The 52157-nt window shown below is 41.3% G+C and carries 39 protein-coding genes and 1 rRNA gene; 18 read left to right on the top strand and 22 right to left on the bottom strand.

Translation table 11 applies throughout. From position 1 onward, the window contains the following. The 3 genes from JWQ34_RS14670 to JWQ34_RS14660 form a co-directional block, all read left to right on the top strand. The coding region (locus tag JWQ34_RS14670; protein WP_299358328.1) for an ATP-dependent DNA helicase at positions 1 to 2404 on the top strand (2404 nt) is incomplete at its 5' end. Positions 2405 to 2518: 114 nt separating this feature from the next. Further along, positions 2519 to 3061 (top strand): transposase, encoded by a 543-nt coding sequence (locus tag JWQ34_RS14665; protein ID WP_299358326.1) that lies wholly within the window; start codon positions 2519 to 2521, stop codon positions 3059 to 3061. A gap of 82 nt (positions 3062 to 3143) precedes the next feature. Next, positions 3144 to 4520 carry a M20/M25/M40 family metallo-hydrolase gene (locus JWQ34_RS14660; protein WP_299358324.1) on the top strand — a complete coding sequence of 459 codons (1377 nt, stop codon included), beginning with the start codon at positions 3144 to 3146 and terminating at the stop codon, positions 4518 to 4520. Between the two features lie 107 nt (positions 4521 to 4627). On the opposite strand, the gene JWQ34_RS14655 is transcribed toward JWQ34_RS14660, so the two are convergent. The 3 genes from JWQ34_RS14655 to JWQ34_RS14645 form a co-directional block, all read right to left on the bottom strand. Further along, positions 4628 to 5437 carry a DUF1080 domain-containing protein gene (locus tag JWQ34_RS14655; protein WP_299358322.1) on the bottom strand — a complete coding sequence of 270 codons (810 nt, stop codon included), beginning with the start codon at positions 5435 to 5437 and terminating at the stop codon, positions 4628 to 4630. Positions 5438 to 5450: 13 nt separating this feature from the next. After that, positions 5451 to 6983 (bottom strand): glycoside hydrolase family 32 protein, encoded by a 1533-nt coding sequence (locus JWQ34_RS14650; RefSeq protein ID WP_299358320.1) that lies wholly within the window; start codon positions 6981 to 6983, stop codon positions 5451 to 5453. Between the two features lie 277 nt (positions 6984 to 7260). Then, positions 7261 to 10461, bottom strand: a complete 3201-nt coding sequence (locus tag JWQ34_RS14645; RefSeq protein ID WP_299358318.1) for a glycoside hydrolase family 2 TIM barrel-domain containing protein — start codon at positions 10459 to 10461, stop codon at positions 7261 to 7263. 623 nt (positions 10462 to 11084) lie between these two features. Here JWQ34_RS14645 and JWQ34_RS14640 point away from each other — a divergent pair. From JWQ34_RS14640 to JWQ34_RS14625, 4 genes are all read left to right on the top strand, one after another. Further along, complete coding sequence (locus JWQ34_RS14640) at positions 11085 to 11651, top strand: AraC family transcriptional regulator (protein WP_299358316.1); 567 nt, start codon at positions 11085 to 11087, stop codon at positions 11649 to 11651. Positions 11652 to 11766: 115 nt separating this feature from the next. After that, positions 11767 to 13797 carry an ice-binding family protein gene (locus tag JWQ34_RS14635; RefSeq protein ID WP_299358314.1) on the top strand — a complete coding sequence of 677 codons (2031 nt, stop codon included), beginning with the start codon at positions 11767 to 11769 and terminating at the stop codon, positions 13795 to 13797. 125 nt (positions 13798 to 13922) lie between these two features. After that, positions 13923 to 15815, top strand: coding sequence for an outer membrane beta-barrel protein (locus tag JWQ34_RS14630; protein ID WP_299358312.1), 1893 nt, complete (start codon positions 13923 to 13925; stop codon positions 15813 to 15815). 75 nt (positions 15816 to 15890) lie between these two features. Further along, a complete protein-coding gene (locus JWQ34_RS14625) occupies positions 15891 to 16712 on the top strand; it encodes a glycoside hydrolase family 16 protein (RefSeq protein WP_299358310.1) in 822 nt (273 codons plus the stop codon). Here JWQ34_RS14625 and JWQ34_RS14620 read toward each other — a convergent pair whose 3' ends face one another. Beyond that, positions 16713 to 17216 carry a GNAT family N-acetyltransferase gene (locus tag JWQ34_RS14620; RefSeq protein ID WP_299358308.1) on the bottom strand — a complete coding sequence of 168 codons (504 nt, stop codon included), beginning with the start codon at positions 17214 to 17216 and terminating at the stop codon, positions 16713 to 16715. Between the two features lie 17 nt (positions 17217 to 17233). Next, complete coding sequence (locus tag JWQ34_RS14615; protein ID WP_299358306.1) at positions 17234 to 18208, bottom strand: GlxA family transcriptional regulator; 975 nt, start codon at positions 18206 to 18208, stop codon at positions 17234 to 17236. 187 nt (positions 18209 to 18395) lie between these two features. Between JWQ34_RS14615 and JWQ34_RS14610 the strand changes: the two genes are divergently transcribed. The 5 genes from JWQ34_RS14610 (at position 18396) to JWQ34_RS14590 (ending at position 23246) form a co-directional block, all read left to right on the top strand. Beyond that, entirely contained in the window at positions 18396 to 18776 is a 381-nt protein-coding gene (locus tag JWQ34_RS14610; RefSeq protein WP_299358304.1) for a DoxX family protein, read from the top strand. A 19-nt stretch (positions 18777 to 18795) separates the two neighbouring features. Continuing rightward, positions 18796 to 19359 (top strand): dihydrofolate reductase family protein, encoded by a 564-nt coding sequence (locus JWQ34_RS14605; protein ID WP_299358302.1) that lies wholly within the window; start codon positions 18796 to 18798, stop codon positions 19357 to 19359. A 22-nt stretch (positions 19360 to 19381) separates the two neighbouring features. After that, complete coding sequence (locus tag JWQ34_RS14600; RefSeq protein WP_299358300.1) at positions 19382 to 19948, top strand: dihydrofolate reductase family protein; 567 nt, start codon at positions 19382 to 19384, stop codon at positions 19946 to 19948. 166 nt (positions 19949 to 20114) lie between these two features. Then, complete coding sequence (locus JWQ34_RS14595) at positions 20115 to 22448, top strand: TonB-dependent receptor (protein WP_299358298.1); 2334 nt, start codon at positions 20115 to 20117, stop codon at positions 22446 to 22448. A gap of 3 nt (positions 22449 to 22451) precedes the next feature. Continuing rightward, the gene (locus JWQ34_RS14590) at positions 22452 to 23246 is read left to right on the top strand and encodes a DUF4249 domain-containing protein (RefSeq protein WP_299358296.1); all 795 of its coding nucleotides are present in this window, start codon (positions 22452 to 22454) and stop codon (positions 23244 to 23246) included. A gap of 14 nt (positions 23247 to 23260) precedes the next feature. Here JWQ34_RS14590 and JWQ34_RS14585 read toward each other — a convergent pair whose 3' ends face one another. From JWQ34_RS14585 to JWQ34_RS14570, 4 genes are all read right to left on the bottom strand, one after another. Further along, positions 23261 to 24097 carry a phosphatidylinositol-specific phospholipase C/glycerophosphodiester phosphodiesterase family protein gene (locus JWQ34_RS14585; protein ID WP_299358294.1) on the bottom strand — a complete coding sequence of 279 codons (837 nt, stop codon included), beginning with the start codon at positions 24095 to 24097 and terminating at the stop codon, positions 23261 to 23263. Positions 24098 to 24313: 216 nt separating this feature from the next. After that, a complete protein-coding gene (gene recA, locus JWQ34_RS14580; RefSeq protein ID WP_299358292.1) occupies positions 24314 to 25327 on the bottom strand; it encodes a recombinase RecA in 1014 nt (337 codons plus the stop codon). A 124-nt stretch (positions 25328 to 25451) separates the two neighbouring features. Beyond that, a complete protein-coding gene (gene nth / locus JWQ34_RS14575; RefSeq protein ID WP_299358290.1) occupies positions 25452 to 26213 on the bottom strand; it encodes an endonuclease III in 762 nt (253 codons plus the stop codon). Between the two features lie 91 nt (positions 26214 to 26304). Further along, positions 26305 to 26496 (bottom strand): hypothetical protein, encoded by a 192-nt coding sequence (locus tag JWQ34_RS14570; protein ID WP_299358288.1) that lies wholly within the window; start codon positions 26494 to 26496, stop codon positions 26305 to 26307. Positions 26497 to 26865: 369 nt separating this feature from the next. On the opposite strand from JWQ34_RS14570, the gene JWQ34_RS14565 reads away from it, so the two are divergent. Continuing rightward, positions 26866 to 27186: a hypothetical protein gene (locus tag JWQ34_RS14565; protein WP_299358286.1), complete on the top strand. Its 321-nt coding sequence runs from the start codon at positions 26866 to 26868 to the stop codon at positions 27184 to 27186. Positions 27187 to 27264: 78 nt separating this feature from the next. On the opposite strand, the gene JWQ34_RS14560 is transcribed toward JWQ34_RS14565, so the two are convergent. Together JWQ34_RS14560 and JWQ34_RS14555 are read right to left on the bottom strand one after the other, a co-directional pair. Beyond that, the gene (locus JWQ34_RS14560) at positions 27265 to 28116 is read right to left on the bottom strand and encodes a hypothetical protein (RefSeq protein ID WP_299358284.1); all 852 of its coding nucleotides are present in this window, start codon (positions 28114 to 28116) and stop codon (positions 27265 to 27267) included. Positions 28117 to 28258: 142 nt separating this feature from the next. Further along, on the bottom strand, positions 28259 to 28843 hold the full coding sequence (locus tag JWQ34_RS14555) for a sigma-70 family RNA polymerase sigma factor (protein WP_299358282.1): 585 nt from the start codon (positions 28841 to 28843) through the stop codon (positions 28259 to 28261). A gap of 298 nt (positions 28844 to 29141) precedes the next feature. On the opposite strand from JWQ34_RS14555, the gene uvrA reads away from it, so the two are divergent. Both uvrA and JWQ34_RS14545 read left to right on the top strand, forming a co-directional pair. Continuing rightward, positions 29142 to 31997 (top strand): excinuclease ABC subunit UvrA, encoded by a 2856-nt coding sequence (uvrA, locus tag JWQ34_RS14550; RefSeq protein WP_299358280.1) that lies wholly within the window; start codon positions 29142 to 29144, stop codon positions 31995 to 31997. A gap of 655 nt (positions 31998 to 32652) precedes the next feature. Then, positions 32653 to 34290, top strand: a complete 1638-nt coding sequence (locus JWQ34_RS14545) for an ABC transporter substrate-binding protein (protein WP_299358278.1) — start codon at positions 32653 to 32655, stop codon at positions 34288 to 34290. A gap of 312 nt (positions 34291 to 34602) precedes the next feature. On the opposite strand, the gene JWQ34_RS14540 is transcribed toward JWQ34_RS14545, so the two are convergent. The 3 genes from JWQ34_RS14540 to JWQ34_RS14530 all read right to left on the bottom strand — a co-directional run bounded on the left by JWQ34_RS14540 (position 34603) and on the right by JWQ34_RS14530 (position 41788). Beyond that, positions 34603 to 36867, bottom strand: a complete 2265-nt coding sequence (locus tag JWQ34_RS14540) for an aconitate hydratase (protein ID WP_299358276.1) — start codon at positions 36865 to 36867, stop codon at positions 34603 to 34605. A 510-nt stretch (positions 36868 to 37377) separates the two neighbouring features. After that, on the bottom strand, positions 37378 to 39651 hold the full coding sequence (locus JWQ34_RS14535; protein WP_299358274.1) for a hypothetical protein: 2274 nt from the start codon (positions 39649 to 39651) through the stop codon (positions 37378 to 37380). A 1126-nt stretch (positions 39652 to 40777) separates the two neighbouring features. Then, the gene (locus JWQ34_RS14530) at positions 40778 to 41788 is read right to left on the bottom strand and encodes a YncE family protein (RefSeq protein ID WP_299358272.1); all 1011 of its coding nucleotides are present in this window, start codon (positions 41786 to 41788) and stop codon (positions 40778 to 40780) included. Positions 41789 to 41902: 114 nt separating this feature from the next. Here JWQ34_RS14530 and JWQ34_RS14525 point away from each other — a divergent pair, with 114 nt between their 5' ends. Beyond that, complete coding sequence (locus JWQ34_RS14525; RefSeq protein ID WP_299358270.1) at positions 41903 to 42259, top strand: glyoxalase superfamily protein; 357 nt, start codon at positions 41903 to 41905, stop codon at positions 42257 to 42259. Positions 42260 to 42955: 696 nt separating this feature from the next. On the opposite strand, the gene JWQ34_RS14520 is transcribed toward JWQ34_RS14525, so the two are convergent. From JWQ34_RS14520 to JWQ34_RS14505, 4 genes are all read right to left on the bottom strand, one after another. Continuing rightward, entirely contained in the window at positions 42956 to 44998 is a 2043-nt protein-coding gene (locus JWQ34_RS14520) for a beta-L-arabinofuranosidase domain-containing protein (RefSeq protein WP_299358268.1), read from the bottom strand. Positions 44999 to 45116: 118 nt separating this feature from the next. Next, the gene (locus JWQ34_RS14515) at positions 45117 to 45341 is read right to left on the bottom strand and encodes a methyltransferase type 11 (protein WP_299358266.1); all 225 of its coding nucleotides are present in this window, start codon (positions 45339 to 45341) and stop codon (positions 45117 to 45119) included. 73 nt (positions 45342 to 45414) lie between these two features. Beyond that, positions 45415 to 46086: an SDR family oxidoreductase gene (locus JWQ34_RS14510; protein WP_299358264.1), complete on the bottom strand. Its 672-nt coding sequence runs from the start codon at positions 46084 to 46086 to the stop codon at positions 45415 to 45417. A gap of 10 nt (positions 46087 to 46096) precedes the next feature. Beyond that, positions 46097 to 46573, bottom strand: coding sequence for a hypothetical protein (locus tag JWQ34_RS14505; RefSeq protein ID WP_299358262.1), 477 nt, complete (start codon positions 46571 to 46573; stop codon positions 46097 to 46099). Positions 46574 to 46701: 128 nt separating this feature from the next. Between JWQ34_RS14505 and JWQ34_RS14500 the strand changes: the two genes are divergently transcribed. Then, positions 46702 to 47343: a MarR family winged helix-turn-helix transcriptional regulator gene (locus JWQ34_RS14500; RefSeq protein ID WP_299358260.1), complete on the top strand. Its 642-nt coding sequence runs from the start codon at positions 46702 to 46704 to the stop codon at positions 47341 to 47343. Positions 47344 to 47720: 377 nt separating this feature from the next. Here JWQ34_RS14500 and JWQ34_RS14495 read toward each other — a convergent pair whose 3' ends face one another. The 3 genes from JWQ34_RS14495 to JWQ34_RS14485 form a co-directional block, all read right to left on the bottom strand. Beyond that, positions 47721 to 48590: a DNA adenine methylase gene (locus JWQ34_RS14495; RefSeq protein ID WP_299358258.1), complete on the bottom strand. Its 870-nt coding sequence runs from the start codon at positions 48588 to 48590 to the stop codon at positions 47721 to 47723. Then, on the bottom strand, positions 48587 to 49840 hold the full coding sequence (locus tag JWQ34_RS14490) for a hypothetical protein (RefSeq protein WP_299358256.1): 1254 nt from the start codon (positions 49838 to 49840) through the stop codon (positions 48587 to 48589). Before JWQ34_RS14490 ends, JWQ34_RS14495 begins: the two co-directional genes overlap by 4 nt. Before the next feature lie 164 nt (positions 49841 to 50004). Beyond that, positions 50005 to 50481 (bottom strand): hypothetical protein, encoded by a 477-nt coding sequence (locus tag JWQ34_RS14485; protein ID WP_299358254.1) that lies wholly within the window; start codon positions 50479 to 50481, stop codon positions 50005 to 50007. A 583-nt stretch (positions 50482 to 51064) separates the two neighbouring features. Here JWQ34_RS14485 and JWQ34_RS14480 point away from each other — a divergent pair. Next, positions 51065 to 51697 carry a CGNR zinc finger domain-containing protein gene (locus JWQ34_RS14480; protein ID WP_299358252.1) on the top strand — a complete coding sequence of 211 codons (633 nt, stop codon included), beginning with the start codon at positions 51065 to 51067 and terminating at the stop codon, positions 51695 to 51697. A 340-nt stretch (positions 51698 to 52037) separates the two neighbouring features. On the opposite strand, the gene rrf is transcribed toward JWQ34_RS14480, so the two are convergent. Next, positions 52038 to 52149 (bottom strand): 5S ribosomal RNA (gene rrf, locus JWQ34_RS14475). Positions 52150 to 52157 lie beyond the last annotated feature (8 nt).

Genomic DNA, 52157 nt, shown 5'->3' with positions numbered 1-52157 from the left:
AGCTTTTCGCGAAAATGAAGATCTGCTGCGCCGTTACCAGGAGCGTTACCAATATATTTTGGTGGATGAGTTTCAGGATACCAGCGGCTCGCAAAATGAGCTGTTGAAGTTTTTACTGAATTATTGGGAAACGCCCAATGTATTTGTAGTGGGCGATGATGACCAATCCATCTTCAAGTTTCAGGGCGCCAATATGAAAAATATATTGGATTTTGCCAATGATTATGTAAACGAGTTACATACCGTAGTACTTAAACATAATTACCGCTCAAATCAGCATATTTTAGATATTTCAAAGGCCCTCATCAATAATAATCATGAGCGTTTAACCAGTCAGCTTGCACTGGATAAAAATTTGCGGGCATCGCATCCTCGTTTTAGTGAGTTAACCGTTCAGCCTGTAATCCGCGAATATGAAAACCCCGGCAAAGAGGTGGTGGATGTGGCCATGCAGATAAAAAAACTGATAGAAAAAGGCACAGCACCAAATGAGATAGCGGTGATTTACCGTAACCACGGGCAGGTTGAAGAATTATTGCAATACCTGGATGTAGAGAAAATAGCCGTAAATACTAAACGTAAAATTGATGTGCTGGAACAACCTTTCGGCGAAAAGATAATTAACATTTTGCGTTATCTTGCTTTAGAAATGGATTCGCCTTACAGCGGGGATAAGTTTCTTTTCGATATTATGCATTATGACTTTTTCGATATTGCACCTCTCGAAGTTGCAAAAGCCAGCATAGCGGTAGCAAAAGAAAATTATACAACAGCATCTAATAATCAACCTAAAACTTCATTGCGCAGGTATGTGAGCGAAATGCGTACACCTACACAACCGGGCTTGTTTGATAATGTGCAGAATGTGGAAATGAAATACCTAACCCGTAATATTGATTTCTTACTTAAGGAGTCGGTTAGTGTAACGCTGCAACAGTTCTTTCAGCAAGTGATTGGTAAAATGGGTATTCTGCGTTATATTATGCATCAACAGGATAAGGGTACTTATATGCAAATGCTCACCAGTTTTTTTAATTTCCTGAAAGATGAAAGTCGTAAAAAACCGGAAATCACACTTGCCGATTTCTTGAATAAGATTGAGACTATGCGCGAGCATAAAATCAGGCTTCCGGTTAATCAAACAATATTTTCACAAAACGGCATCAACTTTTTAACCGCGCACGGTTCAAAAGGATTGGAGTTTGAACATGTGTTCTTCATCGGTTGTGATAAAAAAACATGGGATGGTAAGGGCCGTAATAATAGCTTTAGCTACCCAGATACTCTAACGCAGGCAAAAGATGATGATATTGCTCAAAAAGAAGAAGCGCGCAGATTGTTTTATGTGGCCATAACAAGGGCAAAACAATGCTTGATGATTTCCTTTGCAAATACCGATAAAAATGGCAAAGATCAGGAAGCCTCGCAGTTTGTTGGCGAGATTTTAGCAGATACACCTTTGCAGGTAGAATATCCACAGGTAAATGAGGATGATATGCTCGGCTTTTATGCCACCCAATTTAATGTGGACGATAAGCCTAAAGTTGAACTGCTGGATACCAATTATATTAACCAATTATTACAGAATTACACCTTATCGGTAACGCACTTAAATAATTATTTGGATTGCCCGCTGCGCTTTTATTTTCAGTGTTTAATACGGGTGCCATCGGGAAAAAGCCCGGCTTCTACCTTTGGGCAGGCGGTACATTGGGCATTGAACCGTACGTTTAAAAAATTGAAGGAGTGGGATGATGAGTTTCCGCCTACTGAGGAGTTTATGAAAGAATTTCGCTGGTATATGTACCGTAACCGCGATTCGTTCACTAAAGAGGAGTTTAAACTGCGATTGGCCTATGGCGAAAAAATACTGCCCGCCTACTACGAGCAAAACATTACCCAATGGAACAAGGTTGCCATTACCGAGCGCGCCATAAAAAATATTGAAATTGAAGGTGTTCCAGTTAAGGGTAATCTGGATAAAATTGAATTTGAAGGCAAAAACGTAACCGTTATCGATTACAAAACCGGCAAACCTAAAAATGCCAAAGACAAGCTATTGCGCCCAACCGACGACCAACCTAATGGCGGAGATTATTGGCGACAAGCAGTATTCTATAAAATATTAATAGACCACGACCGTACCAACGATTGGCAGGTAGTAGGTACAGTATTCGATTTTGTGGAGCCTATCAAAGATAACGAGTACCACAAAGAAAAACTATTTATTACAGATGAGGATACCGAAACTGTTACGGAGCAAATTACCTCAGTTTACAAAAAAATAATGGCGCATGATTTTAATACCGGCTGCGGTAAAAAGGAGTGCGATTGGTGCCACTTTGTGCGCAGCAATTTTAAACAGGTTGATGATATGCTGGCGATTGCCGGGGATGAGGAGTAGAGACGCAATACTTTGCGTCTCTGTGCAAGATCAAGACGCAAAAATTTGTATATCAGTGAAAAAACTAATTATTGACGTAAATCAGAGACGCGAAGTATCGCGTCTCTACGGGATATGGCAGAAGATCAATATAAAAACAGATACCGTATATCACCAGCGCGCAGGCCTAATTGGGATTATGGGTCGCATGGGTTATATTTTGTTACGATTTGTACAAAAGATCGTGTTAGATATTTTGGTGAAATACAACAGGAGACGCAAAATATTGCGTCTCTACAGACAACTGCTATCGGAGAAATTGCTTATACAAATTGGATTAAAATACCTGAATACCATCCCTATGTCGAATTGGATGAATTTGTGGTAATGCCAGACCATATTCATGGAATACTATTTATCAATAAACCCGATAGAATTGTTTGGGAAACAAACAAATTTGGCCCGCAAAGAAATAATTTAGCCTCGATAATCAGAGGCTATAAATCTTCGGTTAAGCAGTACGCCACATTAAACGAAATAGATTTTTCATGGCAGTCGCGTTATCATGATAGAGTAATCAGAAACGAGCAGGAATATTTAAACATAAAAGAATATATTTATAACAACGTTGAACTATGGTCACTCAACAAAGATAATTTTGAAACCCTGTACCCGTAGAGACGCAATACTTTGCGTCTCTCTGTGCAAAATCTTATTCAGAGACGCAAAGCATTGCGTCTCTACAACAAAAAATAATGATATGAAATTTTTAAAACTCTCATTCCTAGTACTTATTTCTCTACCCACCCTAGCGCAAACTACCATCCGCCGCGATGCGGCCATCAGCCAAATGGTTGATGACGTATCATCAAAGAACATTGAAGCAATTGTGCGTAAGCTGGTGAGCTTTAAGAGCCGCAACACGCTTAGCGATACCACCAGTAAGACAACCGGAATAGGCGCCGCGCGTAACTGGATAAAAGCCGAAATGGAAAGCTACGCCGCCGCATCAAACGGTAGGATGAAGGTTGAGTTTGATGCCTTTACCCAACCTGCCGGCGGCCGTATAGCCCAACCGACCGTATTAAAAAATGTGCTTGCCATATTAAAAGGGACAGACCCAACCGATACCCGCGTGTATGTGGTATCAGGCCACTATGATTCCAGGGTTACGGATGTGATGAATGCCAACGCCGTTGAGCCGGGCGCAGTTGATGATGCATCGGGTACGGCGGTATCAATGGAGATTTGCAGAGTTATGGCTAAAAGCTCGTTTCCGGCTACTATTATATTTATGGCTGTACCGGGCGAAGAGCAAGGGCTTAACGGATCGGCACATATTGCCAAACGTGCTAAGGACGAGCATTGGAACGTAGATGCCATGCTTAACAATGATATCGTTGGTAACACACACGGCATGGATAATGATCTGAAAGACAATACCCATGTACGTGTTTTCAGCGAAGGCATCCCGTCTATTGACGCTGTACTTCGCGGCGATACCAGCCGTCGCGTAGCTGCCGCTATAAGTGCTTTGATAGGCAATGGCGGCGAAACCGATAGTCCATCGCGCCAGTTGGCTCGCTATACCAAAGAAACTGCCGAGCGCTATGTTGACCAACTGGATGTGAAACTAATCTATCGCCGGGATCGCTTTTTAAGGGGCGGCGATCAAACCTCTTTCCAACTGCAAGGCTTTACCGCGGTGCGCCTTACCGAAATGAATGAGGATTTTACCCACCAGCATCAGGACCTGCGCACCGAAAAAGGAATAGTATACGGCGATCTGCCGGAGTTTGCCGACTATAACTATATCCAAAAAGTTGCCCGCATGAATTTATCTGTATTGGCTAACCTGGCATCGGCACCTGCTGCGCCGATGAGTGTGGGTGTAACCACATCTGGCCTTACCAACAATACTACGCTTAAATGGGAAATCCCAAAAATTGGTAAAAAGCCGGCCGGCTACTATATATTGATGAGGGAAACAACCAGTCCTTTCTGGGAGAAGAAGATCTTTGTGACCGGCAACGAAACAACGCTTGATTACTCGAAAGATAATTACTTTTTTGCCATACAATCGGTAGATGCCGAGGGGCATGAGAGTTTGCCGATATTCCCTAAGCCGGTGAGATAGCGGTGCGGTCTTGTTACACGCGAGGGTGAAACCATTGAAATCTTATACTTGCTGCTAATTATCGCATGTATAAGATTCTCCCGTTGCTCGAAATGGCATGGCGTGGATCATTTTAATTTTTTGATCCACATATTTCTCACCATTATTTTGGTGGTCGCTTCTATCTCTATGCCGATATAGCCGGCTACGTTGTTTGATGATTTGGGGTCATCATCTATCATAACTGCCATTACCTGGCCGTTTATAATATGGATAAATACGCCGCCGCGTGCTATTACAGTGTACTGGTTCCAGTCGTCTTTTTTTACCACTTCGGCCAGGTCCATTATATCGCCTACGTTACCCATAAGGCGTTTGCTTTTGGTACCATAACCTTCAACCACCTGTCCGCGCCAGGCCAGTATACGCATGGGCGTGTTTTCTGAGTAAAACTGCCCTGTCCAGTATTTTGCCGATGGCCAGAAATCTGCCTGCGGGCCGGTCATCATCCAATTTAAATTAACCGGGCCAACGTTGTCCGTTACATTCTTAGCAATAGGCATCCGCCAGGGTATGCCCGTCAGGCTGCGGTATTGTATCCCGCTCCCACCCTCGCCTACAACTTTTATTTCAAATTTCAGTGTGAAGTCTTTGGCTTTCATCCCCCGGTAAACCAGGTAGCTGTTGCCGCTTGGGTTCTCTTTGGTCGATTCGCCTACTATAGCACCATCCTCTACCCGCCAAAATTTGGGGTTGCCATCCCAATCTTTCAATGTACTGCCATCAAATAGTGATACATAACCTTCGTGATCATTAAAATCTAAAGGCGCAGGCTGCGTAAAAGGGTCTATCGGCGCGCGTTTAGCTGGCGTGGTTTGCGCACGGGCCGTTAAGCTGCCTGCCAACAAGAAAAAAAATAACCCGGCTTTTAATTTCATTTTATCTGGTTTGTTATTTCTGATTTATATCCCACATCTTCATGCTTTTTATCATCGCCTTGCCCTCGGCAAATACAGAGAGGTTAGTAGCATTTATATCCGGGTAGATCATGGTTGAAATCACCTTTTCGCCATCATTGCCAAATACTTCTAATGATGAGTTATCTACCAATACCTGTATCTTAACAACGCCGTCAATAGCTTTCATAGGGGTTCTTTGCTCCAGGTTTCTGCGCGATTTATTTCCCATTTCTGATATGGTGCAATCAATAAATAGCTCGCCCCGCTCTACATCATAACCCACGTTCACATTTTTGGTGATGTCAGGATTCTCCACAATATTAAACCCCACCTTTTTTGCTTTATCAATGTTAAACTCGGCCTCTATCCAATAAGAGTTACCGGCATAAGGCCGCTCTTTATTTAAACTGATACGAGTATCATTAATAGGCATATTCTTTTTTAACAGAACTTTCTCTGCCGCGTATTTTGATAAAGATTTAGTAACAACGGATGATGGCGCCTGTATCAACCTAAGCCCTTCATCCGTTGTTTTTAGTGACAGATCATGAGGTATAGACATCTGGCCCTTCCATGGGTAAGTTTCCCTGCGCCCATCCTGCATCCAGCCCAATAATATCTTTTTGTTTTGTGGTGCATCGCGCCATGCTATCGCGGCATAAAAAGCATCGCCATAATCAACCGGCAATACTTTAGTACCGTTATTATCGTCTTTAAATGTTTCGCCATCAAAATCGCCCACAAAATATTGAATAAATGGGCCATGATCTCCGCCTGATGATACAAACAGCACCCATTTAATTTTTGTAGGATCACCATCAACCACCAATGGTAATATTGATGGGCACTCCCAGCCATTACGGGTATATCCTGCCGGGCCAAAGTCGCTTAGTTTTTTCCACTCTTTTAAGTCCTGCGAGGCATAAAACCTAACCATGTGTTCATTCACCATAGAAACAGTCATGATCCATTGCCTGCTTGGCCCATGCCAAAACACATTAGGGTCGCGAAAATCTCTTTTATTCAGATCAATAACCGGGTTACCGGCGTATTGCTTATAGGTTAGGCCATTGTCATTACTATAAGCAATATATTGCGACTCTTTTTTCTGTTTGGGTTGGTCGGCAGTAAAAATGGCTACAATTGGCGGCTTACCGTTGATGCCGAATCCGCTGGTATTATTTTTATCAACCACTACAGATCCTGAGTAGATAAAAGTAGTGGTGTCTTTACTAACAATTTCGGGTATTGCAACAGGCAAATAGTTCCATTTTATCAAATCACGGCTGGTAGCATGCCCCCAGCTCATGTGTCCCCATTTATTTTCGAAAGGGTTATACTGATAGTATAATTGAAATTCGCCATTCAAAACAAACAATCCATTTGGGTCATTTGTCCAGTTTTGTTCAGGCGAAAAATGATATTTTGGTTTCCATTGCGGAGTAGGTACTCCCACCTTTCTTTGGCTAAATACTTTTACTGTCGATAATAAAAGTATGATAACGATAAATTTCTTACTCAACATTATTTAAAGCAACAGTTATTACAGTAAAATAATCAATTAATAGGTTATATCCAGATGTGTTGGTCACACTTTCGATTTTTAAAGATAGTATATTAGGTGATAATTAAGAATTATTAATATAGACGATGACAAGCCAGATGCCGATCGTTATCGAATACGCACTGTGGGTTGTCATTGTTGATAACATAAGCCGGCGGACAACGATCAGAATTTCTTCGCATAGTATATAAATATTAAATATGCCCCTTGATCTGCAAGGGGCACAATCAATATTTAGCTATTTCTTCTTTTTAGACAGATCTATCTCATAGCTAAAATTAGTAGCGTTAGCATATACCTTATATTGCTCTAACGGGCGCGGACCGCAGCCGTTTGAACCTACACCCAGTGTTTTATGGCTTATACATAATACGGTACCCTTGCTTTTAGGCAGGTCTATTTTGTATTCTACATTTTCCATTTCTTCATCGCTGTATGGTAATGCGCCAATCTGCATAACAGAATCAACTTGTTTAACATTTAAGCCTAAACCATTCGCAGCAGTTAAATTAGCCCAGCGCACATCTTCGTGGTTACCTTGTTCCATTGGTTTTTCATACCCGGTCATTTGTTTAACAACGCTGCTTGAGTAATGGCCCAAGTTAAAGCCATTCTTACGGTCGCCATAGTTTTCCATTGGGCCACGGCCCAGGTAATCAACCTGATTCAAATCCTTGTTCAGGAACATCCGTACACCAATACGGGCTAAAACCAATTTAGGGTCGCTAAAGTCAACACTGTTTTCAGCTTTGATCTCGCCTTTACCGTTTATCGTATAAACCACTTTATGGTGTACTACAAATGTTTGTTTACCGGTACCGGTAAGGTTAGCGCTTATCTGTACAACGTTAGGGGCAAGCTGCGTGCTCTTTACATCGTTAGCTACCCAGCTAATTTCTTTCAGGCCGTTTTTAACCCAGTCGGTATACGCCCACATATCATCTTTTTGGTGAGGCGCGCGCCATAAGTGCAACATCGGGCCGCCTTCGTCACGCAGGATGTTATCACCATCTTTTTCCATTTTGGTAAAGGTGCCTTTGGTTTTATCAAACGTTAGGTTAAAGTCTGTGCCTTTAACTTTTATCGCATCCTTCGAATCGTTCAGAGTTAAATTACCCCCTTGCGATTTGCTTACTATAGCCGGTACAGGTGTATGTAATTCAAACTGCTGCTCGGCAATTTCAAAGCCTGCTTTGGCCCATAACTTATCTTGTGCTAACTGGAATGAGATCCGTACAAAATACTCGGCACCTGGCTTTGCTTTTATAACGTATGGTAATTTTATATCTTTCTCATGGAAAGGAGCAACTGATCCAATCGCCAAATTTCCTGACGATATCGTTGTACCGTTTTCGCTTATTTCCCACTTACCATCAAAGCCATTCAGGTTGATAAACTGGTAGCGGTTTTTAATGGTGAATATTTTTTTATCCAGGTCCTTTGCTTTAATAGTGATCCACTGGTAAGCATGCTTCAATTCAGGGAAATGAGGTTTAGGCGATCTGTCAGAAAATACAACACCCTTATGGATAAAGTAATGATCATTAGGGAACTCGCCGAAACCACCCCCATAGGCTATTATGGGATGCTTAGGGTCGCGGTTATTGTACAGACCCTGATCCTGCCATTCCCATATCGCGCCGCCTAATAAGTTAGGGTATTTGTCAAACAGATCATTATACAAATCAACCGAGCCCATTGAATTGAACATGGCGTGTGCATACTCACATAGATAGAACGGCTTGGTTAATGTAGCATCGGTCGCGTTTTTTTCAACGCCGGCTACGCCGGTATACATCTGGCTGTCAATATCGGCCGGGTTCTTATCATTACCTATACCGAAGCCTTCGTAATGCGTTGGCCTGTTGTCAATGTTCCTTATCGCTTGTAACGCGGCCCTGAAGTTTGTTCCACCCCTGCCGCACTCATTACCTAACGACCATATAACAACCGAAGGATGGTTTTTAAAGTTCTCTACATTGGCTACGTTACGCTCTATAATGGCCGCTTTAATGGTAGGTTCCTCATTAAACTGGTTCTGCTGGGCATGGCACTCTACGTTAGCTTCGGCAACCAAATATATACCGTACTCATCGCATAACTCATACCAACGCGGATCGTCAGAATAATGGCAGGTACGCACATGGTTACTGTTGGTTTGTTTGATCAGGACTATATCCTTTATCATTTGCTCCTCGGTAACAGCATGGCCATCATCGGGCCAGTTTTCGTGGCGGTTAACGCCTTTTAATTTAATAGGTACGCCGTTAACCAAAAACAAACGTCCTTTGATCTCGATCTCGCTGAAACCGGTACGGGCCGACATAGTCTCCAATGTAGTAGCACCATTATTTAAGGTGATTACTGATGTATATAGCTTCGGCGTTTCGGCAGTCCATTTCTCCGGATTGGTTACATGGAAACTGGTTTCAACCTTAACTTCTTCGCCGGGTTGTAATGCCGGTACTGATTTTTTAACAGCGGCTCCCGGTACTTTAACTGCACCGTTATAAAGGGTTACCACTATTTGGCGCGCCGGAACAGCAACATTGCTATAGTTTTTTACTTTGGCTGATACGGTTAAGTCCGCATCGCGGTATTTCTTATCCAAATTGGTTTTGATAAAAAAATCGCGGATATGTTCCTGCGGAGCGCTCCATAAAGTAACGTTTCTGAAGATGCCGCTCAAGCGCCACATATCCTGGTTTTCCAGGTAGCTGCCTGATGTAAAACGGTAAACTTCGACAGCCAGCGTATTTTTGCCGGGCTGTACATATTTGGTCAGGTCAAACTCGGCAGCGTTACGGCTGTTTACACTGTAGCCAACTTTTTTACCATTAACCCATATAAAGAATCCTGCATCAACCCCATCAAAAGTGATGAATATGCGGCGGCCGCTCCAATTTGCAGGTACTGTAAAATCGCGGCGATAGCTGCCTACGGGGTTACGTTCTGTAAGGGTTGTATATTTTTTATTTTTAGGCTCGGTCATTACCCTCGGGAAATCGCTCTGGAAGATCAAGGTAAAGTTGCTATAATCGGGCGTTCCGTAACCTTGCACCTGAAAAGATGAAGGCACTTTAATGTCTTTCCATTTCGACACGTCGTAGGTGGGTTTGTAAAAATCAACAGGGCGCTTTTGCGGCCAGTCAACCCAATTAAATTTCCACATACCGTTTAAGCTAATGGCTAATGACGATGCTCGGCGATTAGCTTTTAACGCTTCGGCTAAATTGCTGTATGGCATTAACGTAGCATGATTAAGCTCTTTATTTATACCGATAACTTCGGGGTTCTCAATTTCTTTCGGAACGGATGCGGTATCTGTTTTCGAAAAATTACTGCCAACAGGCATATCTTGTCCGAAACTTATTTTATGACTAAAAACAAGAACCAATAGCAACGCTGCAACTTCTTTCTTAAATAAGATTTTGTTCATTATTATCACTTAAATAGTTAATTTTTGGAAGTATAAATCCGGTTACAAATATTCACCGGCTTCATTTATAGATTTATTGGAATCGGTGTTAAAAGTATCTTTTTTTTGCTAAATTATTTAATTCTTTTCTATGCAATCGTTGCCGAAAATTGCAACAAATGCGTTACGGCGGTAAACGACTCAATATGTTCTAATAAACACAAATAGCTGCAAGTATTTTAATATTACATAGTTAATAAGCTACAATAATTCTGTTATACTACTCATAAAAGTTGTAGAGGTAAAAAAAAACGTGCTCAATATTTCTTTTATCTTCTATATTAATCTATATCGTAAAAATGCAGGGCCTCTTCAATATGTTTTCTTTAAACGAATTAAATTTTCTTTAAATGTTTTACAATAGCTCCACAATCGTTATTTTGTAAGTCAAAATAAATAAAACGTCTATTTTCAGAATTTTCATTCCTTTATTTCTTCTTCAGTATTAATTATAGCATAATGTGCCTTTAAACCTAGGTGAGAGCACTTTAGTAGTTAAACATATCCATTTCGACAAAACAAGGCTTATCTCCCCAAAAATAAACTTTTAAATATGGGGCACTTGCTTTGCATATCAATTGCCGATGATACTATTTATAAAAAATATGGTTTGTATTAGTTGCCAAATGGTTGTTAGATATGAATTAGAGAAACTTGGGTTAAACAACTCAGCTATTAAAGCTGGCCAGGTAGAGCTACTCGAACCTATATCTATTGAACAAATTGACAAACTTAAAACAGCATTATCTAAAGCAGGTTTAGAGTTAACAGATAATAGAAAACATATTTTAATAGAAAAGATCAAAGCTGTTGTTTTAGAAATGCTTGATTATTCAGGGACTGCGTTAAAAACAAACTTTTCCTATTACTTGAGCAAAAAACTAAGTCTTGACTATACTTACCTTGCCAATGTATTTTCAGAGGGCCAGGGCATAACTATAGAGCATTATATTATCTCCAATAAAATCAGGAAAGTTAAAGAGCTGATTTGCTATAATGAGCTCAATTTAACTGAAATTTCCTGGAAACTGAATTATAGCAGTGTCGCTCACTTATCAACGCAATTTAAAAAAGTAACAGGCGTAACACCTTCCCGCTTTAAGCATATTGAATGTAATAACCCATTACGTCCTTCAATGTGTGAATTATAGAACTTATTAACAAAATAGTGTAACATCTTATCCTACTTCTCAAGGTAGGTTTGTAGTGTCCAAAGTCTGTTTATCAAAACTGCAGGCAACAGACATCATTTTTTAAAAACTATCCATGAAAAAAAAATCTACTCCGACTAGCAATAGTACTCAAGTGTGTAAAAGCAGAGGCTATTCAAAAAAATTCCTAACCATTTGGTCCCTGGTTTTACTCTTTGTAGTATTTACTACCGGATGTAAAAAGGATAAATTTGTAGCCGCCCAAGGCGTATGCCCAACTGTTGTTACTGATCCAATGGACAAAGCCGTTGATGTGGTACTTCCCAAAGTCATCTCGGCAACATTTAATACCGATATGGATGCTGCTACCATTACCAAAGCAACATTTATTATTAAACAAGGTGCCAATGCGGTATCAGGAACTGTTGCTGCTACCGGCAATGCAAAGGTTTATACTTTTACACCAGATGTACCATTGCTGCCTTTTGTTGTGTACACAGGTACCATTACTACCGGCGCGGCTGATAAGTTTCATACAGCCTTAGTTACTGATCAGATATGGACATTCACAACTATTCCACAAGTATCTACATCTGTATTGCCTCTGGCAAGTGGCACAACCACAGGGGCCGGCACATACGCACAAGGTGCAACAGCATCTGTAACAGCTACCGCTGCAACGGGCTTTGTATTTACCAATTGGACGGATGGTGCAACTGTGGCTTCAACAAGCCCAAGCTACCAGTTCACGATGGCTGGTAATAGAGCGTTGGTAGCAAATTTTACGGCTATAGCCATTGGAAAGGTGGCCTTAAACCTACAATCAAACCCAGTAGCAGGCGGTACGGTTACCGGGCAGGGTCAATTTGCAACAGGTTCAACAGTAATTGCTACTGCAACACCTAATGCAGGATATAGCTTTATTAATTGGACAGATAACGGAACAATAGTTTCTACCAGTTCAAGTTATCAATTTGTTTTAGCTGCTAACAGAACGTTAACCGCAAACTTTAGTCTTGTAGCGGCATCGCAATTCGCGGTGGTGTTAGCATCAAGCCCGGTTGCAGGCGGATCAACTACCGGCTCAGGATCGTATCCTTCGGGCACCTCGGTAACAGCAACAGCTTTCCCAAATACAGGTTATACCTTTTTTAACTGGACAGAAAATACTGTACAGGCTTCAACAAGTGCAGCCTACACGTTCCCTTTAACTGCCAATAAAACATTGGTTGCTAATTTCGTGATCAACACGTATACTTTAAATGTTACTGCTACAAACGGTACTGTTGCTAAAAACCCTAATCAGCCAACCTATAATTATGGCACAACGGTACAGCTTACGGCAACGGCAAATCCAGGTTTCATATTCTCATCATGGAGCGGCGATGCTTCGGGTTCTGTCAATCCGTTAACTGTGAGCATGACATCTAATAAAAACATCACTGCAAACTTTACGGCAGTTGTGGCCCTTGGCCCTACATTACCAGGCCTTGGCGGAGCGGCTAACTTTACAATACTAACCGAATCAGGTATATCTACTACAGGCGTTACCTCAGTTACCGGCGATATTGGTGTAAGCCCAATAACATCAACTGCCATAACGGGGTTTGGACTAATTATGGATCCCAGCGGTCAAACATCTCATACTCCTATTGTTAGCGGCAAGGTTTACGCTGCGGATTACGCGGTACCAACACCAGGTAATTTAACTACGGCTGTAGGTGATATGGAAACTGCTTATACCAATTCAAATAACCTTGTAACCCCTGCGCCTGTTGTTGGCTTAGGTGCCGGCGATATTAGTGGTTTAACACTGCCTCCCGGATTATATAAATGGAGCACTCAGCTTTTAATAACAAATGCTGGTGTAACCTTATCAGGCGGGGCAAATGATACCTGGGTATTCCAGATAGGTTCGGATCTTATAGTTAACAATACGGCTATAATTCACTTAATAGGAGGTGCGCAAGCCAAAAATATCTATTGGGTTGTTGCAGGCCAGGCTACTCTTGGAACGAGTGTTAATTTCAGCGGGAATATCCTGAGCAAAAACCTCATCTCTTTAAACACCGGCACTACTGTTACCGGCAGGTTATTGGCACAGAAAGCGGTTACATTAAATGCAAGTACCGTTATTATACCTTAATATTTATACCTCTTATCAGTACATTCCCTACGGGGAGTGTACTTGGTTAAATCAACTTACATTAAAAAGAAAATCCTATGTTACTTCAATATAAAACAATTAAAAGGGCCATCATATTTTCATTGATGCTTACCCTCTCTCAAATTACGGCTCAGGCCCAAACTACGCAACCCATCTGGTGGTTTGGTGTATCGGGTGCTGCTAATTTTAACTTTTATGATGGCACAACTCAAACACTTAATAATTCTTTAATGGTTCCAACTGCTTTTCATAAAGGGTTTGGCATCCGTCCATACGGTTCTGTACTGGCAGAGTATCGTCCGGCAGGTATATGGGGCATAATGCTTAATGTGGGCTATGATGGTCGTGGTGGTAAATTTGACAACGTGGTAGCGCCTTGTAATTGCGATGCTACCCTGCATACTAATACAAGTTATGTAACTGTCGAACCTAGTTTGCGAATAGCAATGCCGTCATCAAACCTATATTTCTTTGTAGGTCCACGCGTTGCTTTCAATATCATGAATGATTTTTCATATACACAGGTTAAACAAGTTAATACAAACTCGCAATTAAGTGACATGCGCCATACATTGGTTTCGGGGCAGGTTGGTGCCGGTTATGAAATACCTTTATCATCTGCAGCAAGTACTACCAAGATCAATCTTTCACCTTTTATTTCTTATCAGCCATATTTTGGCCAGTCACCACGTAGTATTGAAAGCTGGACCATGACCACCGTGAGAGCGGGTATTGCCCTTAAATTTGGTAAAGCGCATAAAGTTATTTCTGCGGCGGTGGCCCCTATAGAAGTAGCGCCACCTGTTGTGGCCGATGTTACTTTTTCAGTTCGCGAACCTAAAGCAGTACCATTAACACGCCAGGTAAGTGAAACCTTACCTTTGCTTAACGCTGTGTTTTTTGAGGATGGATCTAACAACATCCCAGGCCGTTATGTAATACTCAACAGAGAACAAGCTTCTTCTTTTAAAGAAGATCAATTACAGGAAGAACAATCAGTAACTATGTCGGGTCGTTCGGCAAGGCAATTAAATGTATATCATAATATACTGAATATACTGGGCGATAGGATGCGTGCAAACCCGGGTGTAACTATATCATTAAGCGGCGCCCCTGCCGGTGACGGTAAAGTAATGGCCGAATCTATAAAACAATATCTCGTAATAAATTTTGGCATCGATGGTTCACGTATCACAACCAGGGCCAGAAAAAAACCGGCTAATCCGTCAGAACAACCCGGCGGCAACAAAGAGCTTGCTTTACTTAGGGCAGAAGACCGCAGAGTTGATATTGAAAGCACTTCGCCTGAATTGTTGATGGAAGTAGGTGGCGGCATGATGAGGCCGGTGCATATTAACGCTATGCAAACAGATCCACTTGATAGCTATGTAATTTTAAATGTTGATGGTGCTAAAAAGCAGTTTAACAGCTGGTCTGTAAATATAACTGATGACAAAGGCGTGAGCCAGCATTATGGGCCGTTTACTAAAGATCAAGAGAGTGTATCAGGTATTAAAATTGTAGGCGATCGTCCCGAAGGAGACTATAAAGTAACCATGATAGGCGAAGGCAAAAACGGGATGACCGTTACTAAAGAAAGTACAATTCACTTAATTCGCCAGGATGTAACTATTCAAAAGGGTTCCCGTTATAGCATTGTGTTTGATTTTGATAAGGCATCAACCATAGCATCATATAACAAGTTGCTGATTGATGTGGTATCTCCTTTAATTGCTGACGGATCAACCGTTATCATTCATGGCCATACCGATATTATCGGCGAAGAGGATTATAACCAAAAACTATCTGACAGCAGAGCGCAGCAAAGCCAAAAGATACTTGAGTCAAGTTTAGCAGCATCAGGAAAAAACACCGTTAAGTTTGAAACACTTGGTTTTGGCGAAGATACCAGCCATTCACCATTTAATAATAGCCTGCCCGAAGAACGCTTTTATAACCGTACGGTTGTAATAGACATTATCCCAGGCAATAAATAACAACATAAAACTTATATTAAAAAGCCGCCTTAGGGTGGCTTTTTCTTTTATATTTGATTTAATATAAACCATTGTATGAGAGTTGCTTCAATATTCCTGCTGATATTTTGTCTGTCGCTTACCGCATCGGCACAACAAAAAACCGATACTTTATTTTTTGAAAGCTTTAGCGGCACAACCCTAAACCGTGCCGTATGGAACGTTGAGGTTAACCCACATGCTGATAATAATGAGCAGGAAGCTTATATTGATTCAACCGGTGTATTATCCGTAAAAAATGGATTTTTAACTATTGTGCCACTGTATCGCCCGGGTTATAACATGAACATGCAAAAACCAAATGATTTTATTTCGGGCAGGATAAATACACGCAATAAGTATGAATTTGTTTATGGCACTGTTTCGGCAAGGATGAAGGTTGCCGCAGGTGATGGCCTATGGCCTGCCTTCTGGATACTGGGTAAAGGCCGCTGGCCCGATGCCGGCGAAATAGACGTTATGGAAACCGTTGGCGACTCTACCTGGGCCAGTAATGCTATACACGGGCCAACTTATCATGGCAATACGCCGTTAATATCACGCAATGTTTTCCCTAAAGGTACTGATGTAACGCAGTGGCATATCTATACCGTAGCTATAAAACCAACCAGCATAAGCTTTAGCATTGACGGCAAAGTTACCTATACTGCTACTAAAGAAATGGTAGAAAAATATGGCAACTGGGTGTTTGATAACAATAAATACCTCATTCTTAACCTCGCCATAGGTGGCGGCTACCCACAAGGCGTTTTTAAGATGAAAGGCCCCTACCCCGGCTTGACACAAGCTACCGTTGACAAAATAAAAGCCGGTCAGGCTTCAACGATTGTTGATTGGGTATTGATAACTAAGAACTAGCTAACTCAAAACTTTCTCGTAGCAACTAAACCGCATTCCGGGGCGGTGTGCCAGGTTAATCTCTCCCGCATAAACATATCCCCATTTCGGGAACAGCCGGTTTGTGGCCTCGTTAACAACATTGGTATCAACCCGCACTTTTTTAATACCACGGCTAATGGCTACTTGCTCGGCCTGTTGCATTAGTTGGACGGCTATGCCTTTGCCTTGCTGATGTACACTTACGGCAAGCCTATGCACCACTATAGCTTGTTCGGTAATATCCCAGCCGACATCAGCATATTCCGCATCCTGATCTGTAGTTATAGCAATAACGCCGGTTATATCGTTATTCTCATCAGCTACCCAAAGTTGGTTCAAGGCTATATCTTTTTCAAAAACTTTGATGTTAGGATATGTATTATCCCATTGAAAATTGCCCGCGGCATTCATAACGGGTACTAATTCTTTTATTAATTGCAGTATTTTGGGGATGTCTGTAAGGGTAGCGCGGCGGATCAACATGTTGACAAAAATAAGAATTAAACCCCATCCCTATTATACCTATGCTTATAATCAATAGGCGACAACCCAGTTATTTTTTTAAATACTGTCCTGAAGGTTTTAACATCGGTATAGCCAACATCATACATTACTTCGTTAATGTTTTTGCGGGTATTCTCCAGGTGTTTTTTGGCGGCTTCTATTTTTACACGTTGAATGTATTCGGCAGGTGTGTTGTTGGTTGCTTTTTTAAACCTGCGGATAAAATGCCGGCGGCCAATAGCAAAACGAGTGGCAAGGTCCTCGATAGAGATCTTATCTGCCAAATTCTCTTCAATAAATTCCTGCGCTTTTTTGATGGGCTCGTCTTCATGCTTTTTTTGCCCGTTAAACATAATAAACGGCGACTGGCTCTTTCTATCTATCTCCAGGGCAAAAAATTTAGAGATCCGTATAGCCATTTCGCGGCCGGTATATTTTTCTACCATGTTAAGTAATACGTTCCAGTACGAGCTTGCGCCACCGCTTGAGTAAAGGCGATCGGCCTCGGTAATAATACTTCCATCGGCCAGTGCCACTTCCGGAAACATTTCTCTAAACTCATCGGCCAAAAACCAATGGGTTGAACATTCCTTCCCATTTAATAATCCGGTTGATGCCAGCAAAAAAGCGCCTAAACATAATGAAGTTATTTCGGCACCATTATCATATTGTTTAATTATCCATGGCAATAATTCTTTATTACGCTCAATAGTGGTTTTCATGTCGCCGCTAATGGCGGGGATAATCACCAAGTCGGTTTTCTCCACTTCGCTGCACAGGGCATTGGTATTTACAGCGAAGGCGTTATTATTTAATGGTATTTGCCGGGCAAGGCCCACCAATTGCACATCAAAAGCGGGTTCTTTACCTGCCATTATTAAAAACTGGTTAACTGTTGTAAACAAGTACCGCGGGTCAACAACAGCCGCCGGCACTGCATCGTAGGGTACTAAAATAGATATATGTTTCATTTGCTTCATTAAAGTAACGCGCTTATATTGAGGTACTACAAATCAAATTTACTAAAAGCAGGCAAAGAAAAAACTGTATGTCTCAAATAACCCCTTACAATGTCTCAACCCCACGCTACGCAACCTGTTTTGCCGCAATATATTTGTATCAACAAACAACAATTAAAAAACTAAACTAAAAACAATCATGAAAACAACAAAAATTTTATACTGGGTATTTAACGGCCTGTTTGCCTTTGTAATGTTTGGCTCGGCTATCCCTGATGTTATGTCATCGCCTGATGCGGTTAAAGGAATACATAATGGCTTAGGTTATCCGCTTTATTTTGTTCCGTTTATCGGTGTGGCCAAAATATTGGGGGCCATTGTTATTCTTGTTCCCGGGTTCCCCCGTTTAAAAGAATGGGCATACGCAGGTTTGAGTTTCGACCTGATAGCAGCTACTTATTCACTTTACAGCATACCACATCCGGAAGGTCCATGGTATTTTATGTTAATATTCATTGCCCTAGCTGCCGCCGCTTACATTTATTATCATAAAAAGTTAGCATTGACCGCTAAGGCATAAATTATAAGAACACCACATCATGAAAAAATTAAAATTACAGATGCAACTATCTGTAGACGGATATGTTGCGGGCCCAAATGGCGAAATGGATTGGATGAGCTGGGGCTGGGGCGATGATATTAAAGATTACGTTAAAGTACTTACAGACCCGATAGATACCATAATTATGGGCCGCAAACTGGCCGAGGGCTTTATACCACATTGGGCCGGCTTAATGCAAAACCCGGAGACTGCCGATGAGTTTACCCAAAAAATGGTTAATACACATAAGGTTGTTTTTTCTAAAACACTTACAGAATCTACCTGGGACAATACCGACCTGGCAACCGGCGACCTGGTAGAAGAAGTAAAAAAACTAAAAGCAATGGATGGCGGCGATATCATTACATACGGTGGCGCGGGCTTTGCTTCGGCATTGATAAAAGCGGGATTGGTTGACGAGTATCACCTGTTTATAAACCCGGCTGCCATTGGTAATGGTATGCCCATATTTAAACTATTGGATAGTAAACTTGAACTGAAATTAGCTAAAAGCCAAGCTTTTGAAGTGGGTATTGTTGTACTTAATTATGTCCCTGCATAATTATAACATATAGCGGGGTGGCATGAGACGGATTATTGTATCAATGAATATAACCATTGATGGCTTTATGGCCGAGCCGGATGGCGGGCTGGACTGGCACCTGCAAAACTGGACGAGCGACATGGGTCAGCTATTGGCCGAGCAACTAAGCAAAGCTGACACCCTATTATTAGGGCGAAATACCTACAGCGCAATGGCCAGTTACTGGCCCGCTGTAGGTACTAACCTTTGTACAGCACGTAATGACATTGCTTACGCGACTATGATGAACAGCTATCGTAAAATTGTATGTTCAACTACGCTTAAAACTTTAACCTGGAATAACTCGCGGGTGATTAAAACTAACATCCGGCAAGAAATACTTAAACTAAAGCAGCAACCCGGTAAAGACATTATAGTTTATGGCAGTAATAAGCTGGTGCAGTATCTTATAAAATTTAATTTAATAGATGAATACCTGCTTTGGGTATACCCTGTTAGTTTGGGTAGTGGAATAGCACTTTTTAAAAACAGACAAAGCTATAAGCTACTGCATTCGCAAGCACTTTCCTCGGGAGTAATCATTCTTAAATATTGCCGTAAAGCTTAATTTGTTTCTAAAAGCTTCCATCATTTACAAAGCGGTATGCTATTTATTGGTTTTATACGTTATAATGTGCTCAGAGTAATATCTTTGGATTTATAACAACCAATTGTCCTCTGCTATCGTATTGGGATAAAGATTTTCACAATTAAAGCAGCCGGAATAAACTTATATGCATAGAATTGTTTTTTACGTTTTTTTTCTGCTGATCACAGTTTCATTAATTCCGAGGGCATATGCTCAAAAGAAATATACTATTAACGGGACTATTAAAGATGCAGCTACCGGCGAAACCTTAATAGGGGCCACTGTAAAACTGCAAGAATTACAGCAAAACGGAGCCGCGACTAATGGGTATGGCTTTTTTTCGTTAACCGCGCCCGAGGGTGATTATACATTGGTTATAAGTTATATAGGTTATGAAACCATAAACCAGCCCATCAAGCTCAACAAAAACGCACAGGTAAATATTTTGCTTACTGGCAGCAATACGCTAAAAGAAATATCTATTAGCAGCAGTACCCATAAAAACGACAATGTAGATAACCCGCAAATGGGTGTAACGCGGCTTGATCTTAAACAGATAAATAATGTGCCTGTAATATTTGGCGAGAAAGATATTTTAAAAACCATACAGCTTTTACCGGGTGTAAAAACAACCGGCGATGGCAATACCGGCTTTTATGTGCGCGGTGGTGGGTCTGACCAAAATTTGATCCTGCTGGATGAGGCCATTGTATATAACGCATCGCACTTATTTGGCTTCTTTTCAACCTTTAACTCTGATGCCATAAAGGATGTGAGCCTGTATAAAGGTGGTATGCCCGCGCAATATGGCGGCCGCTTATCATCAGTATTGGATATTAAGATGCTGGATGGTAATGATAAAAATTATACAGTGCAAGGTGGTATTGGTTTAATAGCATCGCGTATTAAGGTGGAGGGGCCTATCGTAAAAAACAAAAGCTCATTTATGATAAGCGCCCGCCGTACCTATGCCGATCTTTTTTTAAAACTATCGCCCGACTCGACCACTCGTGGCGCCAGCCTGTATTTTTATGATTTAAATGCTAAATTCCATTATCGATTTGATGATAAAAACACGCTTTACTTATCGGGCTATTTTGGCAAGGATGTATTAGGATTAAAAGACAATTTCGAAACAAACTGGGGCAACCAAACTGCCACATTACGTCTTAATCATATTTTTAACAGCAAGTTGTTTTTAAACACATCGCTTATATACAGTAATTACAATTTTATTATTCAAAGCTTTTCGTCAAACAATGATTTTAAGGTTACTTCAAAAATACGCGACTTTAATCTGAAAGAGGATTTTGAATATTTTTTCTCTGATAAAAACACTTTGCATTTTGGTATTAACACCACCCATCATACCATATCGCCTGGCGATATTAGTTCGTCCAACAGATCTGCGATAAACCCGCAAAGTATTCAGGACCGTAACGGTTTGGAGTCTTCAGTCTATATATCTAACGACTGGCATGCAAGCAATAAATTAAATCTTTTGTATGGGGTTAGGCTGTCTATGTTCTCGTTATTGGGGCCGGGCAGGTTTAATACTTATAATGCTAACGATGTACTTACAGCTTCAAACACTTATAATTCGGGCGATTTTGTGAAAAGCTATATTAACCCCGAGCCGCGTTTTTCTGTAAGCTATAAGTTTAATGATCAAAACTCTTTAAAGGCATCCTATAACCGCAATACGCAAAACATCCACTTAATTTCTAACTCGACAGCCGGCTCGCCTACTGATCTGTATGTAATGAGCAGCAACAATATTAAACCAGGCATTTCAGACCAGGTTGCATTGGGCTTTTTTAAAAACTCGGTCAATAACCAGTATGAGTTCTCTACCGAAATTTATTATAAATGGCTAAAAAATCAGATCGATTATAAAAACGGGGCACAGTTACTTGCCAACCAGGATGTAGAATCGCAATTGGTATACGGTCAAGGCCGTGCATACGGGTTAGAAGTGTTTTTTAAGAAACATTACGGAAAGTTAAATGGCTGGATAGGTTATACCCTATCAAAAACCGAGAACCAGTTTGACGCTATAAATAATGGCAACTATTTTGCCGCAACGCAGGATAGGGTACATGATATGAGTTTAGTACTTATTTATAAACTAAGTACCCGCTGGACATTGTCTGGCACATTTGTATATGGCACCGGCAACGCGGTTACCTACCCACATGGTAAATATTTAGTTGGTGGTTTAACTACCCTTTATTATAGTGATCGCAACTCCGACCGCCTGCCACCATATAGCCGTATGGACCTTGGCGCTACCCTGGAAGGTAAGCAGCATAAACGATTTCACTCCAGCTGGACGTTTGGTTTATATAATGCTTATAACCGCAAAAACCCTTATACCATTACTTTCCAGGACAATCCTGATGATCATACTCGCACACAAGCGGTTAAAACAAGTTTGTTTGGCAGAATACCATCAGTTACTTATAACTTTACTTATTAGTATATGAAAGTTAAATATATATTACCTGCTATAGCTTTATTGAGTATCCTTATCGGCTCATGCAAAAATGTAATAGATCTTAAGCTTAATGATGCTACACCGCAACTGGTAATTGAAGGCAATGTAACAGACCAATTAGGCCCACAAGCTGTAACTATATCAAGATCTGTCCCGCTGGATAATACCAATAGTTTCCCACCGGTAAAGGGCGCCGTAGTAACCCTTACAGATTATAAAGGCACAAACTATACGCTAATAGAGCGTAGCCCTGGCTATTATTACTCCAGCTCTTTTTTGGGCCGATATAATGAAAAATACAGTGTAAAAGTACAGCTTGATGGCAAAACTTATACAGCGTCATCAACCATGCCTGCGAAGGTTACTATTGATTCTGTTGCACTTTCTGTAGAGCATTTTGCGTCTACTACCACCAAAACTATAATTATTTTTTACCAGGACCCACCTAGTGTAAGCAATCAATACCGGTTTATTTTATCAATAAACGGCGTACAGGTAAAACAGATATTTGCCCGGAATGACCAGTTTAATAACGGCCGCTTTGTACAACAGTTACTCTTCCAGGATGATATACCACTTAAAAGCGGCGACAGAGTAGATATTGAAATGCAATGTATTGATGCGCTTATGTATACATACTGGTATACGTTTAGCCAGCAAAAGGCAAACGGTTTTAACTCTACTACGCCAGCAAACCCGCCCAATAATTTCAATGTCGATAATGTGCTAGGCTATTTTAGCGCGCATACCACCCAACATAAAAACATTATAATTCCTTAAGATTTTGTGATGGTTTAATTTACAGCGCCAGGGCTTGACTGCGCAACTAAAAAGTCTTTTAAAGCAACAAGTTTGTCCGTATTGATCAAATCTACGCCGCAGCTTAATATTTCTTTCCAAACAACTTTATTATCAGGCGATGCCCATAGCCTCACTTGTTCGCCATTTTTATGAGCGATGGATACATAGTCGCATAAACGTTGTTTTTCACGCTCGGATATGTTGCCGTTACCTTTCCACTTTAACAACTTTGAATATTTGCAACTGGCCATTCTTGATACGTTGGCTATGGTATCCCGTTCAACCTTACGCAGATCCTCATCAATAAATGCAAGACGATTCTTTTCCTTCCTGACAATATCATAAGGCTTATTGCCCGATAGTACTATGGTAACCGCGCGCATTATAACCTTACCTGTATCATAGCTTGACAATATCGGCCTATATTTTTCAAGCAATGTTTTTAGCTCGGCATAAGTTTTTTTGGCATCGGTTTTAATATCTATCATTAAAGTGACTGATTGATCGTTCCCTGCATATACACGGCCATTGTTTTTAATAGCCTGTGCTGATAAGGGTGCCAGGTATAAATTCTCCAATGTACGTTTACCTTTAAAATAAGGGTTAATATGTGCAACCACTAATTTACCGCCATGTAAAAAAACATCCGCTTCAATATGGGTATAGCCATTGGTTTCGGCATCCAGCAAGGGGCGTTTATGACGATAATCATTATGTGCAAACGCGTTGGCGAGCGTAATACTTTGCGCCTTTACAGCAAGTGGAAGTACAAAAAGCAAACAAACAATAAGTGCTTTTTGCAGAGGAGTATTTGTTTGGGGTATTAACATTTATAACTGTATCATTGTTGTTACTATTTATAAATATATGACTATACTATGATAATTAAAAAAATTTCTGAAAATTTAATCTTATTCTAATCTCAATTTAACACACTTATACGCAATTGTATTATAAATGTTTGGTGATATTTTAACATAAAAGCATAAAAAAGCCTCTCCTAAATGGAAAGGCTCTCTACTAACTATATTGATATTAAAAAAAAACTATTCTGTTTCAACTACCAATTTATCACCGGTAACTTCATCTTTAATTTTGCCTTCCAGTTCGTCCATCAGCTCGGGGTTATCCAATATTAATTGTTTAACCGCATCGCGGCCCTGGCCAAGGCGGGTATCGCCATAGCTAAACCATGAACCTGCTTTTTTAATGATGTTATGTTCAACACCCAGGTCAATGATCTCGCCTGCTTTTGATATACCCTCGCCAAACATAATGTCAAACTCGGCAATACGGAACGGTGGCGCAACCTTATTTTTTACAATTTTTACTTTAACGCGGTTACCAGATACTTCATCACTATCTTTAATTTGTGATATACGGCGCACATCTAAACGTACCGAAGCGTAGAATTTTAACGCGTTACCACCGGTAGTAGTTTCGGGGTTACCAAACATAACACCAATTTTATCGCGTAGCTGGTTAATAAATATACAGCAGCATCCTGTTTTGCTGATAGTACCGGTTAGCTTACGCAATGCCTGCGACATTAAACGGGCGTGCAGACCCATTTTCGAATCGCCCATCTCGCCTTCAATCTCGGCCTTAGGTACCAACGCGGCAACCGAGTCGATAACTAAGATATCAATAGCGCCCGAACGGATCAGGTTATCGGCAATTTCTAAAGCTTGCTCGCCATTATCCGGTTGTGATATTAAAAGGTTCTCCACATCTACACCCAGTTTTTTTGCGTAGAAACGATCAAAGGCATGCTCTGCATCAATAAATGCGGCAATGCCGCCTTTCTTTTGTGCTTCGGCAATGGCATGGATAGCCAATGTTGTTTTACCTGATGATTCAGGCCCGTATATTTCAATAACGCGGCCTTTAGGTAAACCGCCAACGCCTAAAGCGATGTCTAACCCTATTGACCCGGTTGATATAACTTCTATAGGTTCAATTACAGAATCGCCCAACTTCATGATGGTGCCTTTTCCGTATGATTTTTCCAGCTTATCTAACGTAAGCTGTAATGCCTTTAATTTGTCTGCGTTGCTCATCTTTTAATAATATCTTTAGCAAATATAAAAGTTATTTTTAATAATACTAATTTTTTTAGTAATTAATTGCGTTTGTACCAACGTATATTATTTTACGTAAACTTACTTAACCCGCAAATACTAATCAAATATTCTTATCCACACTGCGCTTTGCCAGTTCCTTGCTAATAGTATCTAATGATTTTTTGCGTTTAGCGTCTTTGGCTTTTTTTAGTTTTTGGGCCTCGGCTTTTATTAGGGCGGTTTCGGTATGGGCGCGTTCATAATAACGGCAAAACCACGTAAGGGGGCATATATCACATTTTGGGCTGCGGGCCACGCAGATGTACCGGCCATGCAATATTAACCAGTGGTGCGCTATGGCAAGGGTTTCTGTAGGCAAGTATTTTACCAACTGCTTTTCAACAGCTAAAGGCGTTTTGGCATTGGTGGTCAGGCCTATCCTATCGGCAACTCTAAATACGTGTGTATCTACCGCAATAGCCGGTGCATCGTAAACTACTGATGCAATAACATTGGCGGTTTTGCGGCCCACGCCCGGTAACTTTTGTAATTGGTCAATATCAGACGGAACCACGCCACCAAATACACCCACCAGCATCTGCGCCATGCCTACCAAATGCTTGGCTTTATTGTTGGGATAACTTACACTGCGGATATAAGTAAACACCTCGTCAGCATTGGATGCCGCCAAACTCTCCGCATCCGGGAAACGGGCAAACAGCGCCGGCGTAACCTGGTTAATGCGCTTATCGGTACATTGTGCCGACAGGATAACCGCTACCAGCAACTCGTACGGATTGGTATAATGCAGCTCGGTTTCGGCTTCGGGCTGGTTCTTTGAAAAGTAGTCAACAAAATGGCGGTAGCGTTCTGATCTGAGCATGGAGGCGTAGTTTTAGTCCAAAATCAAAAGTAATAAAAAGCCCTGAGTAAAAGTTTTTACTCAGGGCTCAAGGCTTTCCGACTAACTAAAACTACCTGTGGCTTTTTGAATAATCCAGTATGTAGTGAATGGTTTGAAGTTTTGGCTGCTTTTGCAAAAGCTCCAGGTTAGGGCGTAACGAATGGTAAAACATTAGTTCATCGCCTTCCAGATTTGCTTTTACATTTGCTTTCATCACTTCGCTTTGGTTAGTGAGCTCATTTAAAGTAAAGGTTTCACCCATAAGCTATTAGTTTGTTTTGTTGTTTATACGATGTATAACGTACACCGGTTTCACTTTATTTTATCAAAATGAAAATTAAATGAAATATTTCTTTAGGGTTGGCGCAACTGTCTAATTAATTAACTATTGGTGTGCAAATTAACGTTTGGATTAAGGTTTGGTTGTTAAAGATTAAAGATTGGTTATTGAAGATTAGGGCTTAGCAAATTAAATATAAAGATAGGCCTGGCTTTTAATCTTCAATAACTAATCTTTAAAACAAACTGCCTCTCTGATTAGATAACTTATTGGCTAAAAGCAAAACATTTTGTTGAGATAGTCGCTTATGTATTAAATCATTATGTCTATCTAAATTTAAATAAGCATGTTATGAAAAAATTAAGTTTAATGGTGATTGTGGCGTTACTGGCCTATCAAACCAGTGCCGTAGCACAAACTACTACACCAACTAAAAGCAAAACGAGTTCGAAAAAAAACACAAAAACCACCCAGCCTGCCAACAATTTACACGGGGAACAGTATAGCACAAGCGACCGATCGGGGTTAAACAGTTACCGCCCTGCTACAGATACCACCGCACTTGGCTCTGGCACCACCGATCAAAATGGCCAGCACGGCACTACTGTCAAAACTACTAAAGTTAAAAAAAGCAGTAAAAAACCCATGTCGGCAAAGGTTAAGTCAAATTAAAGCAGGGGTTAAAGGTTAGTTATTGAAGATTAGGCTTGGCAAATTTATTATAAAGCGACAGGCCTAATCACTAATCTCTCACAGCGCTACCTCACGGTTTGGCCTGAATTTTAATAGTTCGGGGTTTACTTTGCCGGCAACCGTGGGGAAAAACGAAAGCGCTTCTTTAACCGTAAAAGCGCCCTGTGCCTGTTTGCCTCTAAGCGAATCCATCTTATGTATCATCGCCAGGTTTTTCATAGCTGTTTCGTGTGTTTTAGCCATCGCGCCGCCCCTGGCTTTCATCATCGAATCCATTTTATGGCTTATAGCTTCTGTTTTGGCCGGGTCAATTACATGTTCATCTTCAATTTTCCTGATTAAAAAATCTTTCTTTCCTATCCAGATGGTTATTGGCCCGCGCAAGTTTGTGCCGGTAATTTTATAGCAATCTTTACCGTTTACCTGTTCTACTGCGGCTAAAACGCGTTTGGTTATGTTTTTGTATAAATTGTTGTTTTTAAAATCAGCCGTTAATAATAATTCAGGGACGATCATTGAAGTGCCTCCCGATACCCCCGCAGCTGCCCCCAAAGCGTGCGGCATACTGACTGGTGCATCTGTACGGTTTACAATGCCCCACCAGGTTTTTACAATATTGTTTGTTCTGTTAATAGTATATAGCGAGTTTGAATTGCCCGGTATATAATATTCAAAATTTATATCGCCTGTATTTACATAGGCAGTTTTAAAAACCGTAGCTGTTTTATGTGGATGGTCTGTTAGAAAGGTTTGTATCAATTTGCCCGAGTCTGTATAGGTTTTAAGGTGACCATAAGCTTTTACTGACAGGCTGATTATAGAATCGGCACTAAGCGGTGCAGGTTTATTTTTTGCAAAACAAACTGAAATAGACAATAAGGACAGAAGTAATACGGCAAATGATTTCATGATAATGCGTTTTTAGGTTATTAATTGGCATTTAAATATACAATTTATTAAACCAAAATATTTATCCCTCCCCAATAAACAAAAAAACCGCCTCCCCGATAATCAGGGGTGGGCGGTTCGCTAAAAACTGCAATGAGAATTTTTAATTTTTTAAGCTCAGCTCTTTGGTTTGCATCATTTTGCGCAGGTTGTTTAGCGCGTAACGCATGCGGCCAAGGGCTGTATTTATACTAACATCGGTTATGTCGGCAATTTCTTTAAAACTCATGTCGCCAAAGTGGCGCATAATCAATACTTCTTTTTGTTCGGATGGTAAAAGTTGTATGAGTGTTTTAAGATCTTTATGGGTTTGTTCCCGTACCATGCGGTCTTCGGTACTTTCATCGTAGTTGCCCAGCACCTCAAAAATATCAAAATCATCGCCATTGCTAACCATCGGCGCGCGCTTCTCGCGGCGGAAATGGTCGATTACCAAATTATGCGCAATACGGGTTACCCAGGGTAAAAACTTACCCTCCTCGTTATATTTACCGGCCCTAAGTGTATTAATAACTTTAATAAACGTATCCTGAAAAATATCTTCGGCCAGGAAATCATCCTTAACCAATAAGTAAATAGAAGTGTAAATTTTTGTTTGATAACGGCGCAGGAGCTCTACTAATCCTTTCTCGTCGCCGGTAATGTACAGATGGATTAGATCCTGATCACTTTGCAATTGAAAATCCATATAAAAGCGTTTACTTTAACTAAGTTTTAAATAATTGTTAAGTATAGCTTCTAGTCGATATAGATCTCTTTAGGGGTTAATAATATTTGTTCCCTCAAATAAAACAATTTCCGAGCTAAAAAGCAAATAATTTTTTTGTGTCATAATATTTATTGCTTTACAATGTTATTTGGATACTGCTAAATATTTTAGGATTTTTGCACTTTAAAAAAAAGATTGACTATTGGCTATATGCCTTTTGACTGAGGTTTTAAACAAAGGTTTAATCAGCAGGCCATCAATATATTATAATTAACAAATGATCAAAGAAGCAGATAAGGACCCTCAAAAACATATCATTATAAAAGGGAGCCGGGTGCATAACCTTAAAAACCTGGATGTGGCTATACCTAAAAACAAGCTGGTTGTGGTAACCGGCATGTCGGGGTCGGGCAAATCATCTCTGGCTTTTGATACCTTATATGCCGAGGGCCAGCGCCGTTATGTAGAGAGCTTATCATCATACGCCCGCCAGTTTTTGGGCCGTATGAACAAGCCCGATGTTGATTATATAAAAGGCATTGCCCCCGCTATCGCTATCGAGCAAAAAGTTATTACCTCAAACCCACGGTCGACTGTTGGGACATCGACAGAGATCTATGATTATTTAAAGCTGCTGTTTTCAAGGATTGGCAAGACTATATCGCCGGTATCGGGCGGGATAGTGAAAAAGGATTCTGTTACCGATGTCATCAACTTTATCATGGCCTTGCCGGATGAAACAATGGCTACCGTGCTTTGCCCGCTATACCCGCATAATAACCGCAGTTTAAAAGAAGAGCTGGCAGTGTTAATGCAAAAAGGTTTTGTCAGGGTTGATTATCATGGTAAAATATCGCGTATTGAAGCATTGTTGGAAGAAGAAGGTTTAGACAATACTGTTTGGGATAATACCGAAGAAAGCACAGCTGTTGACCGTGACCGTTATAAAGATCATGCTGTACATATTGTGATAGACCGTATCACCAAAAACGATTCGGAAGAAACCATGAGTCGCCTGGCCGACTCGGTGCAAACCGCTTTTTTTGAAGGTAAGGGCGATTGTTATGTACGATATCAAGAACCTGATGCATCCGAAGAAAAAGAACGTTTCTTTTGCGATAGGTTTGAGCTTGACGGGATAAGGTTTGAAGAGCCTACACCAAACTTCTTTAGCTTTAACAACCCCTACGGTGCCTGTAAACGCTGCGAGGGTTACGGTAAAGTAATAGGCATTGACGAGGATTTGGTTATCCCCGATAAAAGCAAAACCATATACGAGGGCGCAATTGCCCCCTGGCGCGGCGAGAAAATGCGCGAGTGGAACGATGAGCTGGTAAAACACTCTTTAAAGTTTGATTTCCCTATTCATCGCCAATACAATCAGCTTACTGCCAAAGAGCAAAAGCTATTGTGGACAGGCAATAAATACTTCCGTGGATTGGATGAATTTTTTAAGGAGATGGAAGCGCAAACCTATAAAATACAATATAGGGTAATGCTATCCCGCTACCGTGGTAAAACTACCTGCCCCGAGTGCAAGGGCAGCCGCCTGCGCCATGATGCCACCTACGTTAAGATAAACGACCACTCCATTACTGATGTGGTTTTAATGGCCCTAGATAAAGCGCTGGAGTTTTTCCAGAACCTAACCTTAAACGAAACCGATATTATAGTAGGTAAGCGTTTATTGACCGAGATCACTAACCGTTTAAGTTTTTTAAATGATGTGGGATTGAGCTATTTAACGCTGAACAGATTATCAAACACCTTATCAGGCGGTGAGTCGCAACGGATAAACCTGGCTACCTCTTTAGGTAGTAGTTTAGTAGGATCGATTTATGTATTGGATGAGCCAAGTATCGGCTTGCATCCAAAAGATACGCAGCGTTTAATTACCGTACTAAAATCTCTTAGAGATGTAGGTAATACCGTTTTAGTGGTTGAACATGAAGAAGAGATCATGAAAGCTGCCGATCATATTATTGACATTGGCCCGGCTGCCGGCACCCATGGCGGCGAACTGATCTTCAGTGGTACTTATAACGAAATTATAAAAGACGATAACAGCCTTACCGGCAGATACCTGAGCGGTAAGGAAGAAATAGCCATACCCACCAGTCGCCGTAAATGGAATGATTTTATTGAGATAAAAGGTGCAAGAGAAAACAACCTGCAACATGTTACGGCTAAGTTTCCGTTAGGGGTATTTACCGCTGTTACCGGTGTATCAGGTTCGGGTAAAACAAGTTTGGTGAAACGCATACTGGCCCCTGCCCTGCAAAAAACATTAGGCAATTATAATGGCGAACAAACCGGCAGCTATGATGCTATTGAGGGCGACTATGCAAAAATTGAACAGGTTGAGTTGGTCGATCAAAACCCGATAGGTCGTTCGTCACGCTCTAACCCGGTTACTTATGTTAAGGCCTGGGACGAGATACGTAACCTGTTTGCAGCGCGCCCGGTTGCTAAAGCTGCGGGGTTAAAACCATCGGCATTCTCTTTTAACGTAGAGGGTGGCCGTTGCGATGTTTGCCAGGGCGAAGGCGAGGTAAAGATTGAAATGCAGTTTATGGCTGATATCTTCCTGACCTGCGAAACCTGCGGCGGCAAACGTTTTAAACAACATATCCTTGACGTTACCTACAATGAGAAGAATGTAAGCGAGGTACTAAGCATGACCATTGAAGAGGCGCTGGAATTCTTTGCTGCCGAGCCGAAGATAATCGCCAAAATAAAGCCATTGTTTGAGGTAGGATTGGGTTATGTGCAATTAGGGCAATCATCCAACACATTATCAGGAGGTGAGGCACAGCGAATTAAACTGGCATCGTTCCTGGTTAAGGGGAATAATCCGCATAAAACCTTATTCATATTTGATGAGCCTACTACAGGCCTGCATTTTGCGGATATTAAAAAGCTGCTGAAATCATTCAATGCGCTGTTAGAACACGGTAACACTATTATCGTTATCGAACATAATATGGACGTTATAAAATGCGCCGACTGGATTATAGACATTGGCCCCGAAGGCGGCGACCGTGGCGGTAAAGTTGTATTTGAAGGTTTGCCTGAGGATTTGATTAAAGTTAAGGGGAGTTATACAGGGGAATTTTTGAAGGAGAGGTTTTAATATTAAACCATATTCTTGCGCTCGTCTGTGACGAGTGCTTAACATGGTTTTGCGATTGCATCGCAAATCAACTACCTTAGTACTATGTCACATCAATATCGGGTTAGAATTAACATTAAGTAAAAAATGAAAGAGCGGGCGTTATGGTATTCCTTGATAGTATGGTTTATTAGCGTAGTATTGGGTCCACTCATTTTATCTTTTAGTTGTTGGTTAAAAACTGGCTCTACTGGACTAGATGTATATCCCGTTTTTTTAATTATGGGAGGCATAATGTCTGCTCCAAGCGGGATGGTGTTATACATATGTTGCTTGAGGTTGATCGATAGGAGCAAAAGTGAAATATGGTTGAAATTAATTCTGACACCAATTGCAATCTTTTTAACTTACTTACCCTTCGCTATTCTCTATTTACTCGATCAAATTACAAGAGTCGGCTCATTTGAATTAAGCTGGCCGTATTGCACTGCTATCATAATATGTATTTGGCTTGTTAGATTTAAAATACGCAAACAGAATATGTCGACGATTGCCGTTAATTAATAACAAATTGGTTATTGCCAAGTACTCATACAACAGTCAGCATACCACCATCCTATTGTCAAATCAATAATTCCATAAATCAATCATTCAATATTTGGCTATCTTAGCTTTGATGAATAAACTGATCGGTTATGTATGCGTTTTGTTCCTGTTAGTGCAGGCTTTACCTTCCTGCAACTCATCCGATAGCAACAAACAAAAAACCGTTTTCAATATTAATTTAGACGAGGGCCTTACCTCGCTCGATCCTGCTTTTTGTCGCAACCATAACACCATCTGGATGGATAACCAGCTCTATAACGGCTTGGTACAGATAGACGATAGTTTAAAAACCTCGCCATGTATTGCCAAAAGCTGGGAGATCTCGCCTGATGGTAAAATCTATACTTTCCATTTACGCGACGAAGTGAGTTTTCAGGACGATGCCCATTTTAAAAACGGAATAGGCCGCCAAGTTACCGCTGCTGATTTTGCCTATAGCTTTAGCCGGTTGATAGACCCTAAAGTTATGTCATCAGGCTCATGGATATTTAGCGATAAGGTGGCGGGTAAACAAGCTTTTGAGGCAGTTGATGACAGCACGTTCCGCATTACTTTAAAACAGCCTTTCGCGCCGTTTATTAGTATGTTGACAGCGCAGTATTGCTCGGTAGTGCCTAAAGAGGTGGTTGAGTTTTATGGTAAGGATTTCCGTAGCCATCCGGTGGGGACTGGTCCGTTTAAGTTTAAGTACTGGAAAGAGGGCGAGGTAATGGTGCTGCTAAAAAACGAAAAGTATTGGGAGCGGGATAACAAAGGCAAACAACTACCTTATCTGGATGCTGTTCGCGCTACTTTTATTGATGATAAGCAAACCTCGTTCATGGAGTTTATTAAAAAGAAGCTCGACTTTTTTAATGATATAGACGGCAGCTACCGCGATGATATTTTAACCAAATCGGGCCAGATAACCCGTAAGTATAAGGGGCAATTTGTGATAAGCACCGGGCCCTATTTAAATACCATGTATTTGGGGATGCTGGTAGATACTACCTTGCCGATAGTAAAACACTCGCCGTTGCGGATATTGAAGGTAAGGCAGGCCATTAATTATGCTATTGATAAGCAAAAGCTGATAAAATACCTGCGCAATAGTTTAGGCACACCGGGCAACCAGGGGTTTATCCCCAAAGGTATGCCGGGCTTTAATGAAACCGCGATTAAAGGCTATACTTATAACCCTGCCAAGGCCGCCCGGCTATTAGCCGAGGCCGGTTACCCCAACGGCGCCAATATGCCGTCCATAACGCTTACCACCACCGTAGCCTACCATAACCTGATAGAATACATACAAGCCGAACTGGACCGCGCCAATATAAAAACCAAAATAGAAGTTACCCAAGGTGCCAGTCTGCGCGAAATGGTGGCCAAGAACGGTATTAACTTTTTTAATGGGGCATGGATAGCCGATTATCCTGATGGCGAGAATTACTTGTCGCTGTTTTATTCAAAAAACAAAATACCATTTGGCCCTAATTATACCGGATTTAACAGCCCCGAATTTGACAAGCTATTTGAGCAAGCTTATCATGTAAAAAGCGATGAGCAGCGTTTTGCCCTGTACCGCCAAATGGATAACGTGATAATGGCTAACGCCCCGGTAGTGGTGTTATATTATGATAAGCGGGTAAACCTGTATCAGAATAATATATCAGGATATAGTTTGAACGCGCAGAATCTTCTCACATTGAAACGCGTAAAAAAACTGTAGAGACGCAATACTTTGCGTCTCCGTGCACCATGCCGCGTTAGGGATGGAAATGGATACCGGCCCGTTTCAGTAGGCAGTTATTAGTTCGCAGTTAGCAGGTATTTGCAGGGCGGTATTTATTGCACAAACTGGGCCTAACGCCTTGTGCGCGTATGAATGTACAGCCCGGCCCGAAGGGAAACGCAATAGTTCAGTAAGCAGTTATAAGTTAGTAGTGGGCAGCAAAATAATCGTAAATAAAAAAAGCGACCTGATCAAATCAAGCCGCCTTTAAATTATAAATTCAAATCAATTCCGAAATCCGAAATCAGCTTACGCCATTTGCCTTCTGATAATATTAAGCGCGCCACCTGCTTTAAACCACTCTATCTGCTGCGCATTATAAGTGTGGTTAACCGGGAACGACTCGGTAGTACCATCATGATGATGCAGCACAACGGTTAACTGTTTGCCGGGGGCAAAGGTGGTTAAACCGGTGATATCAATTTTATCATCTTCCTGGATCTTATCGTAATCGTTGCTATCGGCAAAGGTAATGCCCAGCATACCCTGTTTCTTTAAGTTGGTTTCGTGGATACGGGCAAACGATTTTACCAGTATGGCACGTACACCCAGGTGACGGGGCTCCATAGCCGCGTGCTCGCGTGATGAACCTTCGCCATAGTTCTCATCGCCCACTACAATTGAACCTATGCCATGCGCTTTATAAGCACGCTGAGTGGCAGGTACCGGGCCGTACTCGCCGGTTAATTCGTTTTTAACAGTGTCTGCTAAGTTGTTGAAGTAGTTGATAGCGCCTATCAGCATATTGTTACTGATATTATCTAAATGACCGCGGAACTTCAACCATGGGCCAGCCATGCTGATATGATCTGTAGTACATTTACCTTTAGCTTTAATTAACAACTTTAAGCCGGTAATATCTGTGCCTTCCCAAGCCTTAAATGGCTCCAGCAATTGCAAGCGCGATGATGTTGGGCTAACCTTAACCACAACCTGGCTGCCATCTTCGGCAGGGGCCTGGTAGCCGGCATCTTCAACTGCATAGCCTTTTACCGGCATTTCAATACCTAACGGCTCGTCCAGTTTTACCTGCTCACCTTTTTCGTTGGTCAGGTAGTCGGTTAACGGGTTAAATGTCAGATCGCCTGCTATAACTAAAGCGGTCACCACTTCCGGCGATGCTACGAAAGCATGTGTATTTGGGTTCCCGTCCTGACGTTTAGCAAAGTTACGGTTGAACGATGTTATAATAGAGTTCTTACGTGTCGGGTCATCCGTATGACGAGCCCACTGGCCGATACACGGGCCGCAAGCATTAGCCAAAACCACACCACCCATTTTTTCGAAAGTATCTAAATAACCATCGCGTTCAACAGTATAGCGTACCAATTCAGAACCCGGAGTAATGGTAAACTCGGCTTTAACTTTCAAACCTTTATCAATAGCCTGTTTGGCAATAGAAGCCGAACGGGTAATATCCTCGTAAGATGAATTGGTACATGAACCTATCAAACCAACTTCCAGTTTCTCTGGCCAGTTATTCTCTCTAACCGCTGTCGCGAATTTAGAGATAGGCCATGCCAGATCAGGCGTAAACGGACCGTTAATATGCGGCTCCAGTTCGCTTAGGTTAATTTCTATTACCTGGTCAAAGTATTGCTCAGGGTTTGCGTACACTTCGGCATCGCCGGTTAAGTGTTCGGCAACGGCATCGGCAGCATCAGCTATCTCGGCACGTTTGGTACCGCGTAGGTAAGTGGCTATCTTTTCGTCATAACCAAATACGGATGTGGTAGCGCCAATTTCGGCACCCATGTTACAGATGGTACCCTTACCCGTAGCAGAAAGCGATTGCGCGCCTTCGCCAAAATATTCAACTATAGCGCCGGTACCACCTTTAACGGTTAGTATGCCGGCAACTTTTAAAATCACGTCTTTTGCTGATGTCCAGCCTGATAATTTACCGGTTAATTTAACACCTATCAGTTTAGGGAATTTTAGCTCCCATGGCAAACCGGCCATAACATCGCAGGCATCGGCACCGCCAACACCAATGGCAACCATACCTAAACCACCCGCGTTTGGCGTATGGCTATCAGTACCAATCATCATACCACCGGGGAACGCGTAGTTCTCTAAAACAACCTGGTGAATAATACCTGCTCCCGCTTTCCAGAAACCAATACCGTATTTATCAGATACCGAAGCCAGGAAATCATAAACCTCGCGGTTAACATCAATGGCGGTATGCAGATCTTCGACAGCGCCAACCTTGGCCTGGATCAGGTGATCGCAATGTACCGTACTTGGTACCGCTACTTGTGGGCGACCCGCCTGCATAAATTGCAGCAGCGCCATTTGCGCCGTAGCATCCTGCATCGCAACACGATCCGGCGCGAAGTCGACATAATCAACCCCACGGCCATAAGCCTGCTTTGCATCACCCTCACTTAGGTGAGCGTATAATATTTTTTCGGTTAAAGTTAGGTGTTTACCGGTCGCGGTACGGGCAGCAGCCACACGGGTGCTGTAACGATCGTAAACCTTTTTGATCATGTCTAAATCAAAAGCCATTTCTGTTATATTTAAGTAAGAAGGATAAACGTATTTGCCTTATTTTCATCAGTATTCCCAATAAAATTAAGGCGTGCGGCGAATTTACAAAATATAACGCTTAATGCGAAGTCGCTGTATTGTCAAATGTTATTTGGAGCTTTTCTAAATTGGTTGGGGAAGATTGGTGGGGAAGATTGGTGATTGAAGATTATTAATAGTTGTTTGTTTTTAATTGTATTAATGAACTCGCTTTGCTCGGTTAAAGATTGGGCCTGGCGCGGGATGTGGTGGGACGGCCCGTGCGATTCCCTCCCCACGGGAGGGTGTAGGGAGGGGTTTAGTAAAGCGATAAGAAACTAACCGACTTCCAAATCACTGCAAACTGCCAACTAAAAACTGCCAACTGAACAAGGGCGTTGCCTACGGGCCAGGCTTTCCGCTTATACGGCTATAAGCATTAGGCGCGATGGCCGGTATTCGCTGCAATCCTTAACGCGGCCCGCGCGTTGTCATGCTGAGGCTCAATGTTTATTTACTATATTTATCTTTCAAAAACTTATCTTTTTCTTCATCGCTGAAAAATCGTTTCCATATTATTGAAACTGGTTTGATTATACATACTAATAATACTGCACTGACAATCCCTTTGACAAGGTCTTTTCTTCCATCTGTTAATTTTTCAAACCAACCGTCCATTAAAGAAGAAACATAGTTCCAGTTCTCTTTTTGACAGAACAAAACTAGAAAAACATGAAGGATAACTATAAATACTGGAATCAAATACCATAGCGATTTTCTTCTCCAAGAAGTTACTTTATTTAAAGTATCTATAGTTTCTATTTGATTTATCAAGTTTCTGTTTCCTTGCTTTACCTCACTAAGTATTTTTTCGGCATTACTCAATTTCAACGCGCCGTCAATTGTCAATTGACCTTCTGTTAATTTACTGAAATTTGGAGTTTTTTCTCTTTTTTTGATGTTTCCCAGCATGTTATAGACTTTAACAGTGCCGTGCAATTCGTTAACCTCTGCTTCAAGTTTTTTAGTTCTAACCGAATCAAATTCATATTTATCACTCATTGCAGTTAATAATTCATTGCTTCTATTTAACTTTCCTTCGACATCTCCAAGAGTATCTGATAACTGTGAATATTTTTTTTGAATTTCCGCTTCTACAAACTCTTTTAATATTTCGGCATCACTTTCAAACTCCTTAAATTTCGATAAGAAGATTTCATCTTTAATTGCGCTTAGTATTAATTTTTCATCCGATATACCCATGTTATAAAAATATTTAACACTTCTTATCGTGACTTTTGAGGTATGGTAATTATTATCTAAAGCTGGAGTGGAAATCGTTTTAACAAATGCCCTTCGGTAATCATCTGACTTTACCGGCGAATATTTTAATAGTTTTTTAAGTAAAATAGATGGTGAAAAAAAGTTAGGGATATGTATTCCATCTTTCCTTTTCATTATCAAATAGTTATCATATTTAATGAGTCTTTTATCTAATGTGACTCCTAAATACTTTACGTCATTAATTGTATTACCTGTACTTTCTCTAAGAAATATTATGGCTTCTCGTAAAAAAACATCATGAAAAATTTGCTTTGCATCTTTTGGACCTTTTATTTTGATACCTTTCTCCGCTCTTGTTTCATCTAAAATTTTTAAATGATCATTATAGTTGCTTTCTCTATCTCTTAAATATTCTACCTGATCGGAAAGCTTTTCAAATGGGTATCTAAATATCTCTATGCCTTTACTTTTCAAATTATTTACTGCATGCCCAACTATATCTAAAGGGTGGGGCGTATTTTCCATATCTATCAATTTCTTTTCAAAATAGCGCATTGAAAAATTGTCGATTTGCTCAGACTCTACTAAAGCATGAATTTGGGAGTAAAGTAAATTGCGAGGTATATTTGCATCAAAATCTTTACTTCTATTTTGCAATTCCTGAAGAGTAATATTTAGATAATGAAATTTTATTTTTAATTGTCGCCCTAATTCTACTACTGCTTTAGCGGCTTCATTTTCTGGATGGGAATGTAAGTCTAAGATGGAATAAAGAAAATTTGTATCGACGAATATTGTCCAATCAAAAGTTATTTCTTCATAAATATGATTGTATTCATCTTTAGATAATCCTAAGGCGAAAAAAGCTTCTGCTTTATTAGCAAGATTTAACAGATAATCTAATCCCTCGGTTGTAACTTCCTTAGAAAAATTGTCTATATATTCCCTAAAAATCTTTTTTAAATTTTGATTTGTAAGTCCATTTTCATATTTACTTATTAGAGATTTTAAGTCTATTTCACCTTCACTATAGTTACCCCTACCGCTGAAAATATTTAATGCATTTTTTCCATGATCTAAATAACATTCATATAAATAATTGGTAAACGTTGACCAAAGAAGTTTAATGTCTTCTTGGCTTAATACACCATTAGAAAATTTTTTTACACTATTAGTAAAATTTTCTAATCGAATTTTCTCAGCATCATCATTTTCAGAAACAACTTTTCTTAGCTGGACGAATCGCTCAGTAGTTAATTTATATTTGTTATTCTCCCCCTTAATTATTGCGTTGCTATCAATTAGTTTTCCTAAACCTTCTTCTAATTCAGATTTATGTAATTCTAATATTAACTCTTCTTTTATAAGCACATTCAATTCGTCAGAGGAAACCTCGTCATTAATACAAAATAATATGTATTCGACAATTCCATCGATGGTTTTGTCTCTGGCGTCAGATTTTGCTAAATCTAATGATCGAATTATTTTATCTAAATTCATTGTTAGTCTTTGTTATATACAATAACGGATGTAGTAAATTATTTATGTTAAGTTTAATAGTTGGTTTCAAATGTGCTTTTACATTCAAACAGAAGCAACCGAACTATAACTTATTGTATATCAAAATTATAAAATTAAACGAGCATCCTTTAGCTCGTGTGTATAATGTTGAAAAGTAGGAGATTTCAACACTAATAACAAAGAAATAATTGTATTACTATTCCTGCCTCTGTTTACTATAGTCTTCGAAATCATGCACATTGAATGTTCTAAGTAAAGATTACTTCACCCTCGTTGTTCGAAGTCTCACGACTTCGAACGAGTATGCCTGTAGTTTATAGCTACACTGGCGGGCTTTAAACACCCGGCACAGCCTATCTGCATTGTAGTCCGAAGTCAGAGACATTAGGACAGCGGATAGGAAGAAAATCTTGCACAGTTGAATGTCCTACATAGAGATTGCCACGCTATCGCTCGCAATGACGTGGTGGGGATAAGCAAAGACGCGCGGAGAAGTTTAACCGCCATCCAAGCGCGCAAAGGCCTGTCAGCCCACGCGGCCGGGAGCAGGGCCCGTGTAGTGGCAGCGATTGGGCTGACTTGATTTATTCACCTATTATTTATTTTTTTATAGGTGTTCATGAGATCGCTACGCTAAGTCTTGGTTACTTTCCATCTAAGGGAAAGTGACTAGGCCCAGCGGCCATGAGCGCTACGACACGTTCTAACAAACAACATCCGTTTAGTTGATTAGCAAGTGTAGAGATTATTAATTCTATTATTTGTTTTTTAATGGTATTAATGAACTCCCTACGGTCGGTTGTCCACGCTATCGCTCGCAATAACGTGACGTGGAGGAACACAGGCGATTGCCACACTCGTACCTCGTAATCGCAATGACAAAATGCTAAGACTTGCGCAATTAAAAGACGCGCTCCATTTGCATTATAAATGCAAACCCATATTAAGCACTCGTTGCAAACGAGCGCAAGCAGTGAAACAACCTTATAACAAAAAAAAGCCCGACACGTTGTCCACGCGCCAGGCCTAATCTTTAACCGAGCAAAGCGAGTTCATTAATACAATTAAAAACAAACAACTATTAATAATCTTCAATAACTAATCTTTATTTCCCCACTTCAATAATATGGAAAGTACCGGGCAGTTGCTTCGGCCTGCCGCCTGCCGGGTTGGGTTCTGTTTTAGCTGCGGGCAGGTAAAGTTTATGTGTTGTAAGGTCAATACCTATGGTACGGGCACTTGGTTCGGTTGTTATATTTTCGATGAACTCAAATTTATCGGCGCTGATCTCTCTCACCGCGCTTATGGTGCCTTCGCCGTTTGATGCATAGGCTATTTTTAGTTCGGGGTCGAACACCACGCCATCAGTACCACCAATGGGGTATGTGCCTACAGTTTTGCCGGTAGCGGCATCCATCACCACCATAGTTTTGGTATCGCCGCAGCCTATAAATAAGCGATTAGTTTTACGGTCGATATCTAAGCCGCTTGGCGACTCGCCGCCATCAATTTTATAACGAGTAATTTCTTTATAAGTAAGTGCATCAAATACAATTACGGTGCTGGTACCTTCGCCATTTACAAATATTTTGCCCTTGCCGTCTGATACTGCTGTTTCAGGCTTATCGCCCAACGGCACGGTGGTTACAACTTTATCAGTCGCGGGGTCAACAATGGTGGCATCCTTGCTGCGCCCGTTACAGGTAATTATTTTCTTGGAGAAATCATCATAAAAAATAGCATCGGGATTGGTACCTACCGGGATCTGGGCCAAAACTTTTAAGGTTTTAATATCAAACACAGTAACCGAGTTTGCACGGCCGCAGCTTACATAACCTTTGCCAAGCGACTTTACCAGGGCAATACCGTGCACCCCTAAGGTTTGGGGGATATAGCCTATCGAGTCGCCGGTAGTGGTAGAAACTACGTTTACCTGGTTACCATGCGAGGTATAAATGCGTTTGTTGGCACCATCAACGGTTATATAATCCCAACCGCCGGTGCTGGGGATGGCGATATCTCTTAAAACATGAAAACCTGTTTTTTGCTGCGCCACCGCGTGGAACGACATAATTGCTAAAGCTACAAGAGCCTGTAAGGCGATAAGTTTTTTCATTTGATTTTTATTTTGTTTCAAAATAAGGCAACAATCTGTAGACATTTTGTTTTTTTGGGACCGGAAGTTTACTAACGATTGTCTAATTTAGTACTTATAAAACATTTACACATCATGAAATCAATAGAAATAATTTCCATCCCCGTTACCGACCAGCAACGCGCCAAAGAGTTTTACTTAAACCTTGGGTTCGAAGTACAGGTAGAAGCACCATTTGAGGGCGATAAAAAATGGGTACAAATGGCCCTGCCGGGTACTAGTGACCTTAGCATTACTTTAGTAACCTGGTTTGACAATATGCCCGCAGGCTGCATTAACGGACTAGTAATTAAAACCGATAGCCTTGAAGCCGATCTGGAAGCGCTTACTGCCAAAGGCATCACCGTGGGGCAAATAGATAAAACTCCGTGGGGCCGTTTCGCCGCCGTGGTTGATCCGGATGGTAATCGTATTAGTTTGCACCAGGATTAAATTTGCCAGAACGCATCGTAGCGCTCTTGGCCGCTGGGCCTAGTTACTTTTCCTTGATGAAAAGTAACCAAAAATCAAGTCACCCGGGATGCTTCTTTGCCGCACAAGGCCTTTATGCTGCAAAGCCTGTAAAACCACGGGCTGCATAATTTTGCTCCAGGTGCACAGGCCATTGCACAGGCAAAAAGACGCTATGCCCTTCCAGCCGCACCGCCCAACTTGTTTTACCGACTTTCACCCGAAGCCGCCCGTCTGACGGTTTCCGTTAGAACCAACATTCTTTTATTTGTGAGCCATGAATAAGAGCGAGGGGTTGTCAGCACGCGCGGCCGGGAGCCTGGCCTGTGCGATGGAAGCGATCGGGCTGACTTGATTTATTTACCTATTGTTTGTTTTTATAGGTGTTCATGAGGTCGCTACGCTTAGTTTTTGGTATCAAGACAAAAGTAACAGCCAACCCGCGGCGATTGAGCGGGACGATGTTGAAATTAAGAATAAAGCACATTTCTGTGCAAGAACATACGAGATTTCCCATGCAAAGAGCATAAAAAAAAGCCTGACACTCCACGCGCCAGGCCCAATCTTTAACCGAGCAAAGCGAGCTCATTAATACCATTAAAACAAACAATCATTAATAATCTTCAATAACTAATCTTTACCAACCATTCACTCATTCAAAACTCACTCAATCACTCATTACTCCACAACCGGGAACGCTGAGATCCTTAACCTTGCGCCACCCATAGGTACCAGGGTTAAGTTGCTTACGGTCGAAGCGGTTTTCACCGGGCTTTGGGGCAGTACGCCACAGAGGCCGTATTTGTCGATGGTCCAGTCGGGAATTTGTTTGCCGGTGGCGTGTAGCTCTATTGGTGCATTGGCGTTGGTGAACGGGTTGCCATCCTTAGGCCATGCCTTTTTAACTACGGTGAATGATTTTTCGGGATGCTGCTCGTCCAGCACTAAGCCATAGTTCCAGGCGGTAGCCGGGTAAATCTCGAACGATGGCCATTTCTCGGGATCGGCACTTGCTTGCCAGCCCGAGTCGCCCATGGCGGTGGTTAGGCTGTTGCCTTTCTTGTAGGTCTCCCCAATTTTAAGCGAATACGTTAGCGGGCCGTAGCTTACGCTCACGCTGTTTTTGTTTTTGGCCCATTGCTGCACCTGTATATGCATAGGCAGTTTAAGAGTTATCTTATCACCGTTTTTCCAATTCTTGGCTAGTTTGATATAGCCACTCGCGATGGCCTCAACCGGCATACGTTTGCCGTTAACCGTTAAGCTGGCACCCTCAGTCCATTTTGGTACACGCAAATATAGCGGGAACGCCACCGGCTTAGCCGTAGTAACCGTAAAGCCAACCACATCATTAAAAGGATATTGTGTAGCCGATGTTATTTTAACGGCTTGCCCACTACCCACTTTGGCGGTAATAGTACCTGCCTGGTATAATTGCGCGGCGAGACCATTATCCGGCGTCGCCATCCAGGCATTCTCGGCATAATAAACCCAACCGGCACTGTGGTTATGCTGGCAACACCTGCTGCTAAAAGGGTTCATCATTAAAAACGGGCCGCTATTGGCAATGCCCGGCGCGTGGTTCTTGCTATCGTTCAGCACCATGTTGGGGGCAGTTAGGTAGCGCAAAGCTTTATAGTCGCTGGTGAAAGCGGCGGGGAAGGTATTAAAGGCCACATCCTCGCAGTTCTCGGCCCAGAAAGTATCGCCGGTATATTGTAAAAGGTATTGGTCGCTGGTCATTTGTTCAACCATGCCGCAGGTTTCCACCGCCTGGCGCGGGTCGTCATAACCTTTTCGGGCATTCTCGTCACTGCCGAACATACCACCCGGCACCTGCCCATATATATTGCGGATCAGCTTAAAATCATTATATGTAGCTTCCAGATCAGCGCTGTTATGGCTTTGCAGATAAAAGGTAGCCGGCTCGCGGAAACATTCGGCCACATTAACATTATGCCAGTTGGGCAGGTTGGTAGCCTGGCGCCAGTTGGCCGTATTTTTATCAACCTTGGCGGCAACATCCAGCAGGAACTTGTCGCCGGTTATGTTGTATAGCCAGTAGATACTCACCAGGTAATCGCCGCCGCGGCTGTTCTCCCAGTAGTCTTTTAAAAACTGGTTGTCGGGATAATTCCCCAGCCATTTAAAGTAATTGGTGAGGGCGGTAATAACGCGCTGCTCGTGGCTGTATTCGTAATAACTACGCAGGCACCATATCATGGGCATGTTGGCCCAAAGGTCGCGGTTACCGTTTTTCTTTTCTATGATCGGGCCCATATCTCCATCTGGGCGCTGGTTATCCAGCACGGCGTTAATCCAGAATTTAGTGTCCTTTATCATTTTGGGGTCGCCCAGCATGTAGGCGATATCGCCATAGCCTTTTAGCCAGTAAGGCAGCTCTTCCCAGCCATATTTGCCCTTGCCGCTTTTGTTTAGCCAGGCATTATCGGTTTTGCTTAGCCAGATGCTTATCTCGCCCAGATTACCCGTAAGGCCATCACGCTGTAACTCCAGTTGTTTTTTTAACCAGCCCGAAGGTTTAAAAGCCGTAACCGGCAGTTTTATAAATTGCTGTGGCAGCAGTGGCGCTCTGTTACTTGGGTAATTGGCGTTAATACCTTGAATTTCGGCCTTAGGTAAAACGGTAACCATTTGCGCATCAGCAATACCATTACCCATTAAAACCATCGCCGCGAGGCATAAAAAACTCTTTCTCATAAATTACTTTTTAAAGGCAGTAGCTGCCATTAGGTTGGAACGGTAAATATATGTGTTTGGAGCGAAGGAAAAAAATGGAGTGGGGTGGGTTGATAGTAACGCTATACACCCTTCTGCATTAACCCGGTAAATGGCTGCAACTATACCCGCGGGCAATAACTATGCCTTCTATGGTTTTATTGTTAATATCGTTACGTGGGGTTTCTATCCGTAAAATACGGTCGCAATCTTCCAGGTCGAAATTGATCTGATAATGCGGAAAATATTGCTGCAAGCATTTAATAATAGCCACTGCCTGGTGGTTTTTACAAATGCTGGTTTTAAATATTTCTATTTGTTTCATCTGTATTTGGCTTAAAATGAATATTATGCTTTTACTATTTTGGCCCAATAAGTTTTATCTCTTTTCATATATATTAATATCCTAGTTCTACAGTTGTTTTATAAATGGCCGGGGTAAACAGGTCGTTAACCATATAATGCGCCACATCGGCTCTTGAAATTTTGAGCCCGTTTTTTAAAGGATGGTTTATGGCCACGCGATAATTGCCGGTTACCGGGTTATTGGTAAGTTGCGGCGGGCGCATAATGGTCCAGTTAATGGGGCTGGCTTTTACCAATTGTTCCATAGCGCGCAAATCATTATACATGTGGCGCAATAGCTTTTGCAGAATATATTTTGCAAAAAACCTAACGTAAAAGGGCATGGCAGCACTAACATCAAGCCCCGAGGCTGAAATAAAGAAAGCCCTGTTTACACCATACTGCTCCATAGCAGCTAAAATATTTGCATTGCCTTGCGAGTAAAGCGTAGTTGGCTTATCGCCGAATAAACCGCCACTTACCCCCAGTGCCGATATTACGGCGTCTTTACCTTGCAAATATTTTTCGAAACTGCCGGGCTGCATTACATCGCCTACGGCAACTTCAAGGTTGGGATGTTTAAGCGTTAAGTTAGCCGGATTACGTACCAGGGCCGTTACCCGGTGCCCGGCCAGCAATGCCTGCTGTACCACTTGTTTGCCTATGCCGCCGTTTGCCCCTGCGATAAACAGGTTATATTGGGCTTGCCAATTTTCTATTTTCATAAGTTGATGATTAATTGAATTTAAACGCGCTTAAAAAAATTATCCAACAAAAAATACTTAACTGTATAATATGGAAGCGGTTAAGGTTACTCTTTAGGGCATTGATCTGGATTGAAATTTCGGGTCCGTCAAGCAATACCAGCTTTCTGAGTTTAACACCTAACCGCCTGCCTACAAACACGCCGTTTAGTATCAATAGCAATACCAATCCAAACTTTATCCTGAACCATAACTGTTCGCCAAAAACACCGTTGGTTAAAGCCATCATGCCTATACCGGTTATAATCAACAGCGCTGCCCCTATCCCTATAAGCCTCGAAAAAACAGCTGATGCCTGTAATATTCCGTTGGCCTTTTCTTTGTCCGAATAATAAAGTTTCCAAAAGGTTTTAAAGGTTATATAATCTACAAGGGTAGTACCAGCCATTAAGGTTAAGGCTATTAAATGCAGGGTTAAGCAAGCGGGAAAGAGCATTGACGTGTTCATACTTTTTAGTGTGTTGATGGGTTAAGATTAATTAATTAAAACCATTTGGTTTTAATTTAAGGCAATATTATACCATTTGGTTTTAAATAGCAAATTTTTATTAGTATTTTTTTTAAATTTGCTACCAAATGGAAGTAATTAAGATAAACAAGACCGTTGAGCTGGTTAAATTATGGGGAGCTTATGAGGAGAAATACCCCAATGGTAGTATTGATGATTTTTGCCGCCACCATTTAGCCGCGCATAAAGCCACCGAAAAATACGGCGCTCCGAAGGGCGAGTTAAGGCCCGATATTAATGGCCGCCTTATTATTTTATTAAGGCGGATCGGTAAGTTTCACATGGTGTATTCGAACAAGGCCCTTGAAGATACGGAGCTGGATCAGATAGAAGAGTTTGGCATATTGGTTACTATCTATAACCAAAAAAATCCCATTAAGTCTGAAGCCATATTTAATAATATTATGGAACTGTCAAGCGGCACCAATATGCTCATCAGGATGAAAAAGCGTGGACTGGTAAGCGAGTATACTGACCCGGATGACAAAAGGGTAAAAAGGCTAAAGCTTACCGCCAAAGGCGAAACGGTGCTGATAAATGCAAAAGACCGCGTACTTAAAGTAGCCCACATGCTGGTGCATGATCTTACCGATGATGACAAACAGCTTTGTATGCAGCTGCTTAACCCCATTAATGAACGGTTTTCTGACACGTTCCAAAAAAATAGGAACAGGTCTTTCGAAGAAATTTATAAGGAATTCATGCTTTAATAAAACAACCTAAACTAACAAATAGTGGCACTATCCCCGGGTAGTCACCGGGATATGGCATGCGTTATTTACTTGGGCCGGCATGGGGGTTGATGTTATATGTTTTAAGCGGGATATTAAGCCCAATGAGAAAGACTGCAAACTCAAACTATTAACTGAGCAAGGGCGTTGCCTGCGGCCCGGGCTGTACATTCATACGCCTGCAGGCCTTAGGCGCAAGGCCGGTATACATTTCCATCCCTAACGCGGGCAGACTGCAAGATGTCAATTGCGAGCGTAGGTGGCAATACGTAACTGGCGCGAGTATGTATAGGTGGCCAGAGCGCCGAATATTCGTGCCCCGTCGCAAGATATTATTACGGGCATTTAGTTAAAAACTAACCCACACTCAAAACTATTGGAGATTTCAATAATTTAACCGAATTGACGAAACTGATTTTCTCAGAAAAAATTAAAATTTCATCCCCAACTCGGTTTGATGCAGATTGAGATAATTGATACATTACTTTTTCTTTACCAGCATAAAGGTTTAGTATAAACTCTTGATTATCGTAAGACACCATCCATTTTTTTTTCATTTTATGGACATATTTAGATAGTTTTTCATGATCCTTATTCGAGTAAAAGTTCATGTATAGATCTGCCCCTTTTAAATAATATGGCGGATCTAAATAAATAAAAACATCCTCTTTTTTTTTATTCATCATATTAATAAAGGCGAGCCCGTCTAGGTTAGAAACACTAATTCGATGTTTAAAGCTTGCTATTTTATAGATCCTTTCGATTAGGTCTTTCTTATTAAATCGGGCATCAATCTTATATTTACCGAGTTGTTTGTACCCTCCAATAATACCTCCCTTTATCACACCTGAGATATTAGTGCGATTAAGAAAAAAAGTAGATTTTGCCAATTCAAAATCATCTGCGGTTGCAGAATTATTCTGTATTTCTTTATATATACCCCAGTTCTCAATTGTTATATCAATGGATTCAATCCATAAACAAAGTTCAACAGGTCGATTAATAACTGCCATCCAAAAACAATAAATAGCCCTATCAAAATCGTTAATGTAAATCTTACTTACATATTCTTCGAATAGAAGCCGGAGAGCTAGTCCTGAACCACCCGCATACGGTTCGGCATAACTTGCACCTATCAAATCATTCTCATAAAACATGTTTGATACAAAAGGAAAGATGCAACTCTTACCGCCTGGATATCTCAATGGCGATGTAAATTTTGTCATTTTTCCTCCTCCCTTCCATGTGTCAAGGTTATCAATGCGCCAACAGCAATTGAAACAGCAATTGTTTGGTCTAAATTAGTCGCCGCTTGATAGTTGTGTGCTCCTATCTGTAGTAGCTGAAGAATGCTTCCGTCAGATACATTTTGTACCGACAAAGTAGTCTTGGTATCTTGACCTAAAGTTTTCTTTGCATCAGCAAAGTGAGCTTTAACATAATCTTCAAGTTTTTTGTTTTTATCCTTAGCCGCAGTTTCACATAATAATCTTAATGACATTCTTATTAAACCGGCAAAAGATTGAGAAAGCGTGTCCTTTCTTTGAAGATAAAATTCATATAAATCAGTTATATCTCTATATAAATCTCCTACTGTACCCATCTTCAAATAAAGTTTCCCTCCAAAAATTTCATGCTCTTTTTTTACGGTTCTTTTTGATTGACGCTGTCCGTTATCATCATCTTTTTTGTCGAATTTTATTTTAGAAAGATGAGGGTTTTTACTTTTATTTATATCAATTAACTGCTGTGATCCAGGTTCAAGAACATTAATAACCTGTCCACGATTTTTCCTGGTGCTTATTTGTTTGTTATAAATTTTTTCAGAAATGTCGGTAAGTATTGAATGTCCTTCTTGATTACTATGGACACTGTGGATATGCCCTTTATCTACATGAAAACCCATCAACTTTAAATTATCCTCATTCAAAATTTCATCTTTAACAAAGCGTTGATTTAAATGAGGGTTTGTAGTTATTATTCCCGTATCTTCTTCTAAAACTAAAAAAACGCTTTTTGGCTCCCCCATGTGATTGTGGAGGAAAACATCTCGTTCTAGCGGCTGCCATGAACCGGAATCGATATGTTTTCTATACACATTATTTAATCCGACCCTTTTAACACATACATTACATGGGATTTCTTGGGGAAAACTAGGAAGCTGTTTGGGATCCATGCCTTTAACAGTAACTGCTCCCATTTTTATTTTACCTATTATTACTCGCCTATTTCCATCATAAACTATAGGTTTTGCGCCATCGTATACAACGGTGGGTAGTTCGCTTTGATCAAAATATTTCCCCATTTCCTTTGCCAATTTTGGCAAATTCCATTTTAACGATTTATCAGCTAGTGCTCTATCAACAATGTATTGGTCCGTTGCATTCAAGTCGACTGGATCTCTAGGGTTTTCAGTCCATAAAATCAAGTCCTTAATATCGATATTTAGTACTTGTTGCTCAGGTTCTATATTCATTTTCAAATCAATAGGATTAGGTTAAGTTATTGTAATTATAAACAAAAAAAATCAATCTCAATAATTTCCGCGCTTATCTGCGGCTAACGCACATTTGCTCAATCTGACGCGAGTATGCAGCACCGGCCACTGTGTGGCGTACTCGTGACTCATCGGGTAAATCACTAAAGCCATTTAGCCAAACAATAGCCAATAATTAGCGCGATGATAATAAACACAAACAGGATATATTGCCGGGTTTGTAAAGCTTTAATGGTTTTGTTCAAATCGCCCAGTTGAGATTGGTGGGCCAGTTTTTCGTTTTGCAGGCGCATATTTTGCTGCTGTAGTTTGGCTAAGGTGCCGCCTACCTGGGTGGGTTGTTGCTGTAAGGCCTGGTGGCGTTTGGCAAAGCCGCCCTCTTTTAAAAACTTTTCGCCTTTGGGTTTCAGTATTAACTTTTCGGGCAGTTCATAACGCGCCGGCTTACCTTTTTCGGCAACCAGCCCCTCGCGGGCCAGGGCCTGTACCATGGCAAACGCTACGGCCTCGTCATTGTCAAACAATTGCAAAAGCTGCCCGCGCGTCAGGCTGTCGGGCACACCAAAGGCGGCCAGCAGGGTGTCCAGCATTTCGCACTCGTATTCATTGAGGTCGGTCATGGCTGCAAATTTCGTAAAATAGTTGTAATAAAGATTGGTTATTGAAGATTAAAGATTGGTTGTTGAAGATTGGTTGTTGAAGATTAAAGATTGGTGGCATAGCGGGTTAAGATAAACAATATGTCATTTCGACCAATGGTAGAAATCTTATACGCTTCGCATATCGCACGTATAAGATTTTCGCTATCGCTCAAGAGGTAGTTCTCCCTCGTTCCTCGGTTCGAAATGACATATTTATTTTTTGCGTTAGGGATTGAAATGGATACCGGCCCCTTCGAGAGCCTCAGGGCAGGCCGCGCCTAAGGCCTGCAGGCGTATGAATGGAAAGCCCGGCCCGCAGGGAACGCCCATAATGTTAGTTGGCAGTTATTAGTTTGCAGTTAGCAAGGCAATATTTGCAGCAACTAAACCGAATAACACTCATCACTCGCCACTCATCACATAAAATACAGATATTTCTTTATAAATACAAATATTTCCGTATATTTGTTAGGGTGATATGTTCTGTATCGCCGTATAGATCCGCCGTTACGCGCGGGTTATTGTTATTAACCTTTCTTGTTTATTCAAAACCAAATTTAGTATGAACCGTACTGCTAACAGGCCGCGCCGCAAACCTGCCGCACGCCTTACCGACGGGGGCAATCACGCCCTCAATTTTATTAATTCCTGCAAAAAAGACCGCAAAGGCGGCTTTATTGACCTGCTTACCAACTACGAAAGCCTGGTAAACTGGGCCCACCAAAGCAACCTGGTTGACTGGGACACCTACCTGCGGCTACAGCACGAACTGTATTGCAACCCAGCCGAAGCCGCCCTTTGCTATGCCGTAGCCCGCGGCGCCCGCAACACGCTGGACGAATTATTTAATGACCTGGTAGCCGGCCGCGAAGTGCATCCACTTATTATCACCCGCTTTAACGACCAATATGCCGACATGTGCCAACACCTGCGCTACCAACCCGGCAACGATGGCATAATAAGGCAATACTTTTTTGATATTGAAGAGAACCTAAACCTGCCCCTATACCTTATAATAGCCCAGGCCACCCGCCTGCTGGATACCGGCCTATGGCGCCAAATAAAGAAATGCCCGGCCTGCGGCAGTTTATTTATAGACACAAGTCGCGCGCATAACCGCACCTGGTGCAGCCCCAAAACCTGCGGCAGCATCAAAAAAAGCCAGCGTTATTATAAATTAAGAAAAGTAGCGTAGTTGTTAAAGATTAGTTGTTGAAGATTAAAGATTGGTTATGAAGATTAAAGATTGGGGGTTTTGGGTAGTCCATTTATTTAATATGATGATTATCAGTAAATTAACTAAAAAACGTCACACCGGCTTTACCCCTTATGCTCGATAAATGGCTAAAATTACTACCGGCTTTACACTTGATACCCGAAAAGAGGCCAAAATTACTACCGATATTAGGTGCGATACTTGGAAAATGGTCAATTTTACTACCGTCTTAAACGGTTTAGTTGGTGTGAATATAGGGGTTAGGAAATGTTATAAAACAAGAAACCCCTTGTCCTGTTGGACAAAGGGTTCTTATAAAATTGGGCACCGACCTACTCTCCCACGTTTTACCGCAGTACCATCGGCTCTGGCGGGCTTGACTTCTCTGTTCGGAATGGGAAGAGGTAGACACCGCCGATATAGGCACCTGAAGATCTTA

The organism is Mucilaginibacter sp. (assembly GCF_028288185.1).
In the GTDB taxonomy this organism is placed as follows: Bacteria; Bacteroidota; Bacteroidia; order Sphingobacteriales; family Sphingobacteriaceae; genus Mucilaginibacter.
The sequence above is the reverse complement of the archived record's forward strand: the minus strand, read 5'-3'. Positions and strand labels throughout refer to the sequence as shown.

Coding starts and splice junctions, on each gene's coding strand:
- JWQ34_RS14665 (WP_299358326.1), top strand. CDS start 2,519: ATGGCAGAAGATCAATATAAAAACAGATACCGTATATCACCAGCGCGC.
- JWQ34_RS14660 (WP_299358324.1), top strand. CDS start 3,144: ATGAAATTTTTAAAACTCTCATTCCTAGTACTTATTTCTCTACCCACC.
- JWQ34_RS14655 (WP_299358322.1), bottom strand. CDS start 5,437: ATGAAATTAAAAGCCGGGTTATTTTTTTTCTTGTTGGCAGGCAGCTTA.
- JWQ34_RS14650 (WP_299358320.1), bottom strand. CDS start 6,983: ATGTTGAGTAAGAAATTTATCGTTATCATACTTTTATTATCGACAGTA.
- JWQ34_RS14645 (WP_299358318.1), bottom strand. CDS start 10,461: ATGAACAAAATCTTATTTAAGAAAGAAGTTGCAGCGTTGCTATTGGTT.
- JWQ34_RS14640 (WP_299358316.1), top strand. CDS start 11,085: ATGATACTATTTATAAAAAATATGGTTTGTATTAGTTGCCAAATGGTT.
- JWQ34_RS14635 (WP_299358314.1), top strand. CDS start 11,767: ATGAAAAAAAAATCTACTCCGACTAGCAATAGTACTCAAGTGTGTAAA.
- JWQ34_RS14630 (WP_299358312.1), top strand. CDS start 13,923: ATGCTTACCCTCTCTCAAATTACGGCTCAGGCCCAAACTACGCAACCC.
- JWQ34_RS14625 (WP_299358310.1), top strand. CDS start 15,891: ATGAGAGTTGCTTCAATATTCCTGCTGATATTTTGTCTGTCGCTTACC.
- JWQ34_RS14620 (WP_299358308.1), bottom strand. CDS start 17,216: ATGTTGATCCGCCGCGCTACCCTTACAGACATCCCCAAAATACTGCAA.
- JWQ34_RS14615 (WP_299358306.1), bottom strand. CDS start 18,208: ATGAAACATATATCTATTTTAGTACCCTACGATGCAGTGCCGGCGGCT.
- JWQ34_RS14610 (WP_299358304.1), top strand. CDS start 18,396: ATGAAAACAACAAAAATTTTATACTGGGTATTTAACGGCCTGTTTGCC.
- JWQ34_RS14605 (WP_299358302.1), top strand. CDS start 18,796: ATGAAAAAATTAAAATTACAGATGCAACTATCTGTAGACGGATATGTT.
- JWQ34_RS14600 (WP_299358300.1), top strand. CDS start 19,382: ATGAGACGGATTATTGTATCAATGAATATAACCATTGATGGCTTTATG.
- JWQ34_RS14595 (WP_299358298.1), top strand. CDS start 20,115: ATGCATAGAATTGTTTTTTACGTTTTTTTTCTGCTGATCACAGTTTCA.
- JWQ34_RS14590 (WP_299358296.1), top strand. CDS start 22,452: ATGAAAGTTAAATATATATTACCTGCTATAGCTTTATTGAGTATCCTT.
- JWQ34_RS14585 (WP_299358294.1), bottom strand. CDS start 24,097: ATGTTAATACCCCAAACAAATACTCCTCTGCAAAAAGCACTTATTGTT.
- recA (WP_299358292.1), bottom strand. CDS start 25,327: ATGAGCAACGCAGACAAATTAAAGGCATTACAGCTTACGTTAGATAAG.
- nth (WP_299358290.1), bottom strand. CDS start 26,213: ATGCTCAGATCAGAACGCTACCGCCATTTTGTTGACTACTTTTCAAAG.
- JWQ34_RS14570 (WP_299358288.1), bottom strand. CDS start 26,496: ATGGGTGAAACCTTTACTTTAAATGAGCTCACTAACCAAAGCGAAGTG.
- JWQ34_RS14565 (WP_299358286.1), top strand. CDS start 26,866: ATGAAAAAATTAAGTTTAATGGTGATTGTGGCGTTACTGGCCTATCAA.
- JWQ34_RS14560 (WP_299358284.1), bottom strand. CDS start 28,116: ATGAAATCATTTGCCGTATTACTTCTGTCCTTATTGTCTATTTCAGTT.
- JWQ34_RS14555 (WP_299358282.1), bottom strand. CDS start 28,843: ATGGATTTTCAATTGCAAAGTGATCAGGATCTAATCCATCTGTACATT.
- uvrA (WP_299358280.1), top strand. CDS start 29,142: ATGATCAAAGAAGCAGATAAGGACCCTCAAAAACATATCATTATAAAA.
- JWQ34_RS14545 (WP_299358278.1), top strand. CDS start 32,653: ATGAATAAACTGATCGGTTATGTATGCGTTTTGTTCCTGTTAGTGCAG.
- JWQ34_RS14540 (WP_299358276.1), bottom strand. CDS start 36,867: ATGGCTTTTGATTTAGACATGATCAAAAAGGTTTACGATCGTTACAGC.
- JWQ34_RS14535 (WP_299358274.1), bottom strand. CDS start 39,651: ATGAATTTAGATAAAATAATTCGATCATTAGATTTAGCAAAATCTGAC.
- JWQ34_RS14530 (WP_299358272.1), bottom strand. CDS start 41,788: ATGAAAAAACTTATCGCCTTACAGGCTCTTGTAGCTTTAGCAATTATG.
- JWQ34_RS14525 (WP_299358270.1), top strand. CDS start 41,903: ATGAAATCAATAGAAATAATTTCCATCCCCGTTACCGACCAGCAACGC.
- JWQ34_RS14520 (WP_299358268.1), bottom strand. CDS start 44,998: ATGAGAAAGAGTTTTTTATGCCTCGCGGCGATGGTTTTAATGGGTAAT.
- JWQ34_RS14515 (WP_299358266.1), bottom strand. CDS start 45,341: ATGAAACAAATAGAAATATTTAAAACCAGCATTTGTAAAAACCACCAG.
- JWQ34_RS14510 (WP_299358264.1), bottom strand. CDS start 46,086: ATGAAAATAGAAAATTGGCAAGCCCAATATAACCTGTTTATCGCAGGG.
- JWQ34_RS14505 (WP_299358262.1), bottom strand. CDS start 46,573: ATGAACACGTCAATGCTCTTTCCCGCTTGCTTAACCCTGCATTTAATA.
- JWQ34_RS14500 (WP_299358260.1), top strand. CDS start 46,702: ATGGAAGTAATTAAGATAAACAAGACCGTTGAGCTGGTTAAATTATGG.
- JWQ34_RS14495 (WP_299358258.1), bottom strand. CDS start 48,590: ATGACAAAATTTACATCGCCATTGAGATATCCAGGCGGTAAGAGTTGC.
- JWQ34_RS14490 (WP_299358256.1), bottom strand. CDS start 49,840: ATGAATATAGAACCTGAGCAACAAGTACTAAATATCGATATTAAGGAC.
- JWQ34_RS14485 (WP_299358254.1), bottom strand. CDS start 50,481: ATGACCGACCTCAATGAATACGAGTGCGAAATGCTGGACACCCTGCTG.
- JWQ34_RS14480 (WP_299358252.1), top strand. CDS start 51,065: ATGAACCGTACTGCTAACAGGCCGCGCCGCAAACCTGCCGCACGCCTT.